General features: G+C 71.3%; 63 protein-coding genes, 1 tRNA gene, 1 pseudogene and 1 riboswitch (1 of these 66 cut by a window edge). Of the genes and pseudogenes, 44 read left to right on the top strand and 21 right to left on the bottom strand.

The annotated features are described in order from the left end of the window. The 5 genes from eno to BN39_RS01420 all read left to right on the top strand — a co-directional run. Positions 1 to 56 carry the 3' portion of a phosphopyruvate hydratase gene (eno, locus tag BN39_RS01440; RefSeq protein ID WP_019200573.1) on the top strand. It extends 1,228 nt beyond the left edge of the window, so the window shows 56 of its 1,284 coding nt (coding positions 1,229-1,284); its start codon lies off the left edge, out of view; it ends in the stop codon at positions 54 to 56. A gap of 22 nt (positions 57 to 78) precedes the next feature. Beyond that, positions 79 to 501, top strand: coding sequence for a septum formation initiator family protein (locus tag BN39_RS01435; protein ID WP_019200572.1), 423 nt, complete (start codon positions 79 to 81; stop codon positions 499 to 501). Continuing rightward, positions 501 to 1,031: a DUF501 domain-containing protein gene (locus tag BN39_RS01430; RefSeq protein WP_019200571.1), complete on the top strand. Its 531-nt coding sequence runs from the start codon at positions 501 to 503 to the stop codon at positions 1,029 to 1,031. Before BN39_RS01435 ends, BN39_RS01430 begins: the two co-directional genes overlap by 1 nt. Continuing rightward, complete coding sequence (locus BN39_RS01425) at positions 1,028 to 2,002, top strand: Ppx/GppA phosphatase family protein (protein ID WP_019200570.1); 975 nt, start codon at positions 1,028 to 1,030, stop codon at positions 2,000 to 2,002. Before BN39_RS01430 ends, BN39_RS01425 begins: the two co-directional genes overlap by 4 nt. A 68-nt stretch (positions 2,003 to 2,070) precedes the next feature. Further along, on the top strand, positions 2,071 to 2,391 hold the full coding sequence (locus BN39_RS01420; RefSeq protein ID WP_019200569.1) for a hypothetical protein: 321 nt from the start codon (positions 2,071 to 2,073) through the stop codon (positions 2,389 to 2,391). A 55-nt stretch (positions 2,392 to 2,446) separates the two neighbouring features. Here BN39_RS01420 and BN39_RS01415 read toward each other — a convergent pair whose 3' ends face one another. Next, entirely contained in the window at positions 2,447 to 2,761 is a 315-nt protein-coding gene (locus BN39_RS01415; RefSeq protein WP_019200568.1) for a multidrug efflux SMR transporter, read from the bottom strand. Between the two features lie 19 nt (positions 2,762 to 2,780). Beyond that, a riboswitch (guanidine-III (ykkC-III) riboswitch) is annotated at positions 2,781 to 2,846 on the bottom strand. Positions 2,847 to 3,021: 175 nt separating this feature from the next. On the opposite strand from BN39_RS01415, the gene BN39_RS01410 reads away from it, so the two are divergent. Both BN39_RS01410 and BN39_RS01405 read left to right on the top strand, forming a co-directional pair. After that, positions 3,022 to 3,990 (top strand): mechanosensitive ion channel family protein, encoded by a 969-nt coding sequence (locus BN39_RS01410; RefSeq protein ID WP_019200567.1) that lies wholly within the window; start codon positions 3,022 to 3,024, stop codon positions 3,988 to 3,990. A gap of 64 nt (positions 3,991 to 4,054) precedes the next feature. Beyond that, positions 4,055 to 4,618 (top strand): dihydrofolate reductase family protein, encoded by a 564-nt coding sequence (locus tag BN39_RS01405; protein ID WP_019200566.1) that lies wholly within the window; start codon positions 4,055 to 4,057, stop codon positions 4,616 to 4,618. A gap of 513 nt (positions 4,619 to 5,131) precedes the next feature. Here the strand turns inward: BN39_RS01405 and BN39_RS01400 are convergent. Continuing rightward, positions 5,132 to 5,205, bottom strand: a tRNA-Leu gene (locus BN39_RS01400). A 237-nt stretch (positions 5,206 to 5,442) separates the two neighbouring features. On the opposite strand from BN39_RS01400, the gene BN39_RS01395 reads away from it, so the two are divergent. From BN39_RS01395 to BN39_RS01385, 3 genes are all read left to right on the top strand, one after another. Next, entirely contained in the window at positions 5,443 to 5,649 is a 207-nt protein-coding gene (locus BN39_RS01395) for an HTH domain-containing protein (protein WP_019200564.1), read from the top strand. Between the two features lie 12 nt (positions 5,650 to 5,661). Continuing rightward, a complete protein-coding gene (locus BN39_RS01390) occupies positions 5,662 to 6,201 on the top strand; it encodes a Clp protease N-terminal domain-containing protein (RefSeq protein ID WP_019200563.1) in 540 nt (179 codons plus the stop codon). A gap of 127 nt (positions 6,202 to 6,328) precedes the next feature. Continuing rightward, a complete protein-coding gene (locus BN39_RS01385) occupies positions 6,329 to 7,258 on the top strand; it encodes a Bax inhibitor-1/YccA family protein (protein WP_019200562.1) in 930 nt (309 codons plus the stop codon). Between the two features lie 82 nt (positions 7,259 to 7,340). Here the strand turns inward: BN39_RS01385 and BN39_RS01380 are convergent, their stop codons facing one another. Both BN39_RS01380 and BN39_RS01375 read right to left on the bottom strand, forming a co-directional pair. Continuing rightward, positions 7,341 to 8,609 (bottom strand): serine/threonine-protein kinase, encoded by a 1,269-nt coding sequence (locus tag BN39_RS01380; protein ID WP_148281388.1) that lies wholly within the window; start codon positions 8,607 to 8,609, stop codon positions 7,341 to 7,343. A gap of 59 nt (positions 8,610 to 8,668) precedes the next feature. Beyond that, on the bottom strand, positions 8,669 to 9,610 hold the full coding sequence (locus BN39_RS01375; protein ID WP_019200560.1) for an SGNH/GDSL hydrolase family protein: 942 nt from the start codon (positions 9,608 to 9,610) through the stop codon (positions 8,669 to 8,671). A 125-nt stretch (positions 9,611 to 9,735) separates the two neighbouring features. On the opposite strand from BN39_RS01375, the gene BN39_RS01370 reads away from it, so the two are divergent. The 3 genes from BN39_RS01370 to BN39_RS21980 all read left to right on the top strand — a co-directional run bounded on the left by BN39_RS01370 (position 9,736) and on the right by BN39_RS21980 (position 13,624). After that, entirely contained in the window at positions 9,736 to 11,118 is a 1,383-nt protein-coding gene (locus tag BN39_RS01370; RefSeq protein WP_019200559.1) for a cystathionine beta-synthase, read from the top strand. A gap of 13 nt (positions 11,119 to 11,131) precedes the next feature. Further along, positions 11,132 to 12,304, top strand: a complete 1,173-nt coding sequence (locus tag BN39_RS01365) for a cystathionine gamma-synthase (RefSeq protein ID WP_019200558.1) — start codon at positions 11,132 to 11,134, stop codon at positions 12,302 to 12,304. Between the two features lie 258 nt (positions 12,305 to 12,562). Continuing rightward, positions 12,563 to 13,624 carry a polysaccharide deacetylase family protein gene (locus tag BN39_RS21980; RefSeq protein WP_159103218.1) on the top strand — a complete coding sequence of 354 codons (1,062 nt, stop codon included), beginning with the start codon at positions 12,563 to 12,565 and terminating at the stop codon, positions 13,622 to 13,624. A gap of 75 nt (positions 13,625 to 13,699) precedes the next feature. Here BN39_RS21980 and greA read toward each other — a convergent pair whose 3' ends face one another. The 3 genes from greA to BN39_RS01345 all read right to left on the bottom strand — a co-directional run bounded on the left by greA (position 13,700) and on the right by BN39_RS01345 (position 15,551). Further along, complete coding sequence (greA, locus tag BN39_RS01355; protein WP_019200556.1) at positions 13,700 to 14,194, bottom strand: transcription elongation factor GreA; 495 nt, start codon at positions 14,192 to 14,194, stop codon at positions 13,700 to 13,702. A 164-nt stretch (positions 14,195 to 14,358) separates the two neighbouring features. Then, complete coding sequence (locus tag BN39_RS01350; protein ID WP_040765732.1) at positions 14,359 to 15,126, bottom strand: queuosine precursor transporter; 768 nt, start codon at positions 15,124 to 15,126, stop codon at positions 14,359 to 14,361. Further along, on the bottom strand, positions 15,123 to 15,551 hold the full coding sequence (locus BN39_RS01345; protein WP_040766335.1) for a DUF4307 domain-containing protein: 429 nt from the start codon (positions 15,549 to 15,551) through the stop codon (positions 15,123 to 15,125). The genes BN39_RS01350 and BN39_RS01345 overlap by 4 nt, the downstream gene beginning before the upstream one ends. Before the next feature lie 62 nt (positions 15,552 to 15,613). Here BN39_RS01345 and mca point away from each other — a divergent pair, with 62 nt between their 5' ends. Continuing rightward, positions 15,614 to 16,480 carry a mycothiol conjugate amidase Mca gene (mca, locus tag BN39_RS01340; protein ID WP_019200553.1) on the top strand — a complete coding sequence of 289 codons (867 nt, stop codon included), beginning with the start codon at positions 15,614 to 15,616 and terminating at the stop codon, positions 16,478 to 16,480. Further along, positions 16,480 to 16,797, top strand: coding sequence for a hypothetical protein (locus BN39_RS01335; protein WP_019200552.1), 318 nt, complete (start codon positions 16,480 to 16,482; stop codon positions 16,795 to 16,797). Before mca ends, BN39_RS01335 begins: the two co-directional genes overlap by 1 nt. Before the next feature lie 27 nt (positions 16,798 to 16,824). Here BN39_RS01335 and BN39_RS01330 read toward each other — a convergent pair whose 3' ends face one another. Further along, entirely contained in the window at positions 16,825 to 17,460 is a 636-nt protein-coding gene (locus BN39_RS01330) for a response regulator transcription factor (RefSeq protein ID WP_019200551.1), read from the bottom strand. A 215-nt stretch (positions 17,461 to 17,675) separates the two neighbouring features. On the opposite strand from BN39_RS01330, the gene BN39_RS01325 reads away from it, so the two are divergent. From BN39_RS01325 to BN39_RS01315, 3 genes are all read left to right on the top strand, one after another. Beyond that, the gene (locus BN39_RS01325) at positions 17,676 to 17,957 is read left to right on the top strand and encodes a GlsB/YeaQ/YmgE family stress response membrane protein (RefSeq protein ID WP_019200550.1); all 282 of its coding nucleotides are present in this window, start codon (positions 17,676 to 17,678) and stop codon (positions 17,955 to 17,957) included. A 47-nt stretch (positions 17,958 to 18,004) separates the two neighbouring features. Then, a complete protein-coding gene (locus BN39_RS01320; protein WP_019200549.1) occupies positions 18,005 to 18,202 on the top strand; it encodes a CsbD family protein in 198 nt (65 codons plus the stop codon). 194 nt (positions 18,203 to 18,396) lie between these two features. Beyond that, positions 18,397 to 18,642, top strand: coding sequence for a hypothetical protein (locus BN39_RS01315; RefSeq protein ID WP_148281385.1), 246 nt, complete (start codon positions 18,397 to 18,399; stop codon positions 18,640 to 18,642). Positions 18,643 to 18,691: 49 nt separating this feature from the next. On the opposite strand, the gene BN39_RS01310 is transcribed toward BN39_RS01315, so the two are convergent. Continuing rightward, a complete protein-coding gene (locus BN39_RS01310) occupies positions 18,692 to 19,561 on the bottom strand; it encodes an AraC family transcriptional regulator (protein ID WP_019200546.1) in 870 nt (289 codons plus the stop codon). A gap of 73 nt (positions 19,562 to 19,634) precedes the next feature. Between BN39_RS01310 and BN39_RS01305 the strand changes: the two genes are divergently transcribed. From BN39_RS01305 to BN39_RS01285, 5 genes are all read left to right on the top strand, one after another. Next, positions 19,635 to 20,048 carry a nuclear transport factor 2 family protein gene (locus BN39_RS01305; protein ID WP_040765730.1) on the top strand — a complete coding sequence of 138 codons (414 nt, stop codon included), beginning with the start codon at positions 19,635 to 19,637 and terminating at the stop codon, positions 20,046 to 20,048. A 61-nt stretch (positions 20,049 to 20,109) separates the two neighbouring features. Then, the gene (locus BN39_RS01300; RefSeq protein WP_019200544.1) at positions 20,110 to 22,083 is read left to right on the top strand and encodes a thioredoxin domain-containing protein; all 1,974 of its coding nucleotides are present in this window, start codon (positions 20,110 to 20,112) and stop codon (positions 22,081 to 22,083) included. Between the two features lie 203 nt (positions 22,084 to 22,286). Next, the gene (locus BN39_RS01295; RefSeq protein WP_019200543.1) at positions 22,287 to 23,345 is read left to right on the top strand and encodes a 3-deoxy-7-phosphoheptulonate synthase; all 1,059 of its coding nucleotides are present in this window, start codon (positions 22,287 to 22,289) and stop codon (positions 23,343 to 23,345) included. A gap of 77 nt (positions 23,346 to 23,422) precedes the next feature. Continuing rightward, positions 23,423 to 23,998, top strand: coding sequence for a DinB family protein (locus BN39_RS01290; RefSeq protein ID WP_019200542.1), 576 nt, complete (start codon positions 23,423 to 23,425; stop codon positions 23,996 to 23,998). Further along, a complete protein-coding gene (locus tag BN39_RS01285; RefSeq protein WP_019200541.1) occupies positions 23,991 to 24,746 on the top strand; it encodes an SDR family NAD(P)-dependent oxidoreductase in 756 nt (251 codons plus the stop codon). The genes BN39_RS01290 and BN39_RS01285 overlap by 8 nt, the downstream gene beginning before the upstream one ends. A gap of 120 nt (positions 24,747 to 24,866) precedes the next feature. On the opposite strand, the gene BN39_RS01280 is transcribed toward BN39_RS01285, so the two are convergent. After that, positions 24,867 to 25,475: a hypothetical protein gene (locus BN39_RS01280; RefSeq protein ID WP_019200540.1), complete on the bottom strand. Its 609-nt coding sequence runs from the start codon at positions 25,473 to 25,475 to the stop codon at positions 24,867 to 24,869. A 170-nt stretch (positions 25,476 to 25,645) separates the two neighbouring features. On the opposite strand from BN39_RS01280, the gene BN39_RS01275 reads away from it, so the two are divergent. The 5 genes from BN39_RS01275 (at position 25,646) to BN39_RS01255 (ending at position 30,361) form a co-directional block, all read left to right on the top strand. Further along, complete coding sequence (locus BN39_RS01275) at positions 25,646 to 26,506, top strand: ABC transporter permease (protein ID WP_019200539.1); 861 nt, start codon at positions 25,646 to 25,648, stop codon at positions 26,504 to 26,506. Continuing rightward, positions 26,503 to 27,603: a glycine betaine ABC transporter substrate-binding protein gene (locus BN39_RS01270; protein ID WP_019200538.1), complete on the top strand. Its 1,101-nt coding sequence runs from the start codon at positions 26,503 to 26,505 to the stop codon at positions 27,601 to 27,603. The genes BN39_RS01275 and BN39_RS01270 overlap by 4 nt, the downstream gene beginning before the upstream one ends. Beyond that, positions 27,600 to 28,385 carry an ABC transporter ATP-binding protein gene (locus tag BN39_RS01265; protein WP_019200537.1) on the top strand — a complete coding sequence of 262 codons (786 nt, stop codon included), beginning with the start codon at positions 27,600 to 27,602 and terminating at the stop codon, positions 28,383 to 28,385. The genes BN39_RS01270 and BN39_RS01265 overlap by 4 nt, the downstream gene beginning before the upstream one ends. A gap of 72 nt (positions 28,386 to 28,457) precedes the next feature. Further along, positions 28,458 to 29,258: an isoprenyl transferase gene (locus BN39_RS01260; RefSeq protein ID WP_051158907.1), complete on the top strand. Its 801-nt coding sequence runs from the start codon at positions 28,458 to 28,460 to the stop codon at positions 29,256 to 29,258. Positions 29,259 to 29,368: 110 nt separating this feature from the next. Further along, positions 29,369 to 30,361, top strand: coding sequence for an oxygenase MpaB family protein (locus tag BN39_RS01255; protein WP_019200535.1), 993 nt, complete (start codon positions 29,369 to 29,371; stop codon positions 30,359 to 30,361). A gap of 31 nt (positions 30,362 to 30,392) precedes the next feature. Here the strand turns inward: BN39_RS01255 and BN39_RS21975 are convergent, their stop codons facing one another. Beyond that, positions 30,393 to 31,007: a TetR/AcrR family transcriptional regulator gene (locus tag BN39_RS21975; RefSeq protein WP_159103217.1), complete on the bottom strand. Its 615-nt coding sequence runs from the start codon at positions 31,005 to 31,007 to the stop codon at positions 30,393 to 30,395. Positions 31,008 to 31,088: 81 nt separating this feature from the next. Next, positions 31,089 to 32,486 (bottom strand): S9 family peptidase, encoded by a 1,398-nt coding sequence (locus BN39_RS01245; protein WP_019200533.1) that lies wholly within the window; start codon positions 32,484 to 32,486, stop codon positions 31,089 to 31,091. 187 nt (positions 32,487 to 32,673) lie between these two features. Between BN39_RS01245 and BN39_RS01240 the strand changes: the two genes are divergently transcribed. Beyond that, positions 32,674 to 33,390 (top strand): hypothetical protein, encoded by a 717-nt coding sequence (locus tag BN39_RS01240; protein ID WP_019200532.1) that lies wholly within the window; start codon positions 32,674 to 32,676, stop codon positions 33,388 to 33,390. A gap of 18 nt (positions 33,391 to 33,408) precedes the next feature. Here BN39_RS01240 and coaA read toward each other — a convergent pair whose 3' ends face one another. Then, on the bottom strand, positions 33,409 to 34,332 hold the full coding sequence (coaA, locus tag BN39_RS01235; RefSeq protein WP_019200531.1) for a type I pantothenate kinase: 924 nt from the start codon (positions 34,330 to 34,332) through the stop codon (positions 33,409 to 33,411). Positions 34,333 to 34,382: 50 nt separating this feature from the next. Here coaA and BN39_RS01230 point away from each other — a divergent pair, with 50 nt between their 5' ends. The 8 genes from BN39_RS01230 to BN39_RS01195 all read left to right on the top strand — a co-directional run bounded on the left by BN39_RS01230 (position 34,383) and on the right by BN39_RS01195 (position 42,310). Next, positions 34,383 to 35,600 (top strand): hypothetical protein, encoded by a 1,218-nt coding sequence (locus BN39_RS01230; protein WP_019200530.1) that lies wholly within the window; start codon positions 34,383 to 34,385, stop codon positions 35,598 to 35,600. 30 nt (positions 35,601 to 35,630) lie between these two features. Then, positions 35,631 to 36,929 carry a serine hydroxymethyltransferase gene (gene glyA, locus BN39_RS01225; protein WP_019200529.1) on the top strand — a complete coding sequence of 433 codons (1,299 nt, stop codon included), beginning with the start codon at positions 35,631 to 35,633 and terminating at the stop codon, positions 36,927 to 36,929. A gap of 73 nt (positions 36,930 to 37,002) precedes the next feature. Beyond that, positions 37,003 to 37,830 carry an acyl-ACP desaturase gene (locus tag BN39_RS21970; protein ID WP_019200528.1) on the top strand — a complete coding sequence of 276 codons (828 nt, stop codon included), beginning with the start codon at positions 37,003 to 37,005 and terminating at the stop codon, positions 37,828 to 37,830. A gap of 265 nt (positions 37,831 to 38,095) precedes the next feature. Next, entirely contained in the window at positions 38,096 to 39,442 is a 1,347-nt protein-coding gene (locus tag BN39_RS01215) for a PhoH family protein (RefSeq protein WP_019200527.1), read from the top strand. A 63-nt stretch (positions 39,443 to 39,505) separates the two neighbouring features. Then, a complete protein-coding gene (locus BN39_RS01210; protein ID WP_019200526.1) occupies positions 39,506 to 40,000 on the top strand; it encodes a GNAT family N-acetyltransferase in 495 nt (164 codons plus the stop codon). A 69-nt stretch (positions 40,001 to 40,069) separates the two neighbouring features. After that, positions 40,070 to 40,561, top strand: coding sequence for a nitroreductase family deazaflavin-dependent oxidoreductase (locus tag BN39_RS01205; RefSeq protein WP_019200525.1), 492 nt, complete (start codon positions 40,070 to 40,072; stop codon positions 40,559 to 40,561). Between the two features lie 73 nt (positions 40,562 to 40,634). Continuing rightward, positions 40,635 to 40,988, top strand: a complete 354-nt coding sequence (locus tag BN39_RS01200) for a PadR family transcriptional regulator (RefSeq protein ID WP_019200524.1) — start codon at positions 40,635 to 40,637, stop codon at positions 40,986 to 40,988. A gap of 56 nt (positions 40,989 to 41,044) precedes the next feature. Continuing rightward, positions 41,045 to 42,310, top strand: a complete 1,266-nt coding sequence (locus BN39_RS01195; protein ID WP_237741652.1) for a permease prefix domain 1-containing protein — start codon at positions 41,045 to 41,047, stop codon at positions 42,308 to 42,310. Here the strand turns inward: BN39_RS01195 and BN39_RS01190 are convergent. Then, positions 42,303 to 43,241: an AraC family transcriptional regulator gene (locus tag BN39_RS01190; protein ID WP_019200522.1), complete on the bottom strand. Its 939-nt coding sequence runs from the start codon at positions 43,239 to 43,241 to the stop codon at positions 42,303 to 42,305. The two genes, BN39_RS01195 and BN39_RS01190, sit on opposite strands and share 8 nt — an antisense overlap. An 81-nt stretch (positions 43,242 to 43,322) precedes the next feature. On the opposite strand from BN39_RS01190, the gene BN39_RS01185 reads away from it, so the two are divergent. The 3 genes from BN39_RS01185 (at position 43,323) to BN39_RS01175 (ending at position 46,024) form a co-directional block, all read left to right on the top strand. Further along, positions 43,323 to 43,766 carry an anthrone oxygenase family protein gene (locus tag BN39_RS01185; protein WP_019200521.1) on the top strand — a complete coding sequence of 148 codons (444 nt, stop codon included), beginning with the start codon at positions 43,323 to 43,325 and terminating at the stop codon, positions 43,764 to 43,766. A gap of 78 nt (positions 43,767 to 43,844) precedes the next feature. Next, entirely contained in the window at positions 43,845 to 45,539 is a 1,695-nt protein-coding gene (locus BN39_RS01180; RefSeq protein WP_019200520.1) for a fumarate hydratase, read from the top strand. Between the two features lie 86 nt (positions 45,540 to 45,625). Then, positions 45,626 to 46,024 (top strand): GtrA family protein, encoded by a 399-nt coding sequence (locus BN39_RS01175; protein WP_040766322.1) that lies wholly within the window; start codon positions 45,626 to 45,628, stop codon positions 46,022 to 46,024. Between the two features lie 54 nt (positions 46,025 to 46,078). Here the strand turns inward: BN39_RS01175 and BN39_RS01170 are convergent, their stop codons facing one another. Further along, entirely contained in the window at positions 46,079 to 46,681 is a 603-nt protein-coding gene (locus BN39_RS01170) for a bifunctional 2-polyprenyl-6-hydroxyphenol methylase/3-demethylubiquinol 3-O-methyltransferase UbiG (protein ID WP_019200518.1), read from the bottom strand. 122 nt (positions 46,682 to 46,803) lie between these two features. Between BN39_RS01170 and BN39_RS01165 the strand changes: the two genes are divergently transcribed. After that, positions 46,804 to 47,385 (top strand): NPCBM/NEW2 domain-containing protein, encoded by a 582-nt coding sequence (locus BN39_RS01165; RefSeq protein ID WP_148281384.1) that lies wholly within the window; start codon positions 46,804 to 46,806, stop codon positions 47,383 to 47,385. A gap of 41 nt (positions 47,386 to 47,426) precedes the next feature. Here the strand turns inward: BN39_RS01165 and BN39_RS01160 are convergent, their stop codons facing one another. Next, on the bottom strand, positions 47,427 to 48,833 hold the full coding sequence (locus BN39_RS01160; protein ID WP_040765727.1) for a class II fumarate hydratase: 1,407 nt from the start codon (positions 48,831 to 48,833) through the stop codon (positions 47,427 to 47,429). A gap of 81 nt (positions 48,834 to 48,914) precedes the next feature. Then, the gene (glpX, locus tag BN39_RS01155) at positions 48,915 to 49,934 is read right to left on the bottom strand and encodes a class II fructose-bisphosphatase (protein WP_019200515.1); all 1,020 of its coding nucleotides are present in this window, start codon (positions 49,932 to 49,934) and stop codon (positions 48,915 to 48,917) included. Between the two features lie 111 nt (positions 49,935 to 50,045). Between glpX and BN39_RS01150 the strand changes: the two genes are divergently transcribed. After that, complete coding sequence (locus BN39_RS01150; protein WP_159103216.1) at positions 50,046 to 50,687, top strand: DUF4245 domain-containing protein; 642 nt, start codon at positions 50,046 to 50,048, stop codon at positions 50,685 to 50,687. 3 nt (positions 50,688 to 50,690) lie between these two features. On the opposite strand, the gene BN39_RS01145 is transcribed toward BN39_RS01150, so the two are convergent. From BN39_RS01145 to BN39_RS01135, 3 genes are read right to left on the bottom strand one after another with little or no spacing between them, the layout of a single operon-like run. Further along, positions 50,691 to 50,909 (bottom strand): exodeoxyribonuclease VII small subunit, encoded by a 219-nt coding sequence (locus BN39_RS01145; RefSeq protein WP_040765726.1) that lies wholly within the window; start codon positions 50,907 to 50,909, stop codon positions 50,691 to 50,693. Between the two features lies 1 nt (position 50,910). Beyond that, a complete protein-coding gene (xseA, locus tag BN39_RS01140; protein WP_040765725.1) occupies positions 50,911 to 52,188 on the bottom strand; it encodes an exodeoxyribonuclease VII large subunit in 1,278 nt (425 codons plus the stop codon). After that, a complete protein-coding gene (locus BN39_RS01135) occupies positions 52,185 to 52,838 on the bottom strand; it encodes a lipid droplet-associated protein (RefSeq protein ID WP_040765723.1) in 654 nt (217 codons plus the stop codon). Before BN39_RS01135 ends, xseA begins: the two co-directional genes overlap by 4 nt. Positions 52,839 to 52,897: 59 nt before the next feature. Between BN39_RS01135 and BN39_RS01130 the strand changes: the two genes are divergently transcribed. Next, positions 52,898 to 53,848: a 4-hydroxy-3-methylbut-2-enyl diphosphate reductase gene (locus BN39_RS01130; RefSeq protein WP_019200510.1), complete on the top strand. Its 951-nt coding sequence runs from the start codon at positions 52,898 to 52,900 to the stop codon at positions 53,846 to 53,848. A gap of 41 nt (positions 53,849 to 53,889) precedes the next feature. Further along, a pseudogene (locus tag BN39_RS23770) lies at positions 53,890 to 54,018 on the top strand (DivIVA domain-containing protein); the annotation flags it as partial. 29 nt (positions 54,019 to 54,047) lie between these two features. Here the strand turns inward: BN39_RS23770 and BN39_RS23355 are convergent. Continuing rightward, positions 54,048 to 54,291, bottom strand: a 244-nt coding sequence (locus BN39_RS23355) for a hypothetical protein (protein ID WP_040765721.1), incomplete at its 5' end; no start/stop codon positions are given.

Raw genomic sequence — 54,291 nt, 5'->3', positions numbered from 1 at the left:
ACGCCGCGCGGTACGCCGGCGACACGGCCTTCCCGCGCTTCGAGTTCAACAACTGACGGACGAGGGGAGTACGGCAGAGTGAGCAGCAGGTCCCGCGTCGTCAGCGCGCGCACCCTCCGGGACGGAGACCGTTCCGAACCGAGGAGCGCCGGGCGCACCGTCGTGCTGTTCCTCGTGCTGTGCGTCCTCGCCCTCACCCTCGCGGTGCCTGTTCGGACGTACCTGTCCGAACAGGCTCGCGAGGACAAGGTGACCGCGGAGCACTCCCAATTGCTCAGCGACATCGCCGCGCTCGAGGAGCGCAAGCGGCTGCAGGGCGACGACGAGTACGTCAAGCAGCAGGCCCGCATCCGCCTGCAGTACGTGATGCCCGGCGAGACGCCGTACCGCATCCAGCACCCCGGCGCCCCGGAGCAGACGCCGGAGCAGATCGAGGCGGAGAAGGCCAAGCAGAACCCCTGGTACACCAACGTGTGGCGCACGATCGCCGTCCCGCACTGATGCCCGGCGAGGCAGCGGTCGCCCAGGCCGATCTGGACCGGGTGGCCGAGCAGTTGGGCCGCGCCCCGCGCGGCGTGCTCGCCGTCGCGTACCGCACCCCGGACGGCGAACCCGCCGTCGTCAAGACCGCGCCCCGGCTGCCCGACGGTACGCCGTTCCCGACCCTCTACTACCTGACGGACCAGCGGCTCACCGCGGAGGCCAGCAGGCAGGAGAGCGCGGGCCTCATGCGTGAGATGGAGGCGCTTCTCGCCTCCGACGCCGAGGTCGCCGCGAATTACCGTGCCGCCCATGAGCACTACCTCGCCGAGCGGAACGCGATCGACGACCTGGGCACCGATTTCACCGGCGGCGGCATGCCCGACCGGGTGAAGTGCCTGCACGTGCTCATCGCGTACGCGCTGGCCGAGGGGCCCGGCACCGTACGGCTGGGTGACGAGGCGGTGGCGCTCGCCGCCGCGGCCGGGCTGCGCGGCAGCGCGGTCCCCGCGGACTGGCCGGAGCCGGCGTTCCCCTGGGGCGGCGAGTGACCGCACCCGGCGCCGCCGGCGGTCCCGTCGTGGCCGCGATCGATTGCGGTACCAACAGTATTCGCCTGTACGTGGCCCGCTCCGAGGGCGACCGCCTGGTGGAGCTCGCCCGCGAGATGCGGATCGTCCGGCTCGGCCAGGGCGTGGACGCGACCGGCGAGTTCGCTCCGGACGCCCTCGACCGCGTGCGGGCGGCGCTGCACGACTACGTCACGCAGGCGCTGGAACTGGGCGCCACCCGAGTGCGGATGGTGGCCACCTCCGCCGCGCGCGACGCCGGTAACCGCGACGCGTTCTTCACCCTCACCGCCGAGGAACTCGGCAGGATCGCCCCCGGCGCCGTCGCCGAGGTCATCGAGGGCACCGAGGAGGCGGAGCTGTCCTATCGCGGCGCCACCGCCGGGCTCGCCGTGGCGGATCCGGTCCTCGTCGTGGACCTGGGCGGCGGCTCGACCGAGTTGGTCGAGGGCTCGGAGGGCGAGGTGGCGCACGCCTTCTCGGCGAACATCGGCTGCGTGCGGATCACCGAGCGGGCCCTGCCCGGCGACCCGCCGTCCGCGCAGCAGGTCGACGAGGCCGTCGCCGTGATCGACGCCGCGCTCGACCAGGCCGTGGCCGCGGTGCCGATCGACGGCGTCCGCACCTGGGTCGGCGTCGCCGGCACCTTCACCACGCTGGCGGCACTCGCGCACGGACTCGCGGAGTACGACCCCGCGCGGATCCACGCGTCCCGCGTGCCCCTGGACGACCTCGTCGCCCTCTGCCGGAAGCTGGTGGGCATGACCGCGGCGGAGCGGCTGGCGCTGGGGCCGATGCACCCCGGTCGCGCGGACGTGATCGGCGGCGGCGCCCTCGTGGCCATGCGGCTCGCGGAACGTCTCGCCGCGGTGGGCGTCAGCGAACTCGTCGTGTCCGAACACGACATTCTGGACGGCGTGGCGATGGGCCTGGCCGCGGTCCCCCAGAATTAACGCGTTGTTGACCTCCTTCCCAGCGTTCCCGCACGGCGGGAGCAGGTTTCGCGGCTTACCGTGATGGGGTGACCCAGGCGAAGGGAGCGGACATGCAGAACGTGACCGGTGCGACCGATCTCGAGGAGAGCGTGATCGTGGTGCTCGACGGCACCGCGGCGACAGCCGAGATGGTCGGGGAGATGACCCGCGCGGGTACCAGGGTCACGGCGGTGGGCAGCTCCTTCCGCGATGTGGTGGCGGTGCTCAGCGGCGACGTCTACGTGATGGTCGCGGACCTCGCCGACCCCGAGCAGTGGGACACCGCGGTGCTGCGCGCCGAGCGGCGCAACGGCCCCGTCGGGCGGGTGCTGGACCCGGCGGGCGTGCTCGCCGCGCGCGCGGCCTGACGGGCTCCGCTCCGGCTCCCGTGCGGGCGCTCCGGTCCTGGCCGCCCGGGCGGTCTCAGTGGGCCAGCTTGAGGCCGATCACGCCGCCCACGATCGCCATGATGCACACGACCTTCACCAGCGACGCGGACTCCTGTCCGGTGGCCATCGCATAGATCACCGTGAGTGTGGCGCCGATGCCCACCCACACGGCGTACGACGTGCCGACGGGCAGTTCCCGCATCGCGTAGGCCAGGCCGGCCATGCTGGCGACGAGCGCGATGCCGAACACCACCGACGGAGTGAGCTTCGAGAATCCCTCGGACCTGCCGAGTGCGGTGGCCCAAACGGCTTCGAGCACACCGGAGATGACGAGAACGATCCATGCCATGATGCGAACCTCCTTGACGTTCGCACCGTCTTGTCGCTGACCGGGTACGGTGCGCCTCGTCCGGATGTCCTGTCGACGGCTTCGAGGGTACCCGACCCGCGTGCGATGGCAACTCCGCTCGTGGGGTGGATCGTCGCGACTTGACGACACCGAATGCCCCGCACCCGGATCGCGCTGTGCCCAGCGGCATCCCGTCAAGCGCGCGACAGCCACCGTTGTCGGAACTTGCGTGATCGAGCAGTCTCAGTACCGTCGGGGCCATGTCGGATCTAGCACTGCAGCTCAGCGAGAACGGTCGGCAGTGGCTGATCCACACGCCCCTCGAGATCGGCATGTACGTGCTGCTCGCGGTCGCGTTGCGGTTCGTGCTGCACAAGGCGATCGACCGCCTCGTGCGTGGCAACCGCCGCGAGGGGCCGCCGAAGCAGCGCCGGTTCGGGCTCGGATCGCTCGGGGGCGGCAAGCTGGCCGCCGTCCGCCGCCGCGACGAGGACCCGGCGCGGGCCGAGCGGAACCGGGAGAGCCGGGCGAGGCGGGCCCAGCGGGCCGAGACCATCGGCTCGGTGCTCAAATCGGCCGTGTCGTTCCTGGTGCTGATCTGGGTGGTCATCCAGTCGCTGGCGATCATGGGCGTGAACGTGGCGCCGCTCATCGCGTCGGCAGGCGTGGTGGGCGTCGCCCTCGGCTTCGGTGCGCAGAACCTGGTGCGGGACTTCATCTCCGGCATCTTCATGCTGATCGAGGACCAGTACGGTGTGGGCGATGTGGTGGACGTGGGCGACGTGACGGGCACCGTCGAGACCGTGGGCATGCGGATCACCACCATCCGCGACGTGCAGGGCACGCTCTGGTACGTGCGCAACGGCGAGATCGTGCGGGTGGCCAACTTCAGCCAGGACTACGCGGTGGCGTTCCTGCAGCTCCCCATCTCGTACACCGCCGACGTGGATCTCGCCTGCCGGGTGGCGGAGGACGCCGCCGTCGAGGCCGTGGGTGACGAGCCGCTGTCCGGGTACGTGCTGGGGCCGCCCGAGATGCTCGGCGTGGACGGGGCGACCGCCGACCGGGTGAGCCTGCGTCTCACCGTGCGGGTGCGGGCGAACCAGCAGTGGGCGGTCGAGCGCGAGCTGCGCCGCCGCATCCTGCGGGCCTTCGACGACAACGGCATCGCCCCGCCGTACCGCACGGGAATTCCGGTGTCGCTGACGCCGAACAGCACCGCGGAGTGAGGGTGCGGCGTTACCGTCGAGGGGTCGGCTGAAACGGCCGGCGTGCCGGCGGAGCGGAGGCGCCATGCGCAAGGTCACCTTCTCGATGGGGATGACGGCCGACGGGTACATCGTGGGCCCCGACGGCGAATTCGACTGGTCCGTTCCGGCGCCCGACGTGTTCCGGTTCGCCTGGGACGAGGTGCGCGCGCTCGGCGTGCACCTCATGGGGCGGAAGCTCTACGAGACGATGCGGTACTGGGAGACCGTCGATCCCGCAGCGCTCGACCCGGACGAGCGGGGGTTCGCCGCATCGTGGAACCCGCTACCCAAGGTCGTGTTCTCCCGCACGCTGACCGAGGTCGATGGGAGCGCCGCCCGCCTTGCGACCGGTGGGCTGGCGGAGGAGATCGCGCGGCTTCGCGCGGAGCCGGGGGAGGGGGACATCGGGATCGGAGGCGCGACCCTCGCCGCCGAGGCCGCGCGCCTCGGGCTCATCGACGAGTACCGGATCCGGACCCATCCCTTCCTCCTGGGCGGCGGCCTCCCGCTGTTCCCGCACGACGGACGGCAGGAGAAGCTCGAGGTCCTCGACACGCGCGCCTTCCCCTCGGGCGTCACGTTCACCCACTATCGAGTGGTCCGGTAGAACCGCCCCGACGGTCCGCCCGCCCGTCGGTCCGCCGACCGCTCGGCTTCCCGCGACAGCGCGCCGTTCCCGCGATCACCATGGCGATCGCGGGAAGGAACGACGATCGCGGGAGGTCGCGCGGGAGCAGGCATTGATCGCGGGAGGAGCAGATGATCGCGGGAGCGTGAATCACGGGTCTGATCGAGGTCCGGATAAGACGCTATTGATGCCGTGCTAAAATAACGACAAGTCTACCGCGAATCTGTAAATACGCGTGTTGCACTAGAGGCCGGGGTGTGGTTACAGGCACCGCCGGCCTTGTCCATATCTCGGGCCGCGAAGCCCGCTACTTCTCCAGCACGCGGACCTCGGAATTGTGCCACTGTGGAAGGTGGAGCCGGAAGGGATCCGTGCACCACCGAGGAGCACCCATGGCCACCCCTGAAGCGGAACTCGTCGCGCACCGTCGGAAATGGCCCTGGATCGTCGGCGCCGTCGTCGTGGGCCTGCTGATCTTCGGCATGACCTGAGTGCCCCCAGTCGGACTCGAACCGACACTGCGCGGATTTTAAGTCCGCCGCCTCTGCCAATTGGGCTATGGGGGCGCGAGGACAGCATGCCAGGTCGCCGGGCGGCCGGCTCGATCGATCAAGCCCTCGCGGCGCACCGGAGGTGTGCGGGCCGCGCGATCGCGCATGCCTCCTCGCGCACCGAACCGGCCGGGTGGATCGAGTGCACCAGCCCTTCGCCAACGACTTCTCGGTGCCGATGCGGGAGACGGTGCGAACGGAATCTGTCAATCGCGGTTGACACCCTCCATGGTGTCAACGTAGATTGACAGCGTGAGCTCACCACCCACCCTCGTCGGATCGGCGGCATCGGAGGACCCCTCGGAGGGGCTGCGGGCCGTCGTCGCACTGCGGAAACTCGCCGATCAGCTGGAGGCGGTCCAAGTGGCCAACGCCCGCAGTCTCGGTTGGTCCTGGCAGGACATCGCGGAACGCCTCGACGTCTCGCGCCAGGCGGTGCACAAGAAGTACGGAAAATGAAAGGAGCCAGTCGTGTTCGAGAGATTCACCAAGAGCGCCCGGGTCGCGGTCGTCATCGCCCAGGAGGAGGCGCGCGACGCCGGCGCCGAGCGCATCACCCCCGTCCACCTCATGCTCGGCGTGCTCGACAGCGCCGACGGGGCGCTGAAGGCGGAGCTCGCCGACATCGGGCTGACCGCCGACGCGGTCCGGGAGTCGTCCGCCGGCCGCGTGCTCACCGACAGCGACGCCGACGCGCTCCAGGGCATCGGGATCGACGTGTCCGCGGTCGCCGACGCGGTCTCCGACCGTTTCGGGTTCGACATCCGCCGGCCCATTCGCAAACGGTTCCAGACCGGCAACATCGCGTTCGGCCCCGGCGCCAAGAAGACGCTCAAGCTCGCGCTCCGCGAGGCCGTGCACCGCAAGGACCGCAGCATCGGGGCCGAGCACGTCCTGCTCGGGGTGATCCGCAGCGACGATCCGGACGCCCTCGCGGCGATCGCGGCGGTCATCGAGAAAGAGCAGCTCAGGGGTCGTCTTTACGGGCTGCTGGATAGTACGGCCGCCTAATCGTGGTGCTCCGCCTCGCGGCACGGGTAAGCTTTTCGTAAAGGGGTTCGGCCGATTCGGGAACGCACCGGCGGGCGAGTTCGTTGTACAGAGTGTTAGTGCACATGACGAGTGAAAGGACACCTCGGTGCGCGAGAGCAGCAACCCGATCTTCCGTAACCTGAAGGGCGGAAACGGGCAGGCGGGTGCGCCGCAGGGCTACCCGCAGGCCACCTTCCCGCAGCAGGGTCAGCAGGCCGGCTACTCCCACGGTCCCGGCGGCTTCGAGCGGACCGCCAACTTCGGCATGGGCGCGGCCGCCGCGGGCCAGGGCATGCAGTTCCAGCAGCAGCCCCAGGCCCCCTACCAGCAGGACGCCGGCACCCGGCCGATGACCATCGACGACGTGGTCACCAAGACCGCGTCGACGCTCGGCGTGCTCATCCTGTTCGCGATCGGCTCGTACTTCCTGGCCAGCTCCAACCCGGGCCTGGCCGCCCCGCTCGCGATCGTGGGCGCCATCGGCGGCCTCGTGCTGGTGCTCATCGCCAGCTTCGGCCGCAAGAGCGACAACCCGGCCATCGTGCTCTCCTACGCAGGCTTCGAGGGCCTCTTCGTGGGCGCGATCTCGTTCGTGTTCGCGAACTTCATGGTCAGCGGCGTCAGCGCGGGCGCGCTCATCTCGCAGGCCGTTCTCGGCACGATCGGTGTGTTCATCGGCATGCTCGTGGTCTACAAGACCGGCGCCATCCGCGTGACGCCGCGCTTCACCCGCATGCTGGTCGGCGCCATGATCGGCGTGCTGGTGCTCGCGATCGGCAACATGGTGATCGGCATGTTCACCGGCAGCGTGGGGGTGCTCCGCGACGGCGGCCCGATCGCCATCATCTTCTCGCTCGTCTGCATCGCCATCGCGGCGTTCAGCTTCCTGCTCGACTTCGACCAGGCCGACCAGCTGATCCGCGCCGGCGCACCGTCGAAGGCGGCATGGGGCGTGGCCCTCGGCCTGACCGTCACCCTGGTGTGGCTCTACGTCGAGATCCTGCGCCTGCTGAGCTACTTCTACAGCAGCGACTAGCAGTGCACCGCCGGCACCCGCCGGCACGACCTCGAGGCCCCCTCCGGAATCGCCCGGAGGGGGCCTCGTCGTATCGGCGTGGTCATCCGAGCCACACGTCGACTTCGCCGCCCGGTGCCCGAACGCCCGGCTCGGGCGACTGCCCGACCACCACACCCGACCCGGTGCCCGCCTGCACCCGCAGCGAGAGGTCCGCCTCCGCCGCCCGCTCGGCGGCCTCCTCGGGCAGCAGGCCCCGGAGGTCGGGCACCGTCGGGCCCGCCGGAACGGGGGCGGCGCTCGACGGTGCGCCCGCTCCGCCCGACGTCGCCGTCCGGGACTCGGGCGGGGCGGCGACCGCGAGACCGACGAGCGCGGCGCCCGCCGCCGCGCACACCGCGCCGGCCAGAGCGAGGCGACGGCCCCGCCGGGAACGACGGACCGGAGCCGTGCGCTGCACCGGCTTTCGCGCCGTCGCGGCGGGGGAGGCGCCGACGGTGCGGGGGACCGGGCGCGGGGGTGTCGCCGGACGAGGCGCCAGCGCGCGCACCAGATCGGCGACCAGCGCGCCCGACGACGGGTAGCGCGCGGCGGGGTCCGCCGCGAGCCCGCGGTGCAACACCGCGGCGGTCCGCGGCGGCAGCGTGCGCGGCAGCGGCGGGATCGCCTCGGCCAGCTGCGCGGCGAGCACCGCGGTGCGGGCGCCCCGGAACGGCGGCGCGCCGGTGAGCAGTGTGTGCGCGGTGGCGGCGAGGCTGTACTGGTCCGAGCGGTGATCGCATCCCTCCGCCGTGAGCACCTCCGGCGCCGCGTAGCCGACCGTGCCCACCGTCATCCCGAACGCGGTGATCCCCGCGGGCCGGTCGATCGTCTTGGCGATCCCGAAATCGGCCACCTTCACCTGCGCGATGCTGTGCCCGTCGCCCACCAGGAGCACGTTGTCCGGCTTCACGTCCCGGTGCACCACGCGGTGCCGCGTCCACGCGTAGTCCAGCGCGGACGCCACCGCGCGGAGCACGGTGAGGGCGACCGCGGGCGGCAGCGGCCCGCGGCGGGAGATCTCGCCGGCGGAGACTCCGGCCACGTACTCCATCGCGATCCACGGGCGCCCGTCCGCTTCACCGCGGTCGTAGACCTCGACGATGTTCGGGTGCGTGAGCCGCGCGAGGATGCCGGCCTCCTGATGGAACCGGGCGAGCGTCTCCGGCGTCGACGGGGCGGGCTGCGCGCGCAGCACCTTCACCGCGTCGAGCCGGGGGAGCCGCGGGTGGCGGGCGAGGTACACCTCGCCCATCCCGCCGGAACCGAGGCGGCGGACGACGGTGTACCCGCCGATCCGCGGCAGGACGGTGGTCGGTGGGTCGGTACGCACGGCCACGATGCTGCTCGGCGCCCGTCACCGCGCGGTGGCGGCGCCGTCCCGGCCGGGTCTCAGCCCGGATGCGGATGTCCCTCGCCGGTGCGGTGCTCGGCCCGGCGCAGGCGCCCCGTGAGGCTGCGGGCGTCCGCCGCCTCGGACACCTCCGGCGGCTGCGGCAGCGGCCCGTGCCACTCGCCGAGCACCGCGAGCACCTCGGGCAGCAGCAGGCGCGCGGCCAACTCGTAGCCCGCCGCCGACGGATGGAAGTGGTCCGGCGAGAACATGGTCTCCGGTGCCTGCAGGAACTCCGGGGTCAGCGTGTCCGCGAACGGCACCGGATGCCCGCCCGCCGCCAGCACGTGCGCCCGCTGCCGCGCCGCCAGCTGCAGGCCGTAGCTGCGGATCACCGACCGCAACGGCTGCGGGATCGCCTGCACCACACCGATGTCCGGGCAGGTTCCCACCACCACCTCGGCACCCGCATCGCGCAACTGCCGGACCGCGGCGCCCAGGCGCCGCGCCGACGGCTCGATGCCGTTCAGCGCCGTCACGTCGTTGGCGCCCACGATGATCACCGCCACATCGGGCACGTGGCCCGCGATGAACGTCGCCTCGATCTGCCCCGCCAGGCCCCGCGATGTGGCCCCGACGATCGCCTTCACCGCCAACTGCACGGTGCGGCCCGTCTCGGCGACCACGCCCCGCGCGATGAGAACGCCGGGCGTGTGCTCGGCATCGTCGACCCCGAGACCCGCGGCCGTCGAGTCCCCGAACACCATGATCTTCACGTCGGCCGGGTGCGCCGGCCCGGGTCGCGCCACCTCCGTCGTGCCGGGGGAGTAGACGCCGTCCTTCGACGGTGCCTTGTCGGTGCGGTGGGGGATGACGGTGCGGGCGGTGCGCGCCTGCCGGTTCAGCAGGGTGTAGGCGCCCCAGGTGGCCCCGGCGCCGCCGACGGCGGCGGCCGATGTGTACAACGCGTCGCGGGTGAGCCTGCTTCGGGAGTACCCCATGCACCCAATCTAAGGGGCGCGGACCGATCCGTGTGTGCGGCGCGGCGGGGCGCGGCACGCTCCGCGGGCGGCGGAGAGCGGATCCGGCCGCGCGGTGCGGGAACGCCTTCTGGGACGATGGGAGCATGCGTATCGCAGGACACGTCAGCGAGTTGATCGGCGACACCCCACTGGTTCGGCTGAACTCCGTGGTCGCCCCCGGATCCGGCCTGGTCGCGGCCAAGCTCGAATACCTCAACCCCGGCGGGTCCAGCAAGGACCGGATCGCGGTGAAGATGATCGACGCCGCGGAGGAGTCGGGCGAGCTGAAGCCCGGCGGCACCATCGTCGAGCCCACGTCGGGCAACACGGGCGTGGGCCTCGCGATCGTCGCGCAGCAGCGCGGCTACAAATGCGTCTTCGTGTGCCCGGACAAGGTGAGCGAGGACAAGCGCAACGTGCTCAAGGCGTACGGCGCCGAGGTCGTCGTGTGCCCGACCGCCGTCGCGCCCGAGCACCCGGACTCGTACTACAACGTCTCCGACCGGCTCACCCGCGAGATCCCGGGCGCGTGGAAGCCGAACCAGTACTCCAACCCCAACGGCCCCGCGTCGCACTACGAGACCACCGGTCCCGAGATCTGGCGCGACACCGAGGGGAAGATCACCCACTTCGTGGCGGGCGTGGGCACCGGCGGCACCATCACCGGCACCGGCCGGTACCTCAAGGAGGTCTCCGGCGGCGCGGTGAAGGTGATCGGCGCCGACCCCGAGGGCTCCGTGTACTCCGGCGGCACCGGCAGGCCGTACCTCGTGGAGGGCGTGGGCGAGGACTTCTGGCCCACCGCCTACGACCCCGACGTGCCGGACGAGATCATCGCCGTCTCCGACGCCGACTCCTTCGAGATGACCCGCCGCCTCGCCCGCGAGGAGGGACTGCTCGTCGGCGGCTCGTGCGGCATGGCCGTCGTCGCCGCGCTCCGCGTCGCCGAGCGCGACCCCGACGCCGTGGTCGTCGTGCTCCTGCCCGACGGGGGCCGCGGCTACCTGTCGAAGATCTTCAACGACAAGTGGATGTCGAGCTACGGCTTCCTGCGCGCTCCGCTGGATCCCAAGGAGCAGGAGTCGCTCGTGGGCGACATCCTGCGCGGCAAGAAGGGCGAGCTGCCCGACCTGGTGCACACGCACCCGTCGGAGACGATCCGCGACGCCATCGAGATCCTCGCCGAGTACAACGTCTCCCAGATGCCGGTCGTGGGCGCCGAGCCCCCGATCATGGCGGGCGAGGTGGCCGGGGCCGTCACCGAGCGCGAGCTGCTCTCGGCGGTCTTCGAGGGCCGGGCGAACCTCGCCGATCCGGTCAGCAAGCACATGGGCCCCGCGTTCCCGCTCATCGGCGCGGGCGAGCCGATCTCGGCCGCCAACACCGCTCTGCGCGAGTCCGACGCCCTCATGGTGATCGACGACGGCAAGCCCGTCGGCGTCATCACCCGGCACGACGTGCTGAACTTCCTCTCCCACGGCAAGTAGAAAGGGCCGCACCATGAGCGAGCAGAAGAGCGCGATCGACAAGCATGCGGCGCAGGGCTTCTCGACCCGCGCGATCCACGCGGGCTACGAACCCGATCCGCTGACCGGCGCGGTCAACGTGCCCATCTACGCCAGCTCGACGTTCGCGCAGGACGGCGTGGGCGGCATGCGCGGCGGCTTCGAGTACGCCCGCACCGGCAACCCCACTCGGCGCGCCTACGAGGCCAACCTCGCCGCGATCGAGGAGGGCACTTTCGGCCGCGGCTTCGCCTCCGGCATGGCCGCCACCGACACCCTGCTTCGCGCCACCCTGCGCCCCGGCGACCACCTCGTGATCCCCGACGACGCCTACGGCGGCACGTTCCGCCTCATCGACAAGGTGTTCTCGCAGTGGGGGATCGAGCACACCCCGGCCGCCGTGAACGACGTGGACGCCGTGCGCGCCGCGATCCGCCCGAACACCAAGCTGGTGTGGATCGAGACGCCCACCAACCCGCTGCTCAACATCGGCGACATCGAAGCCCTGGCCGAGGTCGCGCACGCCGGCGGCGCGAAGCTGGTGGTGGACAACACCTTCGCCAGCCCCTACCTGCAGACCCCGCTCGCCCTGGGCGCCGACGTGGTGCTGCACTCGGTCACCAAGTACTTGGGCGGGCACAGCGACACGGTGGGCGGGGCCCTCGTCACGAACGACGAGCAGCTCGACACCGATTTCGCGTTCCTGCAGAACGGCGCGGGCGCGGTGCCCGGCCCGTTCGACGTCTACCTCACCCTGCGCGGCATCAAGACGCTCGGTGTGCGGATGGACCGGCACTGCGACAACGCCGAGCGTGTGGTCGAGTTCCTGCAGGGCCGCCCGGAGGTGTCGACGGTGCTGTACCCGGGCCTGGAGGGGCACCCGAACCACGCCGTCGCGGGCAAGCAGATGAAGCGCTTCGGCGGCATGGTGTCCGTGCGCCTAGCCGGAGGCCGGGAGGCGGCGCAGCGGCTGTGCGCCCGCACCGAGGTGTTCACCCTGGCCGAGTCGCTCGGCGGCATCGAATCGCTCATCGAGCACCCCGCGGCCATGACGCACGCGTCTACCGCCGGCTCGCAGCTCGAGGTCCCCGAGGATCTCGTCCGGCTGTCCGTGGGTATCGAGGACATCGGCGACATCCTCGCCGACCTGGAGAACGCCCTGGGCTGATCCTCCCCAGCTGTACGCGGCACCGCAGGCCACTCGGCCCGCGGTGCCGTTGTCGTTTCCGGGCCGGAGCGGCTCGCGAATCTTCGCTGCAGCGGCCGGTCGCGGCCATAGTGGCCGCGAGGCCGCTCAGCAGTGCATTTTCGCGGGGCGCGGCGTAACGACTCGGTCACTATCACGCCTCACGACTTCCGATATGAGGAATCTGAGACTAGTGTGGCGCATGTTGTAGAAAATGACACAAGTGGCTGGAGTGAGTTCTTGAGGCCGAATCAGAGCCGGAAGGTCCGCAATTACGCGGTCATGGGCAGTGCGGTGGTGGTCGCCGGTGCGGTGGCGGCCGCATGCACACTGGGCGGTTCGTCCTCCAACGACGCGGGATCGAGCCTCACCTTCGATCCGTTGCCGTCGTCGGCCCCGTCGGGCGCGTCCGCCGCGCCCAGCGCAGGGGTCAACCCGGGCAAGCTCCCCAACGGGCAGCCCGCGGCCACGCCCGCCCCGCCCGCGCCGCCGACCATGACGGTCGTGGTGCCCCCGCCGAACGCGCCGAAACCCGCCGCCGGCGCGCCGACGGTGCCCGCCGGCCCCGCCGCGCCGCCCACCCCGGCGGCGGGTGGCGCACCGTCGAACGGTGGTGGTCAGCAGGACGGCGCACCGTCGAACGAGCGGCCCGCACCGAGCAGCTCCGCCGCCCCGTCGCAGGTCAGTAAGCCCGTCATGCTGGCCGACGGCACCGTCGACTGCGCCAAGAGCAAGTGCGTCGCCCTCACCTTCTCGGGCGGCCCCGGCCCCGCGACGCGGCAGTTCCTGCAGACCCTCGACGCCCACGACGCACACGGCACGTTCTTCGTGACCGGCGCGCAGGTGAACCTGAACCCGGACATCATGACCGCGATCGCGGGCACCGGGAACGAGGTGGGCAACGGCACCTGGACGCAGCCCGACATGACGACGCTGTCCGATGCCGAGGGCACGGACCAACTGCAGCGGACCAACGAGGCCATCAGGAACTCGGTGGGCACCACGCCCACGCTGTTCCGGCCGATGGGCGGGCACACCTCGCCGGCGGTGGTGGACGCGGGCAAGAGGCTCGGGCTGAGCCAGATCCTCTGGGATCTCGACTCCCGCGACTACGCCTACCAGGGCGATCCCGACGGGCTGACCAAGGTCCTGCTGCAGGCGAAGCCGGGCCAGATCGTCATGCTGCACGACACCTTCGAGGCGTCCGCCACCGCCCTGGACCGCACCCTCACCGAGCTGGAGAAGCAGGGCTACGCGTTCGTCACCGTCAGCCAGCTGCTGCGGTCGCGCTCCGCGGGGTAGAGCCGCCCGATACGCGAACGGCCGGCCACGATGCACATCGTGGCCGGCCGTTCGCGTTCGATCAGGTCATGCTGATCAGGAGTGGTAGGGCTCCGCGCTCACCAGGGTCACCTTGATGGTGGCACCGCTGGGGATCGTGTACTCGCGGGTCTCGCCGACCTTCGCGTCGATCAGCGCCGCGCCGAGCGGCGAGCTGGGCGAGTAGACCTCGAGGCCGCCGTCCTGGGCGCCCTCCTCGCGGGTGGCGATGAGGAAGGTCTCGGTGTCCTTCTCGTCGCCGTCGTAGTACACCTTCACCACGGAGCCGGGAAGTGCCACACCGGACTGGGTGGGCGCCTCGCCGACCTTCGCGTTGTTGAGCAGCTCCTGCAGCTGGCGGATCCGCGCCTCCTGCTGGCCCTGCTCCTCACGTGCCGCGTGGTAGCCGCCGTTCTCCTTGAGGTCGCCCTCTTCGCGGCGCTCGTTGATCTCGGCGGCGATGACGGGGCGGTTGGCGATCAACGCGTCCAACTCGTGCTTGAGGCGCTCGTGCGACTCGGGGGTCAGCCACGTCACCTGAGTGTCCGTCATGTCACTTCCGTTCGTCGTAGTGGTTCAGGGCCCGCCTGCGCGCCGACGGGGCGCGAGCGGGCCGGCCCCGGGCTGGCCGGGGCCCGTAAATGCAGCAATACACGGTTCCCCGCGGAACCGTGTATCAGCTCATGATAGCACGATACCGGCCCCGAAGCCCGAGTTCACGCCGCCAGGAGCGCCTGCTGGTACGTCGGCTCGTGGCGTTTGAGGAAGGCGCACAGCGCGTAGCTGAGCGGCATGATCACGATCTCGACGAGCGTCTTCCACACGAACCCGAGGATCAGGTAGTTCAGGAACTGGCCGGGGCTGGTGAAGCCCAGGGCGGGCGCGGCGATCGAGCAGAACACCAGGGTGTCGAAGAACTCGCCGACCACCGTCGAGCCCAGTAGTCGCGACCACAGGTGCTTCTCGCCCGTCCACTCCTTCATCTTCACCAGGACGAACGAGTTCATCAGTTCGCCCACGAGGTAGCCGGCGAGGCCGGCGATGAGGAACCGGGGCACCACGCCCGCGACGGTCTTGAAGGCCTCGTCGTTGGGCCAGCCCGGCGCCGCGGGTAGCAGCGTGGTCACCCAGAAGCACAGCGCGGCGAGCGCGAGGATCGCGAATCCCGTGGCGATCACGCGGCGCATGGCGCGGAAGCCGTAGACCTCGGAGATCACGTCGCCGAGGACGTAGGCGAGGGGGAACAGGTAGAAGGCGCCGTCGGTGGCGATCCCGTCGACCTGCAGGCCGAGGATGTTCAGGTGCAGGTCCGGGGCGAACAGTACGGCCTTGGTGCCGGTGATGTTCGAGATGATCATGACGCCGACGAAGAGGCCGACGAGCATGGGGAAGTAGGGACTGGAGATCGTGGCGAACGCCGGCGCGCGCTTGCGGGCCGGCCGCCCAGACTTCGGTTCGGTTCCGGGTGTGTTGTCAGTGCTCACGAACGGTCAAGGTACGCGGGTACGTCCGTTCCGCAACCGAACACGTCCCCCACGGCCGGCGGTTCGGTGGTGCGCACCTCGCTGGTCGCCACCACCACGGGCTCGCTCGACGGGGCGACGTAGAACTCCCGGCGGCCGATCTCGTTACCGGCCTTGTCCTTGGCGTACACGATGCAGCTGACCGGCTGCGACGGGTCGTTGCGGGTCACCGTGACCTGCACTTCCACCGTCGTGTCGGAGACGATCTGATAGCCCGCGGTCTCGCCCTTGACGGGCTGGCGCGCGAACTTGTCGTAGCCCAGCCAGGCGATCCCGAGGCCCGCGATCACCACGACGACGAGGCCGATGATGAACAGCCGCCTCGTGCGGGCGGGATCCTGTTCGTCCGGATACCGGTCGGACGGTCGGACGGGGGCGGTCGACATGACCTCCATGGAAGCACACCCGCCGCAGCGGACCGTCGGACGATCGTGGAAGACTGGCGGGCATGACCGGATACCGGCTTCTTGCCGTTCATGCACACCCGGACGACGAGTCGAGCAAGGGTGCCGCCACCATGGCGCGGTACGCGGCCGAGGGCGACGACGTGCTGGTCGCGACGTTCACCGGCGGCGAAGCGGGGGACATCCTGAACCCCGCGATGGACGTCCCGGGCGTCAAGGACCGCCTGCCCGAGGTGCGCCGCGAGGAGATGGCCAAGGCCGCGGCGATCCTCGGCGTCGAGCACCGCTGGCTGGGCTTCGTCGACTCGGGCCTCCCCGAGGGGGACCCGCTGCCCCCACTGCCCGAGGGCAGTTTCGCGACGCTGCCCGTCGAGGTGCCCACCGAGGTGCTGGTGCGGCTCATCCGCGAGTTCCGTCCGCACGTGATGATCACGTACGACGAGAACGGCGGCTACCCGCATCCGGACCACATCATGACCCACACGGTGTCGATGGCCGCGTACGAGGCCGCCGCGGATCCGGAGCAGTACCCCGACGCCGGTGAGCCCTGGCAGATCTCGAAGGTCTACTACAGCCACGGCTTCCTCCGCGGGAAGTTCCAGTCGTTCGCCGACGAGTTCGAGAAGAACGGCCTGCCGAACCCGTACGACGAGTGGCTGGCCCGCTGGAAGGACGAGAAGAACGACATGATGGCCCGCGTCACGACGCAGGTCGAGTGCGGCAAGTACTTCCCCGTCCGGGACGACGCGCTGCGCGCGCACGCCACCCAGATCGACCCCAACGGCCCGTTCTTCGCGGTCCCGATGGAGTGGCAGCAGCGGCTGTGGCCCACCGAGGAGTACGAACTGGCCAAGACGAACGTCAGCACCCGGATGCCCGAGACCGAGCTGTTCAGCGGGATCGAGCTGTGATGGGCGGACTCGTCCACCTCGCCGCGGAGGTCTCGTTCCTCGCCGAGCCCAAGCCCAAGGGCCCGGAGTTCGGCAAGGCCACGCCGCTCGGCCTGTTCGTGATCGTGGCGCTGCTCGCGGTCACCTTCCTGCTCATCCGGTCGATGAACAAGCACGTCAAGAACCTGCCGGAGTCCTTCGACGACGAGCAGCCCGGCGAGGGCGACGAGGCCGGGGGCACCGACCACGCCGGCATCGAGTCGCCCGACGGTGCGCCCTCGTCCGGCCGGGACGCCGACGGGCCGGACGGGCCCGGCGGGGAACCGCCACGCCCCTGACCCCCGTGGCAGGCCCCTCCGGCCTCGTCAGTCCGTGAATCTGCCTCGGTCCGGGACGAATCCGTGGTCCACGCCCCACAGCACGGCCTGGGACCGGGTGCTCACGCCGATCCGCCGGTAGCACGAGCGGATGTACGTCTTCACCGAATTGATGGACAGGCCGGCGTGTTCGGCCACCTCGACGTTGCTCAGACCCTGCGTGATGAGCGCCAGGACCTCCGACTCGCGCTGCGTGAGTCCCTCCTCCCGCCCGGGCCAATCGCCCGCCACCACCCGGCTCGCGCGCCCGTCGAGGTGCACGGCCTGCTCGCCACGGTGGATCGACCGAAGGGCGGACACGAGCTCGGACGCGGGCAACCCCTTGGCGATGTACCCGTGGGCGCCGTTGCCGAGGGCCGCGTCGATCAGGCTGCGGTGGAGGTTCCACGAGTACACGACGACCTTGGAGACGGACGCGTTCCGGGAGAGCCTGCGCACCTCGGCGGCGTCGCCCTGCGGGTTCGCGTAGGAGTCGTAGAGCGCGATGTCGACGGATTCGCGCACCGCGGCGTTGACCGCCATCTCGACCACCCGGATGTGCTCCTCGTAGGCGCGGAGCATCGCCGCCACTCCCTGGACCACGACTTCGTAATCGTCGACGATCGCCACCTTGATCGGGTTCACCGACGCAGTGTACCGAGTGTGGGCTTCACCCTTACGGGTGAAGACAGCGCGGTGGGTGATCGTGATAGGAATTGCAGGCGGGTCCGGGGCGGCACGGAAACGACGTTTTCGATACGCCGATTCCCGGGCGCCGACCGCGACAACGGAATAGCGGGAGCGTGCGCCGGAGAAATGCTTCGATGCGTGCGTCCTGACCGACGAAAGGCTCGAAAAGAATGACCTTGTCACTGAGCATCCTCGGATGGATCGTCATCGGAGGCATCGCGGGTTGGGGCGCATCGAAGCTGATGAACACCGATGCGCAGCAGGGGATCGTCCTCAACATCGTGGTCGGTGTGGTGGGCGGACTCCTGGGCGGCTTCGTCCTGCAGCTGGTCGGCGTGGACGTCGCCGGTGGCGGCTGGTTGTTCAGCTTCCTCACCTGCCTCACCGGCGCCTGCGTCCTGTTGTTCCTCGTCGGTCTCGTCACCGGCCGTCGCGGTCCCCGCCGCGGATAGACGCCGCCCGTGCCGCGGGCGGAAACCATGAGACACAGGAGGTTCGAATGGGTATCAGCGACAAGTTCGAGAACAAGGCGGAGGACCTGAAGGGCCGCGCCAAGGAGGCGACGGGCGCCGCCACCGGCGACGACGACCTCAAGAACGAGGGCAAGAGCGACCAGGCGACGTCGGCCGTCAAGCAGAAGGTCGAGGACGTCAAGGACAAGGCCAACGAGGTGATCGGGAAGGTCACCGGCGACTGACCGTCGCCGCACGACTCGGGCTCCCGCAGCCGTCCGGGCGCATTCCGCGCGACGACGCTGCGGGAGCCCCGCGTTTCCGGGCCCCACGCCCGGCGAAAAGGGAGAGGAAGGAATTATTGGCGGAAGGCGGAACCGGTGGAATGGAACTGCTCCTCATCGCCGACCCTGGACTCGCCACGCAGAGAATGAATGCGATGGCCGACGATCTGGCGGCCGGCGTGAAGAACGAATTCGGGGAATCGTCGCCCGTGTCGACCCGCACGCGATTGGTCCGATTGTCACAGGATTACGCACTCGACACCCGTGCCGCGCGCTCGTTGGAACGCGAATTCCCGGGAATGGACACGACGGTGCTCATCACCGAGATGCCGCGGCGCACCCGCGGCAGACCGCTCCTCACCGAGGAGGACGAGGACCGGCGCGAGTCCGCCGAGGTGTGAGGCCCGGTGACCGACCTGATCGACGCCGACCTGCGGACGGCGCTGTGCCTCACGTTCCTGGCCGTCGCGTCCTGGCTGCTGGCGCGGCGGACGTGACGGCCCACGCGACGTCGTCCACCGCCATCCACGCGCCGTCGGCCACCGTCGACGGGGTCACGCCGCTGAACGCCACCACGTCCCGATGGAGATGGGACTGGTCCGCGTAGCCGGCTTCGGCCGCCACCGCCGCCGCCCGCCTCCCGGTGGCCAGACGGTGCGCCGCGTGGTCGAAGCGGATCAGCCCCGCGGCGCGTTTCGGGGCGATCCCGGTCTGCGCCCGGAACCGGGTCCACAGGCGCTTGCGGCTCCACCCGACATCGGCGGCCAGCGCATCGATCCGGGCCCGGCCGCGGGTGCGGACCAGCAGGTCCCAGGCCCGGACGACCTCGGGATCCAGGGCTCGCCCGCCCTCCGCGCGGGCGAGGAGCAGCTCCTCCGCCAGGGAGAAACGTTCCTCCCAGGACGGCGTCTCGTTGAGACGGTGCCGGATCCGCCGCGCGTCGCGGCCCCACAGGTCGTCGAGCGAGGCCAGGTCGTTCCCCAGCTCGGCGGGGGAGACGCCCAGCACGGCGCGGGCGACGACCGGGGACAGCCGGACCTGGATGCACTCGATGCCCGTGCCCCGCACGCGGACGGCTCCGTGCAGGAACCCCAGCGCGACGTCCCCGCGCCGCTGCCTGCCGCTGACGGTGTCCACGACGCGCGGACCGTCGCCCAGGGCCAGCGCGACCGAGACGGCCGGGTGCGGGACGACGCGCACGTCGACCGGCGCCGTGCCCGCGGTGCGGAAGCCGGCCATGCGGATGCGCGGCGGCCGGCCGGGGCCGGCCCGCCGGACGACCTCCCAGCCGGCGATCGGTCCGTGCACCATCGGGCCCATGCCGCCAGGCTAGCCCCTCCGACCCGCGACATTCGTTCAGTACTCCGCGGCACCCGCGGGGCAGGCTGGCACCATGACCGACACCCTCATCCCCCGTGTCATGCACGCGCTCACCACCGGCGACGACGACCAGATCCGCGCGGTGTTCACCCCGGACGCCGAGTGGCTCTCGCCCGCCGGCAACGCCGTCGCCACCGCGCTCGGCGCGCCCCACCACATGGTCGGGGTGGACGCCATCGCGCGGTTCTTCGGCACCGACTTCCCCCGCCTGTTCCCGGAAGGGCTCGACCCCGTCGTCACCGGCGCGCACGGCGACGGCACGAGCGCGACCCTGGAGGCGACGGTGCGGGGGAGGCTGCCCGGCGGCCGGCTGTACGACGTCGACTACTGCTTCGTCTTCGACGTGCGCGGCGACCGGGTCCACCGCGTCCGCGAGTACGCCGACACCGCCCGCGGACACCGCCTGATCGGCGACCTCACGGCGTGACGGCCCGCCGCGCCCGGCCGGAGCCGCGCCGACGGTCGGTGCCCGCACCTACGCTGGTGGGGTGACCAACCAGCTCGCACAGGCCACCAGCCCCTACCTGCGGCAGCACGCCGACAACCCCGTCCACTGGCGGGAGTGGTCGGACGTGGCCCTCGCCGAGGCCCGCGAGCGGGACGTGCCGATCCTGCTCTCCATCGGCTACGCCGCGTGCCACTGGTGCCACGTCATGGCGCACGGGTCCTTCGAGGACGAGGCCACGGCGCGGCTCATGAACGAAGGCTTCGTCTGCATCAAGGTGGACCGTGAGGAGCGCCCGGACCTGGACGCGATCTACATGAACGCCACCGTCGCCATGACGGGCCAGGGCGGCTGGCCCATGACGTGCTTCCTCACCCCGTCGGGGCGTCCGTTCTACTGCGGCACCTACTACCCGCCGCAGCCGCGGGGCGGGCAGCCGAGTTTCACGCAGCTGCTCACCGCCGTCGGCGAGACGTGGCGCGAACGCCGGGACGAGGTGGACCGGGTCTCGGAGAAGGTGGCCGACCACCTGCGGCAGGCGGCGGCGGGCCTTCCCGACGGTGCGCCCGCCTCCCGGCAGGACCTCGCCGCCTCCGTGCAGGCGATCTGCGCCGACGAGGACCCGTCGGGCGGGTTCGGGCGCGCCCCGAAGTTCCCGCCGTCCGCCACCGCCGAGGCCCTGCTGCGGCATCACGAGCGCACGGGAGACCCGACGGCCTACGGGGTGGCGGCGCGGTGCGCGGAGGCGATGGCCCGCGGAGGCATCTACGACCAGCTCGGCGGCGGCTTCGCGCGGTACGCGGTGGACGCAGACTGGGTGGTTCCGCACTTCGAGAAGATGCTCTACGACAACGCGCTCCTGCTGCGGTTCTACGCCCACTTCGGGCGGCGCACCGGCTCCCCGCTGGCGCTGCGGGTCGCGGAGGAGACCGCCGATTTCCTGCTCCGCGACCTCGGCGTGGACGGCGGCGGCCTCGCGTCGTCGCTGGACGCCGACACCGTGGTCGACGGGCACTCCGTGGAGGGCGCCACCTACGTGTGGACCCCGGGGCAGCTCGCCGAGGTGCTCGGCGACGCCGACGGTGCCTGGGCGGCAGAGGTTTTCGCGGTCTCGGAGCGTGGCACCTTCGAGCACGGCACGTCCACGCTGCAGCTGCGGGGCGAGCCCGATCCGGTGCGCCTGGCCGACGTCCGGCAGCGGCTGTTCGCGGAGCGTGCGCGCCGCCCGCAGCCCGCGCTCGACGCGAAGGTGGTGTCCGTCTGGAACGGGCTGGCGATCACCGCGCTCGCCGAGGCGGGCCGGACTGACGCCGCCGAGGCGTGCGCGCGCTACCTGCTGGACCGGCACTGGAACGGAGACCGGTTGCGGCGCAGCTCTCTCGGTGGCCGGGCGGGCGACGCGCCGGGCATGCTCGAGGATTACGCCGCGGTCGTCACCGGCCTGCTCGCGCTCGCGCAGCGCACCGGCGACACCGCCTGGTCCGATTCCGCCGCAACGATTCTCGACGCCGCGATCGGCCGGTTCTCCGACCCCGCGGGGGAGGGGAGCTGGTTCGACGCCCCCGCCGACGGGGAACAGTTGCTCACCCGTCCGCGTGATCCCGCGGACGGCGCGACCCCGTCGGGCGCGAGCCTGATGGCCGAGGCGTTGACGTACGCCGAGTTGCTGCTCGGGGAGCGCTACGCGGCGCTCGCCGCGGCCACCCGTGCGCGCTCGGGCGAGCTGATCCGGCGGGTCCCGCGCGGCGCGGGGCACCACCTCGCCGTCGCGGAACAGGCCGCCGCCGGGCTGCAGATCGCCGTCGCCGACGGTGCCGGGGCCGCCGCGCTGCTCGCGGAGGCCCGGCGCCTGGCACCGGGCGGCGCGGTCGTCGTCGCCGGGGAGAAGGACTCGCACCCCCTGCTGGAGGGGCGGGGCCCCGTCGACGGCAGGGCCGCGGCGTACGTGTGTCGCGGCGCCGTGTGCTCCCTGCCCGTGACCGACGGTGAGAGCCTCGCCACAGAAATCGCAGGGTAAGGCTGTGCTATGTTCATAGGCGTGGGTATGACCGCGCGTTCGTATTGGCGCTTTACCGAGGCTCCGGGTGGGGCCGTCGGCGAAGCGCGCATGCGCGGATAACCGAAACACCACAACCCGGAGCCGAGGCAGCGAGCGATCGCTGCCTTTCTCATTGGCACCGGGTGTCCCGTCTGGTGCCGTATCCCACCAGGAAGGTTGACATGACCATCGAGCTCGAGAGCCCGGCCTCCACATCGAACCGTCGGGTCTCCGCGTTCCACGCGATCCCGTCGCCGGTCGCGCTCCGCGAGGAACTCCCTCTGCACCCGCGCCTGGCCGCGCAGGTCGAGGCCGACCGCGCCGCCGTCGCCGACGTCATCGCGGGCCGCGACCAGCGGCTCCTCGTCGTGGTGGGGCCGTGCTCCGTGCACGACCCCGAGGCCGCCCTCGACTACGCCCGCCGGCTCAAGCCGATCGCGGACGAGCTGGCCGACGAGTTGCTCATCGTGATGCGCGTGTACTTCGAGAAGCCCCGCACCACCGTCGGGTGGAAGGGCCTCATCAACGATCCGGGCATGGACGAGTCGTACGACGTACCCCGCGGCCTGCGCACCGCCCGCCGGCTGCTGCTCGACATCCTGGAGATCGGCCTGCCCGTGGGCTGCGAGTTCCTCGAGCCCACCAGCCCGCAGTACATCGCCGACACCGTCGCGTGGGGCGCGATCGGCGCCCGCACCACCGAGTCGCAGGTGCACCGCCAGCTGGCCTCCGGGCTGTCGATGCCGATCGGCTTCAAGAACGCCACCGACGGCAACGTCCAGGTCGCGATCGACGGTGTCCGCGCCGCCGCGGCCCGGCACGTGTTCTTCGGCACCGACGACGACGGTGCCGCCGCCGTGGTCGAGACCGTGGGCAACGACAACTGCCACATCATCCTGCGCGGCGGCCGCGGCGGCCCGAACTTCGACGCCGCCTCCGTGGCCGACGCCGCGCAGGCGCTGACGACATCGGGCCTGGAGCAGTCGGTGATGGTCGACTGCTCGCACGCGAACTCCGGCAAGGACCACGTGCGCCAGGCCGAGGTGGCTCGCGAGATCGCCGCCCGGATCGGCGCGGGCGAGAAGGGGATCAGCGGCCTCATGCTGGAGTCCTTCCTCGTGGCGGGCGCGCAGCAGCCCGGCCCGGGCCCGCTGGTCTACGGCCAGTCCGTCACCGACAAGTGCATGGACTTCGGCACCACCGACGAGGTCCTCCGCGACCTGGCCGCCGCCGTCCGGTGAGCCCCTGCCGCCGCACCCCGTCGTCGCGGGAAGCGACGGGCGAAGCGGGCCGGGGCACGGGAGACTAGATTGAACCCGTGGCCATCGAACCGGATACCAAGGACTGGACGTGGGTGATGGAGCGGTCGTGCCCGGCCTGCGGATTCGATCCGTCGACGGTGCGCCGCGCCGAGGTGGCCGAGCGGATCGCCGCATCGTCCGCCGGATGGGACGGCGTGCTGGCCGATCGGGCCGCGCGTGAGCGCCCCGACGACGGGACCTGGTCGCCGCTGGAGTACGCCTGCCACGTCCGCGACGTGCACGACCTCATGCGCGAGCGCCTCGGACTCATGCTGAGCTACGACGAGAGCGCCTCGGGCGGAGCGACGTTCGCGAACTGGGACCAGGACGCGACGGCGACCGAGGAGCGCTACCACGCGCAGGATCCGGCCGTCGTCGCCCGCGAGCTGGCCGCGGCCGCCGCCGCGTTCGCCGGCGCCTACCGCGCCGTCGACGATGGTCAGTGGCAGCGGAAGGGGCTGCGCTCCAACGGCTCCACGTTCACGGTCGCCTCGTTCGCCGCCTACGCCCTGCACGATCTGGAACACCACCGCGTGGACGTCGGGCTGCCCGCCCGGCCCGCCGCCGAGACACAGGAGGAGTCCCATGGCTGAAATCGCCGTCGTCACCGGTGCGAGCAGCGGCATCGGCGCCGCGACCGCACGGCACCTGATCCGCGCGGGATTCGACGTGGTCATCGGCGCCCGCCGCCTCGAACGGCTCGAGGACCTCAAATCGCAACTGGAGGCCGAGTTCCCCGAGCGCGTGGTGACCGCGCTGCCGCTGGACGTCTCGGACACGGCGTCGGTGCAGGCCTTCGCCGACGCGATCGGTGCCGTGGACGTGCTGGTCAACAACGCGGGCGGTGCCCTCGGCGTGGACAGGATCGAGACCGCCGACGAGGCCGACTGGTCCCGCATGTACGACATCAACGTCCTGTCGATCCTGCGCATGACCCAGGCCCTGCTGCCCAAGCTGCGCGCGTCCCCGGCGGCCAGCGTCGTGACCATCGGGTCCGTGGCGTCGACTGAGGCCTACGAGACCGGTGGCGGATACAACGCCGCCAAGTTCGGCGCCCGCGCCGTGACCCGGGTGCTGCGCCTGGAGCTCAAGGGCGAGCCGATCCGGGTCATCGAGATCGATCCGGGCATGGTGGAGACGGAGTTCTCCCTGGTGCGGTTGGGCGGCGACGCCGAGGCCGCGGACAAGATCTACGAGGGGGTGGACAACCTCACCGCCGACGACGTCGCCGACGCGGTCACCTGGACCGTCACCCGCCCGCCGCACGTGAACATCGATCAGGTGCAGATCATGCCCCGAGATCAAGTAGCGGCGCGGAACGTGCACCGGAGGAACGTCTGAGCCGTCCCCAGATGCCCCGCGACAGGTAGCGGCGCGGAACGTGCACCGGAGGAACGTCTGAGCCGTCCCCAGATGCCCCGCGACAGGTAGCGGCGCGGAACGTGCACCGCCGCAGCTGAATCAGCGCAGCGTCAGCACCAGCTGGTCGCCGTCGGCCGCCGTGGTGATCCGCGTCGCGGAGGTCCCGACGAAGGACTGCAGGACGCCGCCGCGTGGTCCCGACGTGATGAGGTCCGTGACCCGCGAACCGTCGGGCCGCCGGTCGGCGCGGAGCACGCCCGGATTCTCGTCGTCGGATGCGGACAGGCTCAGATCGACCTGCAGGGTGCAGGGGCCGGCGATGGGAACGTGCTCCGAGCGGCCCTCCGTCATGCCCATCGCGACGGACTTGGCGGACCAGCCGACGACGCCGTCCCCGGTGAACCGGTAACTGATCGTCGAGGACTGCGGCCCGTCCACCACCGCCGCCGGCTCGGCGCGCACCGTCTGGGCCGGGCCCCGGTCGCCGGGGGCCGTCGGCTCGGGTGAGCCGGGAATCAGGATGACGGTGGGGGAGGAGTCGCCCGTCTTCGGATGCCCGACGGTGAGCTCCCCCGTCGTCGGGCGGTCGACGGCGCACCGTCGATCCTCGCGGTCGGAGGCCTGTGCTCCGCACCCGGCCGGGCCCGCCAGCAGCGCGCCCGCGGCGAGGAGACCCGCGGACCGTCGGGCGTGCGACGTGCCCCGCATACCGAAACGGTACCTGCGATAGCAAACGAACGGAACCCTCTAACCGGACACCGGGGTGGATACCGTGCGCGAAAAACGATCACCACGATCGTTACCCTCCTCCGGGCGCCCGGGGTCTGGAAGGGTCTCTACACCGTGCCGCAGACGCGGTACGGACCGAGAGGACCCCCATGGCAGGCGAGCCCCCGCTGCTGCGCGTCAAGAACGCGGTGATCGAGCCGCTCCCACACACCGTCCGGTCGTGGCTGGTGCGCCTGGTGGCGCTGCTGGCGTTCCTGGCGGTGTGGTGGCTGATCAGCGGACTGCACCTGATCGACGAGAAGTTCCTGCCCACCCCGAAGGCGGTGTGGGACGCGGCGGTGCGCGCCAGCACGTGGCACCAGATCGCTCCGGGCGTCCCGCGCGAGGTGCTCGGCGAACAGAACTACTTCCTGTGGGAACACCTGGTGGCCAGCCTGCAGCGGATCATCGCCGGCGTCGGCGCGGCGATCGTGCTGGGGCCGCTCCTCGGCTTCGCGATGGGTACGTCGAAGACCGTCAACACCATCATCGAGCCGTACCTCAACTTCCTGCGCGCGCTGCCGCCGCTCGGCTACATCGGCCTGCTGATCGTGTGGTTCGGGATCGGCGACACCTCGAAGATCTGGCTGCTGTTCCTGGCGGCGTTCCCCGCCATCGCGATCTCCACCGTGAACGGCGTGCAGGGCGTGAGCCAGGATCAGATCAACGCCGCCCGCGCGCTCGGCGCGAACCGGCTGCAGACGGTGCGCGGCGTGATCGTCCCCGCCACCCTGCCGGAGGTCATCAACGGCATCCGGATCGCGGTCGGGTTCGCGTGGACCACTGTGGTGGCCGCCGAGCTCAACAACGGCATCCCCGGCATCGGCGGCCTCGCCTACCTCGCGGGCCAGCAGCTCAACACGCCGCTCACCATCGCCTGCATCATCGTCATCGGCATCACCGCGCTCGCACTCGACGCGCTCATCAAATGGATCGGCGTGCTGCTGGTCCCGTGGAAGGGGAAGGCATGAACCGCCTTGCGCGCGTGGGCCTCAAGGCCGCGGCGATCGCCACCGTGGGGCTCACGCTCTCGGGCTGCATCGTCGAGTCCGGCAGGCCGGAACAGTCCAGGTCCCTCGGCGGGGCCACGCCCTGCCCCATCGCCCCGGACCCGACGGTGACCGGCACCGTCCGGATCGGCTGGCAGGAGATCCCGAACGGGGACCTCGTGGTCAAGGACACCGGCGTGCTCACCGCCTGCCTGCCCAACGTCAAGACTGTGTGGAGCAAGTTCAGCTCGGGCGGCGACGTGATCCAGGCGTTCGGCGCAGACTCCCTCGACATCGGCCTGCTGGGCAGCGCGCCCGCCGCGAAGGCCCTGTCGGCGCCGCTGAACATCGACATGAAGGTGATCTGGGTCCAGGACCGGATCGGCGCCGCCGAATCGCTCGTCGCGAAGGACCCCGCGATCGGGTCCGTCGCCGACCTCCGGGGCAAGCGGATCGCGGTGCCGTTCGCCTCGACCGCCCACTACAGCCTCCTCACGGCGCTCGACAAGGCCGGCGTCGGCGGCACGGCGCAGGTGATCAACCTCAGCCCCGAGGCCGTCCGCGGCGCCTGGAACGGCGGGCAGATCGACGCCACGTACATCTGGGAGCCCACCCTCGGGCAGCTCGGAGGGAAAGTGCTGACCACCAGCGCCGACGTGGCCGGGCAGGGCGCCCCGACGTACGACCTCGAGGGCGCCCGCGGCGACTTCGTGCAGAAGAACCCCGCGTTCCTCAAGGCCTGGACAGCAGCCCAGAGCTGGGCGGCCACCCTGCTGGCCAGCGATCCGAACAAGGCCGCCGAGCACATCGCCGGCCAGCTCGGCGTGCCCGTCGACCAGGTGCTCACCCAGGTCAAGGGCTATTCCTACTTCGACGCCGCGAAGCAGGCCGAGCCCGCACTGCTCGGCGGGCAGCTCGCGGCCGACGTCCGCAGGACCGCCGAGTTCCTCCTGGACCAGGGGCAGGTCCAGGGCGTGGGCCCCGCCCAGCACTACTCCGACGGGGTGTACGCCGACGGTGCCCGCGCCGCGGCCGCCGCCCCGCCCGCACAGTCCGGCCAGGAAGGCGGCCCCCGATGAGCGACACCGAACGCGTCGAATTGACCGGCGTCGGAAAGACCTACGACACCGCGAGCGGGCAGACCGTTGCGCTGCAGCCCACCGACCTGACCATCGAGCCGGGGGAGTTCGTCTCCATCGTCGGCCCGTCCGGCTGCGGGAAGACCACCCTGCTGCGCCTCATCGCCGGGTTCGAGGACCCGACCGACGGGATCGTCGAAGTGGGCGGAGCGAGGGTCACCGCACCGTCGGCCGACCGGGGCGTGGTGTTCCAGGCCCCCACCCTCTACCCCTGGCTCACGGTGAGCGGGAACGTCGAGTTCGGCCCCAAGGTCAGCGGCGTCGGCAAGTCCGAGCGGCGCGCGTCGGCGCAGAAGATGCTCGACCTCGTGGGCCTCGGCGACTTCGGGGAGAAGCGGCCCTACGAGCTGTCCGGCGGTATGCAGCAGCGCGCGCAGATCGCGCGCGTGCTGGTGAACGATCCGGCGATCGTGCTCATGGACGAGCCGTACGGCGCGCTCGACGCGCTCACCCGCGAGCGGCTGCAGGTGGACCTGCTGAAGATCTGGCGGGACGCGGGCAAGACCATCGTGTTCATCACCCACTCGGTGGACGAGGCGGTGTTCCTCAGCACGCGTGCGCTGGTGATGAGCGCCCGGCCCGGCCGCGTGGTCATCGACCGGGCCGTGGAGCTGCCCGGCGACGGCCCCGGTGTGGTGCGCGACCCGTCGGTGATGGCCACCCCGGAGTTCCAGGCGATCCGCACCGAACTGGCCGAGGCGATCTACGCGGCCCACAGCTGAACCTCAGCGGCCGCATAGGTGCACGGGCGTAATGTGGCCACCGTGGTGAGTGCCCCCAAAGTTCCCGTGTCGTTGCCCACCGGCCCCGCGCGGAAGCTCGTCGCACCCGCGTACGCGCTGTACGAGCGGCGCCTCATCTCGGAGCTGACCAACGCCTACCGCGACGGGGCCCAACGGCCCCGGCACGTGGCCGTGCTGTGCGACGGCAACCGTCGCTGGGCCCGCGCCGCCGGGTTCGACGACGTGAGCCACGGCTACCGGATGGGCGCGAAGAAGATCGCCGAGATGCTCGGGTGGTGCGACGAGGCCGGCGTGGAGATGGCCACCATCTACCTGCTGTCCACCGAGAACCTGCGTCGCGACCCGGACGAGCTCGCGGCCCTGCTGGAGATCATCACCGACGTGGTCGAGGAGATCTCGGCACCGGACAAGAACTGGTCGGTGAAGATCGTCGGTGCCATGGCGCTCCTGCCGCCCGACGCCGCGCGCCGGCTCACCGAGGCGGCCGAGAGCACCGTCGGGCGCACCGGGACGCACGTCAACGTGGCCGTCGGATACGGCGGGCGCAAGGAGATCGTGGACGCCGTGCAGTCGTTGCTCGCGTCGAAGCTCGCCGACGGCGCGACGGCGGAGGAGCTCGTCGAGGCGGTCACCGTCGACGGCATCGATCAGCACCTCTACACCAAGGGGCAGCCGGATCCGGACCTCGTGATCCGCACGTCGGGGGAACAGCGGCTGTCCGGTTTCCTGTTGTGGCAGAGCGCCTACAGCGAGATCTGGTTCACCGAGGCCTATTGGCCGGAGTTCCGCCGCGTGGACTTCCTGCGCGCGCTGCGCGACTTCGCCGCCCGGCACCGCCGATTCGGGGCCTGACCGGCGCGCGGCCCCGGAGCGCGCGAGAGAACGTTCACTCACATGAGGGTGGTGATCAGGCTCACATGATGTTACGGTCTTTTTATCGGTCGTAACATCGAGGAGGCGGCATGACACAGCTGATGGAGTCCGGCGTCACGGGACGGATCACCGAGGCCGCGGCGGGGGAGCCGCGCAGATACGGGCCGGAGAGCCCGTTCGTCGACCCGCTGGGGATCACCGGCACGGCCGCCGGGCAGTGGGCCTTCCTCCCCATCAACGGTGCCGCGTTCCTGCTGCAGCTCATGCATCCCGTGATCGGCGACATCGTGGGCGAGTACAGCGCCGCGTTCACCGACCCGATCGGCCGCGCGGTCCGATCCATGGACTCGGTGCAGCGCTGGTACTTCGGCGGCGCCGGGGCGATCGAGGAGGGCTACCGCCTGCGCGCCCAGCACCAGCCGCTGCAGATGCGCAACGCCGACGGCAAGCACATCAGCGCCCTGAACCCGGAGGCCTACGCGTGGGTGATCGCCACCGGCGCGCTCACCATCGCGGACTCCATGCCCCGCTCGCTCGGCAGGCCGGTCGCAGACGCCGAATACGACCGGATCCTGGCCGACTCCCACAAGATCGCCGACATCGTGCAGGTCCCCGAGGGGCACGTGCCCTGGGTCCGGGGCGAGTTCGAGGAGTACTACGACGGGATGGTCGAGAAGCTCGTCGCGCACCCGGTCGCGATGCGCTTCCTCGACGACTTCGCCCACGGCAGCCCGGCGCTGCCGCCGGAGACCGGCCCGTTCTTCCGCGCGGTCGAGCCGCTGCTCAAGCCCGTCGGCATCACCGTCAACCGGGCGGTGTACCTGCTCACCGTCGGCGTGCTGCGCCCCGAGATCCGAGAGATCCTCGGGCTGGGCTGGACCCGCCGCGAGGAGAAGGGCTACCGGTTCGTCACCGCCGCGATCCGGAGGGCGTCGTCCGCACTGCCGGAGCGACTGCGGTTCACGCCGCTCGCGTACCACGCCCGCGGCCAGGCGCGGGCCATCCAGGCCATGCAGGGCCGGGATCTCCCGGATTTCACCGCGTTCCAGCGCCAACGGGCGGCGGGCTGCCCGTTCGGCTGATCCGGGAGCACCCGGTCGACGGTGCGCCGGATCAGCCGGTGACGATCGGCACCAGGGCGGTGCGCGCGTACCTCCGCGCGGCGTTCTCGTCGTCGATGTCGAAGGGCGCCGGCGGAATGGTGAAGCACGCGGTCGTGAGCCGCGCCAGGGCGTCCGCGCGAATCTGAATCTCGTTCGGGGGCATGGAGTTCGTGTTCTCGTCCTGGGCGAGGACCGCGGCGACGAACTGGATCCCCAGGTCCATCGTCTCGATGCGGTCGTCGGCGAACAGGGTGGCCCGCTCCTCGACCGCCCCGCGCGGGAGGAGCGTGCGGCCCAGGCCGCAGCACAGGACGAAGACCTCCTCGATCCGCGTCGGCACGTGCGGGGTCCGTTCGATCACGTCGACGGTCTGCAGCCACAGCCTGCCCAGCGCCCAGGCGATGGCCGCGGACAGGATCTCGTCCTTCGAGCCGAACTTGCGGAACAGCGTCATCCGGCTGGCGCCGTACTCCCTGGCGATCGCGTCGACGGTCGCGTGCCGGGTTCCGGTGCGGCCGAGCACGCGCAACGCCGCCCGGTAGACCGCGGCGTCGGCGTCGCTGACGTCCGTGCGGGCGCGCGCCAACATCAGCAGCTCGGGGAGCGAGGCGCCGGGTCGGGTCATGACCCGCATCGTAGGCCCGTTGTCCGGCATGTGGAGCCGCACCATGCTGATCCGCACGGGCTGAGCCGGTTTCATCGCCGGTCAGGGCAGCAGCACTCCCCAGTAGAGCGCGAGCGGAACGAACGCCGCCGTCGCGAGCCCGAGCAGGCCCAGCCGCGCCGTCGCACCCGGCGCCGCTCCACCGGCACGGGCGGTGGCGACCGCGGTCCACGCGCCGCCGGCCACCGCCGCGGCCGCCATGCCCTGCGCCGCCAGCCAGGCGAGCGGACGCCCGAGCACGAGCGGCCCGAGATCGGCCTGCGGCGACATCAGGTGCACCAGTAGCCCTCCCGCGACGGCGGTGCTCCCCGCCATCGCCGTCGCCGTGAGGGCGGCGGATCGGGGCAGCCGCCACCGCCGGCGGGCGGCGGTCAGCGCGAAGCCGCCCAGGCCCACGCCGAGCACCGCGAGTCCCGCCGCCTGTGCCGCGCCGCCCTCCCACCGGGCGAGCGGCGCGACGGGGGCGCTGGAGAGCGCTTGGGCAGGAGGTGGGTCCGCGAACGGCGCTGCCGCACTGCCGGGGAGGCCGTGCACCCAGTCGGCGACGATCCGTTCGTACTCGGGGGCGAGCTCGGGGCGTCGATCGTAGCCGTCCTCGGTCACGTGCGCTCCGTGGTCCGCGTTCGGGATCACGCGAAGCGTGTAGTCCCGCTTACCGATCCGATCGAACAGATTCCGGAAGCCCGTGAGGCTCTCGCCGGGTGGGGTGAGCCGGTCCTTCTGTCCCCACACCGCGAGGACCGGCATCCGCAGCCGCGCGAGCGCCGGCTCGGAGTCGTGGCCCGCGTTCGCGAACACCCCCGCGCCGACGATCTGCCGCAGCGCGGTGGGCGCGAACCGGTCGGCGAGGGACCCCCGGACGCCCGCGAGGTGCAGCCGGGTCCGGTTGGCCCAGTCCTGCTGCCGTGCTGGTGATTCGATGTTCGCGGCCACGGTGATGAGGAACGCGGTGTCCGGCGCGCGCGACGCGGCGAGCGGCGCGACCCAGCCTCCCTCGGAGAGCCCCCACAGTCCCACGCGGCGCGGATCGGCCAGCCCGCTGGTCCGCAGCGCCCGTACGCCAGCGAGCGCGTCGTCGGCGAGGCGGGAGAAGTCGCGGTGCGCGGGCGTGTAGTCGTCGGTCCGCTTGTCGTAGAGGAGGGCCGAGACGCCGGCGCGGGCGAACGCGGTCGCGAACCCGGCGTACCGCTCGCGCTGTTCGGCGTCCTCCCGTCCGGTGCCGGAGCCGTGAACCAGGACCACACCGGGCACGGAGCGGGCGCCCGGCGGCGCGAACACCACCCCCGGGGTCGTGGTGCCGTCCCCGCGGTCGACGGTGACCGGATGTCGCTCGACGTGATCGGGTTCCTCGGCGGCGGCGCGGGGGAGCGGCCCCCAGGCGAGGGCGGCGGTGACGGCGAGGACGAGAGCGATCCGGATCGACGTGGTGTGCGGACTCATGCGACCACGCTCGCAGGGGGCGGCCGCCCCGGCAATCACCCGAGCGGGGGAGCCGTCCCACCCCTGCGGGGAGGCCCCGCCCTGCCCGTCGCGACGGCGCGCCTGCGGGCTCGCCGGCCGGGTCCGCCGGCCGGGGTCGCCGAAGAAGCCCCTGGTCATAGGGCGCCGGAAGGAGGATCATCGATGCATGAACACGTCCGTCGCCGAGATCGGCCCCGATGTCTTCCGGATCTCGACGTGGGTGGACGCGGTCACCCCGGACGGGTTCACCTTCAACCAGTTCCTCATCCGCGACGAGCAGCCGTTCCTGTTCCACACGGGCATGCGGAGCCTCTTCCCACTGGTGTCCGAGGCCGTCGCCCGCCTCATCGCGCTGGAGGACCTCCGGTGGGTCGCCTTCGGCCACGTCGAGGCGGACGAGTGCGGCAGCATGAATCGGTTCCTCGCGGCCGCGCCCACCGCCTCCGTCATCCACGGCGAGCTGGCGTGCACCCTGTCCCTCAACGACATGTGCGACAGGCCACCCGTCGCCGTGCCCTCGGGGCCCGAGGCACAGCCGCTCGACATCGGCTCCCACCGGTTGCGATTCCTGTCGACCCCGCACGTTCCGCACAACTGGGAGGCGGGCCTGTGGTTCGAGGAGGAGACCCGGACCCTCTTCGCGGGCGATCTCCTAACCCATACCGGGCACTGCCCGGCGATCACCGACTCCGACGTGGTGGACGCCGCGCTCGCCGCCGACGGCATGTTCCACGCGACCGCCCTGACCAAGGAACTCGGCTCCACCCTGGACGACCTGGCGGCGCTGGACCCGCGGACGCTCGCGATCATGCACGGTGCCTCGTACGAGGGGGACGGGGCGGGGCAGCTGCGGGCCCTCGCCCGGGGCTACGCCGCGATGTGATCCGCCCGCCGGTCTCGCCTAGAGCTTGCGCAGGCGCACGCGGTTGATCGAGTGGTCGGAGTCCTTGCGCAGCACCAGCGTCGCCCGCGGACGGGTGGGCAGGATGTTCTGCACCAGGTTGGGGCGGTTGATGCCGGCCCAGATGCCCTCGGCGCGATCGCGCGCCTCGATGTCGGAGAGTCCGGCGTAGTGGTGGAAGTGCGAGGCCGGATCCGCGAACGACGTGGTCCGCATCGACAGGAAGCGGTCCACGTACCAGCGCTCGATGTCCTCGATCCGCGCGTCCACGTACACCGAGAAGTCGAACAGGTCCGAGACCATGAGTCGCGGCCCGGTCTGCAGCACGTTGAGTCCCTCCACGATGAGCACATCGGGCCGGCGCACGTGGATGAACTCGTTCGGCACGATGTCGTAGAGCGTGTGCGAGTAGACGGGGGCCGTCACGTCCTCCGCGCCCGATTTCACCGCCGTGACGAAGCGCAGCAGGGCCCGCCGGTCGTAGGACTCGGGGAAACCCTTGCGGTGCATGATCCCGCGGCGCTCCAGCTCCGCCGTGGGGTATAAGAAGCCGTCGGTGGTCACCAGGTCCACCCGCGGGTGCGAATCCCACCGCGCCAGCAGCGCCTGCAGCACGCGCGCCGTAGTCGACTTGCCCACGGCGACCGATCCGGCCACGCCGATCACGAACGGCACCTGCGCGTCGTGCCGCTGCTCGCCGAGGAACGTGGCGGTGGCGGCGTACAGCCGCTGCCGCGCGGCCACCTGCAGGTGGATCAGACGGGACACGGGGAGGTACACCTCGGCGACCTCGGCCAGGTCGATCTGCTCGCCCAGACCCCGCAGGTGCGACAGGTCCTCCTCCGTCAGCGACAGCGGGGTCGACTGCCGGAGCTCGCGCCACTGAGCGCGGTCGAGCTCGATGTACGGGCTCGGTTCGCTCACGAGGCGACTCCCTGGCGCGCCGGGGCAGACATGTCCTTAGTCTGGCACGCATGACCGAGCTCAGTGTCACCGACCGCTACCTGCGGCTCGGGTTGCGGTTCGACCGCGTCGAGAACGGCTTCGTCGACGCGTACTTCGGCGACCCCGAGCACCGTCGGGCCGTGGAACGCGAGGACGCGCCCGCCCCCGCCGACCTCGCCGTCCAGGCCCGGGACCTGCTGCGCGACCTCGAATCCGACACCTCTCTCGACGCGCAGCGCCGCGAGTTCCTGCGCGGGCACGTGGCGGCCCTGGAGTGCTCGGCCCGCAAGTTCGACGGTGCGCCGGTCGGCTTCGTGGACGAGGTGAAGGCGTACTTCGACGTGCCCATCGCGCCGCACGACACCGCCGACTACGAGGCCGCGCACGAGGAGCTGGCCGATCTGCTGCCCGGCCCCGGCCCGCTGCGCGAGCGCCTGCAGGCCCAGCGCGAGCGGTTCCTGGTGCCGCCCGAGCGCGTGCCCGAGGTGGTCGACGCGCTGGCCGGTGCGCTCCGCGAGGTGGTCCGCACCCGGTTCCCGCTGCCGGAGCGGGAGACCGTGGCGTTCGAGATCGAGCACGACAAGCCCTGGTCGGGTTTCAACTACTACCTCGGCGACTACCGTTCCCGGGTGGCCGTCAACGGCGACCTCCCGCAGTACCTTTCGAGCCTTCCGCACCTGATCGCGCACGAGGCCTATCCGGGGCACCACACCGAGCACTGCCGCAAGGAGCAGCTGCTGGTGCACGGAGGGAACCAGCCCGAGCAGACGATCTTCCTGGTGAACACCCCGCAGTGCCTCATGGCCGAGGGGCTCGCGGACCACGCCCTGGGCGCCGCGATCGGGCCTGGCTGGGGCGCGTGGGCGCAGGAGATCTACGCCGACCTGGGCCTCGCGTTCGACGGGGAGCTGGCCGAGGCGATCGCTAACGCCTCCGCGGGACTGCTGCACGTGCGGCAGGACGCGGCGCTGCTGCTGCACGACCGCGGCGGCACCGACGACGAGGTGGTGGCGTACCTGCGCCGCTGGGGACTGGCGACCGAGAAGAGCGCGCGGCAGTCGCTGCGGTTCCTCGGCTCCCCGCTGTGGCGCGCCTACATCAGCACGTACGTCGAGGGCTACGCCCTGCTCGGCGGCTGGCTGGACGAGGCGGCCCCGGGGGCGCCGCGGCTCGATCGGTTCGGCCGGCTGCTCGACGAGCCGCTGACCCCGTCGGCGCTGCGCCGGGAGTTGGCATCCGCCCGGTGACCTGCTGGTCGGAACACCTAGGATGAACGCATGAGCGATTCCAGCGTGAACTCCGCGTCCCTCGCCGAACTCGACCCCGAGGTCGCCGCCGCCATGAACGGCGAACTCGCGCGCCAGCGGGACACGCTGGAGATGATCGCCTCCGAGAACTTCGTGCCGCGCGCCGTGCTGCAGGCGCAGGGATCGGTGCTCACCAACAAGTACGCCGAGGGCTACCCCGGTCGCCGGTACTACGGCGGCTGCGAGTACGTCGACGTGGTGGAGGACCTGGCCCGCGCCCGCGCCAAGGAGCTGTTCGGCGCCGACTTCGCCAACGTCCAGCCGCACTCGGGCGCGCAGGCCAACGCGGCCGTGCTGCAGGCCCTGATGGAGCCGGGCGAGACGCTCATGGGTCTCGATCTCGCGCACGGCGGCCACCTCACGCACGGCATGCGGCTGAACTTCTCGGGCAAGCTCTACGAGAACGTCTTCTACGGCGTGTCCAAGGAGGACCACCGGGTGGACATGGACGAGGTGCGCAAGATCGCCCTCGATTCGAAGCCCAAGGTGATCGTCGCCGGCTGGTCGGCGTATCCGCGCCACCTCGACTTCGCGGCGTTCCGCTCCATCGCCGACGAGGTGGGCGCCCACCTCTGGGTCGACATGGCGCACTTCGCCGGCCTCGTCGCCGCGGGCCTGCACCCGAGCCCCGTGCCGCACGCCGATGTCGTGTCGAGCACGGTGCACAAGACCCTCGGCGGCCCCCGCTCCGGCATCATCCTGGCGAAGCAGGAGTGGGCCAAGAAGCTCAACTCCGCGGTCTTCCCGGGCCAGCAGGGCGGCCCGCTCATGCACGTGATCGCCGCCAAGGCCGTCGCCCTCAAGGTGGCGGGCACCGAGGAGTTCCGGGAGAAGCAGCAGCGCACGCTCGACGGTGCGCGGATCCTCGCCGAGCGGCTGGGCGGCAAGGACGTGGCGGACGCCGGCGTCACCGTGCTCACCGGCGGCACCGACGTGCACCTGGCGCTCGTGGACCTGCGCAACAGCGATCTGGACGGCCAGCAGGCCGAGGACCTGCTGCACGAGGTGGGCATCACCGTGAACCGCAACGCGGTGCCGTTCGACCCGCGCCCGCCGATGGTCACGTCCGGCCTGCGGATCGGCACCGCCGCCCTGGCCAGCCGCGGTTTCGGCGAGAAGGAGTTCACCGAGGTCGCCGACATCATCGGCGCCGCGCTGGCGCAGGGCAAGGACGCCGATACCGCCGCGCTCCGCGCCCGCGTCTCCGCGCTGGCGCTGGAGGTGCCGCTGTACGACGGCCTGGAGGACTGGGGCCTGCTGTCCCGGTGAACCGGGGTTTGCGGTGGGCAATGCCCCGACCAGGGATTTGAAGGCCGGGCAGCGCCTGCTTTAGAGTGTCCCGGTGACTTCCAGCACTTCCGAGGACCTGACTCTCGCCATCGACAAGGCGCTGCCGGACATCCGCGCAGAGTACGTCGACGCGGGCGACGCGTGGCAGCCGCACGACTACGTCCCGTGGGACGACGGGCGCAACTACGCGTTCCTCGGCGGCGAGGACTTCACCCCGGAGGACGTCAAGGTCCACCCGGTGGTGAGCAACGGCCTGGTCCTCGGCCTGCTGACCAAGGACCACCTGCCCTCGTACCACCGCCTGCTGGCGCAGCACCACCTCATCGAGTCGGACTGGGGCAAGTTCGTCGGCCACTGGACGGCGGAGGAGAACCGCCACGCCATCGCGCTGCGGGACCACGTCGTGGTCAGCCGCACCTTCGACGTCGAGCAGCTGGAGGCCTGGCGCCTGGAGGCGGTCACCCGCGGCTACCGCCAGTACGAGGGCACCCGCGAGGAGATCCAGGTCGCGCAGCAGATCGCCATGGTGATGGCGCACGAGGCACTGTCGGCAGACTACTTCGACCGGCTCGCCGATTTCGCCGAGAAGTCCGAGGGCACGCCCGCCGGCCTGGTCACCACCCTGCGCAAGGTCGCCAACGACGACCGCGTGCAGCTGCAGTACTGGGGCAAGCTGCTCGACGTGGCGCTGGACGTCAACGAGGGCTACACCAAGGAGGCCCTGGTGGAGCAGGCGCGCGCCGCGTCGGCCATCGGTGCGGAGACCGCCGAGGGGCTCGACGAGGCCCGTCGCGTCGTCCTCGAGGCCGAGATCGCCACGCCCGAGCGCGACCGCGAGGTGCTGAACACCCTGCTCGCCCGCTGGGGTCTCACCCTGTAGTTCAGGCGTAACGAACTGTTCACGAACGCGCCGCGCAGCCTCCGGGCCGCGCGGCGCGTTCGGCGTTAGTTTGGCGGTGACGGATTGCGGGGAAGCATTTCGTCCCGGGAGGTTCCAACCGACGTGACTGGCGGACCAGTGACAGCGAGAGGGCCGGCCCCGGTCCTCGTCGACGACGTGTAGCTACGCACGCGAACTCGGCGTTTGGGACCCCTGGCCGGAGCAACAGCCCTGCGTGGGCGCCGCGCAGGCTAGGAGCGTCACCGTGACCACGACTCGGATCTCCACCGTCGGCGGGCCGACGAGTTCCACCCCGGACGTCCCCCGGACGTACGTCCTCGACACCTCCGTCCTCCTCTCCGATCCCTGGGCCACCACGCGGTTCGCCGAGCACCACGTCGTGCTCCCGCTCGTGGTGATCAGCGAGCTGGAGGGGAAGCGGCATCACGCCGAACTGGGGTGGTTCGCCCGGGAAGCGCTGCGTCTGCTCGACGACATGCGGCTCGAGTACGGGCGTCTGGACCAGCCGATCGCCACCTCGGGCGGCGGCACGGTGCAGGTGGAGCTCAATCACGTCGACCCGATGGTGCTGCCGGTCGGCTTCCGCACCGAGACCAACGACTCCCGCATCCTGGCCTGCGCGCTCAACCTGCGCGCGGAGGGCCGGAACGTGGTGCTCGTCTCCAAGGACATCCCGTTGCGCGTCAAGGCCGGCGCGGTGGGCCTGCCCGCGGACGAGTACCGCGCCCAGGACGTGGTGACCTCCGGCTTCACCGGCATGGAGGAGCTCGAGGTGGCGCCCGCGGCCATCGACTCGCTGTTCGCCGACGGCGTCGTCGACATCGACGAGGCCCGCGACCTGCCGTGCCACACCGGCGTCCGAATGCTCGGCGGCACGTCGAGCGCCCTCGGCCGGGTGACCGCGGACAAGCAGGTGCAGCTGGTGCGCGGCGACCGCGAGGCCTTCGGGCTGCACGGCCGCAGCGCCGAACAGCGCGTCGCGCTGGACCTGCTGCTGGACGAGTCGGTGGGCATCGTCTCGCTGGGCGGCAAGGCCGGCACCGGCAAGTCGGCGCTCGCGCTGTGCGCGGGCCTGGAGGCGGTGCTGGAGAAGCGGACCCAGCGCAAGGTGGTCGTGTTCCGGCCCCTGTACGCGGTGGGCGGGCAGGAGTTGGGTTACCTGCCCGGCACCGAGAACGAGAAGATGGGCCCCTGGGCGCAGGCGGTGTTCGACACCCTCGACGGGCTGGCCTCTCCCGAGGTGATGGACGAGGTGATGTCGCGGGGCATGCTCGAGGTCCTGCCGCTCACCCACATCCGCGGCCGGTCGCTGCACGACTCCTTCGTCATCGTCGACGAGGCGCAGTCCCTCGAGCGCAACGTGCTCCTCACGGTGCTGTCGCGCCTGGGCTCGGGCTCGCGGGTGGTGCTCACCCACGACGTGGCGCAGCGCGACAACCTGCGGGTCGGCCGGCACGACGGCGTGTCCGCCGTCATCGAGAAGCTCAAGGGCCACCCGCTTTTCGCGCATGTCACGCTCACCCGCTCGGAGCGGTCCCCGATCGCGGCGCTGGTAACCGAGATGCTGGAGGAGTTCGCCCCGGGCGCCTGAGTCTCGTAGGTTCGACGGTGCCGGGCCGCCCGGTCCGGCACCGTCGAACCCGGGAGAGGGGACATGCCGCAGCTCCGTGAGGCCAGGACCGAGGACCACGCCGCGATGGTGGGCGGTGTCCAGAGATGGTGGGGCGATTCCCGTAGCCCCGAGGAGTCCCGCGAACTGTCGCTGCTGCTGCCGCGGTTGTTCCTGCAACACTTCGCGCGCACCAGCCTGGTGCTCGAGGACGAGTCCGGCGTCCGGGCGTTCCTCGTGGGATTCGATTCCGCGGACAGGCCGGACGAGGCGTACATCCACTTCGTCGGGGTCGATCCGGCGCTGCGCGGGCGGGGCGCCGCGCGCCGCCTGTACACCGCGTTCTTCGAGCGCGCCGCGGCCGCCGGGCGCACGACGGTCCGCGCCGTCACGTCGCCGCAGAACCGGGGCTCCATCGCGTTCCACCGGGCGATGGGGTTCGAGGCCGAGCCGGGCGACCGCGAGATCGACGGTGTGCCCGTGCACACCGATTACGACGGCCCGGGGCAGGACCGGGTGGCCTTCCGTCGCGCGCTCTGACGGCGGCCGGCGCCGGAATTCCGCCCTGGGGTGGATGTTCTCGCGGCGCACGGTGGCTAGCGTTCCGGTATGACACTCGGAACGGTCGATCGATGGACCACCCTGCGGGCCCGCGCGAACTCCTTCGCCACCACCCGCCTGGGCCCGGTGGCGCGTGCCGCGACCCGCGTGCACTCCCGTCATCCGGACAGTCCTGCGGCCGTGCTGATCACCCGGTTCTGGCTCTCCGCACCGGTACTGCGCCTGACGGTGCGCGGCCGCACGTCGGGTGAGCCGCGCACCGTCTCGCTCATGGCGGTGTTCCGCGGTCCCGACGTCGTCGTGATCGGCGGGAACGCCGGCGCTCCACGGACGCCGAACTGGTTCCGCAATCTCCGCGCCGCGGGGGAGGCGACCGTCGAGGTGGACGGCCGGTCCTGGCCCGTGTTGTTCCGCGAGGTCCGCGACCCCGCCGAGGTCGAGGACTGTCGGCGCCGGTTCGCCGAGGTCTACCCGGGGATGCTCGTGTACGCGGCGCACTCGCCGCGGGTCTTCCCGGTGGGGGTGCTGAGCCCCGCCTGACCGGGCCCGTTGCCATACCTAGAACCACAAGGTACAACTGATACCAAGCGGTTCTAGGTATGGAGGACGACGCGTGCACATCGACAAGGACCTGGTCGCGGCCTCCGCGACGCCGATGGTCCTCGCCATCCTCTGCGAGGGCGAGACCTACGGCTACGCGATCCTCACGCGGGTGCGTGAGCTGTCCGGCGGGAAGCTGGAGTGGTCCGACGGGATGCTCTACCCGCTGCTGCACCGGCTGGAGCGGCTCGGCCACGTCACGCACCGGTGGGAGACCGCGGACACCGGGCGCCGCCGCAAGCACTACGCGATCACCGCCACCGGCCGCGCGGCGCTGGCGGAGCGGCGCAGCCAGTGGCGCGCGGTGAGCGAGGCCCTCGACGAGATCTGGCTGGAGATCGCCGAGCCCCGGAAGGGTCTCGCGTGAGCGGCGTGGACGCCCAGGTCCAGCAGTGGCGCGGGTACCTGGAGGGCCGCCGCCGGATGCGCGCCGACGAGGTGGACGAGCTCGAATCGCATCTGCGGGAATCGATGCAGGACCTGGAGGAGCGCGGCCTCGACGCCGACGAGTCGTTCCTCGTCGCCGTGAAGCGGATGGGCTCGACCGATGCGATCGCGCACGAGTTCGCCCGCGAACACTCCGACCGGCTGTGGAAGCAGCTGGTTCTCGGCGGCCCCGTCGAGGAGGCCGGCCGGCGGCACGAGCTCGCCGTGGTGCTGGCGCTCGGCGTCGCCGCCGCGCTGTCGACGGTGGCCTCGGTCCACCTGCTCGGCGACGCGGCACCCCGGTTCCTCGGGTTCGCCGTCGCACCGTTCCTGGCCGGCTACTTCGCGTGGAAGCGGGAACTGTCGCGGCGCACCGTCGCGGCGCTCGCGGGTGTCTTCGCGGTCCTCGCCGCCGTGCTCGCGCTGTACCCGTTCCGTGCCGGCGGCGACACCGAGATCCTCACGGCCATGGCGGTTCCCGCGGTGCTGTGGTGCGGCGTCGCCGTCGCGTACACGGGCGGGGAGTGGCGCTCGGCGCCTCGGCGGATGGACTTCGTGCGGTTCACCGGCGAGTTCGTCATCTACTTCGTGCTCATAGCCCTGGGCGGGGGCGCCGTCACAGGCCTCGCCGTGGGGGCGCTGTCCGCCGTCGGCATCGACGCCGAGGTCGCGGTGGGGGAGTGGATCGTGCCCGCGTGCGCGGCGGGCGCCGTGCTCGTGGCGGCCTGGCTCGTGGAGGCGAAGCAGGAGGTGATCGAGAACATCGCGCCCGTGCTCACCCGCATCTTCACCCCGGTCACGCTGCTCATGCTGGTCGTGGTGCTCGGGGCGTTCGCTTCCCGGCCCGGGCTGGTGGGTGCCGACCGCGACCTGCTGGTGCTGATGACGGTGGTCCTCGTGCTCGTCGTCGGACTACTGCTGTACGCGGTCTCGGCCCGCGATCCCCGTCGCCGGCCCGACGTGTTCGACCGGCTGCAGGTGGCCCTGGTGGTGGCCGCCGTGGTCGTGGACGCGGTGGTCCTGGTCGCGATGGTCACCCGGATCGCCGAGTTCGGCACGTCGCCGAACAAGGTCGCCGTGCTCGGGCTGAACCTACTGCTCGTGGTGGTGCTCGTCCGCTCCGCCTGGCTCGGGCTCGGATTCTGCCGTGGGACACGGAGGTTCGGCGACGTGGAGGAGTGGCAGACGGCGTCGCTGCCCGCGTTCGCGGCCTGGGCGGCCGTGGTGGCGCTCGCCTTCCCGCCGCTGTTCGGTTTCATCTGACGGCGGCCGTCGTCTCCCGGCGCCGGTACTGCGACGGACTCATCCCGTGGTGGCGCTTGAACGCGGCGCTCAGCGCGAACGCCGATCCGTAGCCCACGCGCCGGGCGACGGCGTCGAGCCCGTCGTCGGACGAGGTGAGCGCGTCGGCCGCCAGGGTGAGGCGCCACCGCGTGAGGTAGCCGCCCGGTGGATCGCCCACCGCCTCCCGGAACCGGGCCGCCAGGGTCGCCCGGGACACGTGCAGCGCGGCGGCGAGCGAGGCCACCGTCCACGGTGCCTCGGGCGACTCGTGGATGAGGTCCAGGGCGCCGGCCACCGTCTCGTCGACGGTGCCCGACAGCCAGCCGCGGCCGGTCGTGCGCGCCGCGGCGCGGATCGCGGAACAGACCACGACGTCGAGCAGGCGGTCGATGACGAAGCTGTGGCCGGGCCGCGGATCCTCCAGTTCGCGGCGCAGAAGCCCGAGTAGCGCCTCGTCGACCTCGCCGGGCGGCAGCACCGTGAACTCCGGGAGTTGCCCGACGAGGTGCCGGCCGACCTGGGACGCCGACGCGTACGTGCCCACCAGCAATTGGTCCGGGCCGTCGTCGTGGTTGCCCCAGGTGAGCAGGCCGCGGTGCGTCGTCGACCGCATCGACTCGGTGAGCGGTACGCAGGTGCCGCCCTGTTCGATCCGGACTGTCGGCGGGCGGCCGGGTTCGTCGGCGACGACGTACCGCGGCCCGTGCGCGATCAGCGCGACCGCGCCCGCGTCGAGCCGGATCCGCTCGCCGCCCGCCGCGTCGATCCAGGCGGCGCCCCGGTCGACGGCGATCGCGGTGAGCGGCGCACCGTCGTCGACGTCCACCGACCACGGAGGCGCCATCGAGAGGCGCAACGAGAACAGTCCGTGGGCGCGGAGCCCGGAGACCATGCGGAAGAGCGGATCCACGCCCTCCAGGCTAGACGAATGCGTATGGATACACCGCATCCGCGTATGGATTCCGCTAACGCGGCCACTCATGCTGGAGGCATGACACTGAGACTCCTCCTCGGATCCGCGGCCCTGCTCAGCGCCGTGCTGACGGGCTTCTACTTCGCGTACGCCACGGTGATCACGGCGCAGCGCGCCGCCCCCGACGGTGCCGAGGCGATGCGCAGGATGAACGCCGCCGTCGAGCGGCCGCCCTTCATCGCGGTCTTCCTGCTGGGGGCGCTGCTGGCGTTCATCGCCCTGATCCGGCTGGTCATCGGGGGTGGCGTGGATGTCCGGACGGTCGCGGGGGTGGCGGGCGCGGTCGCGGCGATCGCCGCCCTCGCGCTGACGATGGCCGTCAACGTGCCCCTCAATCAGCGCTTGGCCGCGGGCACCGTCGAGTGGGTGGAGTTCGCCCGGACGTGGGGCGCGTGGAATCTGACCCGGATGTGGTTGTGCGCCGCCGGGACGCTCGGCCTCGCCGTCGCGGCGCTGCGGTGAGCGCACCGTCGGGCACGGTTCCCGCAGGTAGGGCAACCTAACCAGGACCGCCGATATGCCGGGGAATACCCTCGATACGTGACTTCGAACAGCCCCGAATTCATCTATTCAGACCTGCTGCCCATCGGCCCGGATCAGACGCCGTACCGACTGATCACCACCGAGGGCGTGTCCACGTTCGACGTGGACGGGCAGAAGTTCCTCAAGGTGGAGCCGGAGGCGCTGCAGAAGCTGACCGCGGAGGCGATGCACGACATCAGCCACTACCTGCGGCCCGCGCACCTGAAGCAGCTGCGCAGGATCATCGACGACCCCGAGGCGTCGGGCAACGACCGGTTCGTGGCGCTCGACCTGCTCAAGAACGTCAACATCTCCGCCGGCGGGGTGCTCCCGATGTGCCAGGACACGGGCACCGCCATCGTCATGGGCAAGAAGGCCGAAGGCGTGCTCACCGGCGTCGAGGACGGCGAGTGGATCTCCCGCGGCGTGTACGACGCGTACACCAAGCTCAACCTGCGGTACTCGCAGAACGCGCCGATCACGATGTACGAGGAGAAGAACACCGGCACCAACCTGCCCGCGCAGGTGGAGATCTACGCCACCGAACAGGGGCCGAAGGGGCCGGAGTACAAGTTCCTGTTCATGGCCAAGGGCGGCGGCTCGGCCAACAAGTCGTTCCTGTTCCAGGAGACGAAGGCGATCCTCAACCCCGATCGCATCCTGAAGTTCCTCGACGAGAAGATCCGTTCGCTCGGCACGGCGGCCTGCCCGCCGTACCACCTGGCGATCGTCATCGGCGGCACCTCGGCCGAGTTCGCGCTCAAGACCGCCAAGTACGCCTCCGCCCATTACCTGGACGAGCTGCCCGAGTCGGGTTCGATGGCGGCACACGGGTTCCGGGACAAAGAGCTGGAGGAGAAGGTCTTCGAGCTGACCCAGTCCTTCGGGATCGGTGCGCAGTTCGGCGGCAAGTACTTCTGCCACGACGTCCGCGTGGTGCGCCTGCCCCGGCACGGCGCCTCGCTGCCCGTCGCGATCGCGGTGTCCTGCTCCGCGGACCGCCAGGCCCTGGGCAAGATCACCGCCGACGGGGTGTTCCTCGAGCAGTTGGAGACCGACCCGGCGCAGTACATGCCGGACGCCGGTGTGGCCGAGGACATCGAGGGCGGCGCGGTCGTGGAGATCGACCTGAACCGGCCGATGCCCGAGATCCTCGCGGAGCTGTCGAAGTACCCGGTGAAGACGCGGCTGTCGCTGACCGGCCCGCTCGTGGTGGCCCGGGACATCGCGCACGCCAAGATCAAGGACCTGCTGGATTCGGGCGCACCGATGCCGCAGTACCTGAAGGACCATCCGGTGTACTACGCCGGCCCCGCGAAGACCCCCGAGGGCATGGCGTCCGGCTCGTTCGGCCCCACCACAGCAGGCCGCATGGACAGCTACGTGGACCAGTTCCAGGCCGCGGGCGGCTCGATGGTGATGCTGGCCAAGGGGAATCGCTCGAAGCAGGTCACCACGGCCTGCGACACCTACGGCGGCTTCTACCTCGGCTCGATCGGCGGCCCCGCGGCGCGGCTGGCGTTGGACTGCATCAAGTCGCAGGAAGTGATCGAGTACCCCGAGCTCGGCATGGAGGCCGTGTGGAAGATCGAGGTCGAGAACTTCCCGGCGTTCATCGTGGTCGACGACAAGGGCAACGACTTCTTCACCGATCCGTCCGGTGAGGTCGCGCTTCCGCTCAGCGGCATCCGGATCCGCTCCAAGGAGCGCTGACCCGCACCCGTAGCGCGCACTGTGACGGAACCGTGGAGGGTCGCAGTGGTGTTCGTGTGCGCGTCGCGGGGACGGAGGAGGAGTTCGTGACGCAGGCACCCCTGATCCGGCGGCTGGCCGCGTTCGGCGCCGTGGGCCTGGCCGGAGCGGCCACTGATTTCGGTGTGCGGCAACTGCTCCTGGAGATCGGCGCGGCGCCCACCGCGGCGCGAGCGGTGAGCTACATCGCGGGCAGCACGGTGGCCTACTACCTCAACAGCCACTTCACATTCGCGGGCGACCGTTCCCGGCTGGAGAAGACGCGCGCCGCCGTCGTGTACGCGGTGTGCTTCGGGCTGGCCGTCGTCGTGGACCTGATCGTCCGGAAGACGCTTCCGGACGCACCGCACGTCCTCGTCGTGTCCTGGGTGATCTCGCAGGCCGTCGCCACCGGGGTGAACTTCGTGCTGCAGTCGGTGTGGGTGTTCCGGGCACACCGGGAGTGACAGCGGGCCGCGACCCGCCCGACGGGGGCGGGGCACGGCGTGGGCCCGCGGCGGTTACCCGGCAGTCGGGCGGAGCACCGTGACAGCGAAATCGGCGCCGTCGTGCCAGGGTTTCACGTCCCACGTCGCGAGCCGGATATCGGTGCGCAGGCCGGCCTCGGCGGCGAAGGCGTCGAGCGCCTCGGGGGAGAGACCGCGGTCCACGTGGAACCCCACGATCGCGAACCCGCCGGGCGCGAGATGGCGCCGGAAGTTCTCCAGCACCGAGACCTCGGTGCCCTCGGCGACGAACACGAGCACGTTCCCGGCGCACACGATCGCGTCGAACGGCTCGGCCTCCCCGTGAGCGGCGAGATCCATCTCGGCCAGATCCTGCACGATCCAGCGCGGACCGGGATGGTCGGCCTCGGCTGCGGCGATCAGCTTCGGGTCCACGTCCACCCCGACCACGTCGTGCCCCACGGAGTGCAGGTAGCCGCCGATGCGGCCGGGCCCGCAGCCGGCGTCGAGGATGCGCGCCCCGCGCCCGACCATCGCGTCCACCAGCCGGCCCTCGCCCGCGAGGTCGGCGCCCTCCCGCGCCATCGAGCGGAACCGCTCGATGTACCACTCGCTGTGGCCTTCCTTGGTGTCGGTGAACCAGCGCGGGGTGCTCATATCTCGAATCTACTGATCCCGTCCCGGCCCGCCCCACCCCGATCCGGGAGAGTGCAACCCCTACTGTCGGAGAACGCCCGACACGGTCCCACTGACAAGCGGGGCGCACTAAACTCACGCCGGTGAGATGGAGACCGAGTTTCACACCGGTGGCGTGCCTGGTGGGCATGGCGATCGTCGGGTGCGGTGCGCCGTCCCCGGCTGCGCAGAGCCCCGGGCACGGCGTCCCCGTCCACGAGCTGGAGGTCGCTCAGATCGGCGCGGCGAAGCGCCCGGCGACCACCACCCCGGTCGGCACCCCGCTGTACGCGCGGTTCGCGACCGGCACCGCACTGGGCGCCACCGGCCAGGCACTCACCGCGTCCCTCGGGGGCGTCACCTACCGCGGTGCCACGGGCGTCTGGGTGGGTTGCGAGGGCACCGCGTCGACGGCGCTGTTCGGTCTCGGCGGGGAGTTCTCCACGCTCACCGGCGTACTGGGGCTCCAGCCGCACACTCCCGCCGCGCTGGCGGTGCGGGTGTCCGTCATCGTCGACGGGGACACCCGCCTCACCCGCGTCCTGCGCCGGGACACCCCGCCGGTCACCGTCTCCGTCCCCGTCGGGGACGCGCGCTCGGTCACCGTCGCCGCGCTCGCCACCGAGGGCGAGTGCGCCCCCGCCCCGGCGCCCTACGGGGCGATCGGTGCGGCCTCCCTGATCTGACCTTCGACGGTGCCGGGCGCGTGCCCGGCACCGTCCGGGCTTCAGCGTTCGCGGTCGAGGTTCGCCATCTTCAGCACGTCGAGGCGCCGGTCCAGTTCCTCCAGCGACAGGTCGTCGCCGATGAGCCCGCGGTCGATCACCGTCTGCCGGATGGTCTTCTTCTCCTTCAGCGCCTGCTTCGCGACCGCCGCCGCCTCCTCGTAACCGATGGCCGAGTTCAGCGGCGTCACGATCGACGGCGACGATTCCGCGAGCGTCCGCAGCCGCTCCTCGTTCGCCTCCAGCCCCTCGATGCACCGGTCGGCGAACAGCACGGACACGTTGGCCAGCAGCTTCACCGACTCGAGCACGTTGCGCGCCATCATCGGGATGTACACGTTCAGTTCGAAGGCGCCGTTGCCGCCGCCCCACGCCACCGCGGCGTCGTTCCCGATCACCTGCGCGGCGACCTGCGTAACTGCTTCGGGCAGAACCGGATTCACCTTTCCGGGCATGATCGAGCTGCCGGGTTGCAGGTCGGGCAGGGCGATCTCGCCGAGGCCGGTGAGGGGGCCGGAGCCCATCCAGCGCACGTCGTTCGCGATCTTGGTCAGCGAGATCGCGACGGTCCGCAGCGCCCCGGACAGCTCCACCAGCCCGTCGCGCGCCGCCTGTGCCTCGAAATTGTCCTTCGCCAACCGGATCTCGTCCACGCCGGTCAGCTTCACCAGTTCCGCCACGACGAGGGAACCGAACCGGTCGGGCGCGTTGAGTCCGGTGCCCACCGCGGTGCCGCCGATGGGCACCTCGCCCACGCGGGGAAGGGTCGCCCGCACCCGCTCCACGCCGGCCTCGATCTGCCGGGCGTAGCCGCCGAACTCCTGGCCCAGAGTCACCGGCACCGCGTCCATCAGGTGGGTGCGACCGGACTTCACCACGTCGCGCCACGCCGTGGCCTTCGCCGCCAGCGCCGCCTGCAGGTGTTCCAGCGCGGGCACGAGCGAGGTCACGGCGGCCTCGGTGGCGGCGACGTGCGTCGCCGTGGGGAAGGTGTCGTTCGAGCTCTGCGACATGTTCACGTCGTCGTTCGGGTGCACCGCGACGCCGTTCGCGCCGGCGATCGACGCGATCACCTCGTTGGTGTTCATGTTGGAGCTCGTGCCCGAGCCGGTCTGGAACACGTCGATCGGGAACTGGTCGTCATGCGCGCCGTCGGCGATCTCCCGCGCCGCCGCGATGATCGCCGCCGCCTTCTCCGGCGCCAGCAGCCCCAGGTCCTGGTTCACCTGCGCGCAGGCGGCCTTGAGCAGCCCCATGGCGCGGATCTGCGCCCGCTCCAGCGGCCGGAAACTGATGGGGAAGTTCTCCACCGCGCGCTGCGTCTGCGCCCGCCACAAGGCGTCCGCGGGGACGCGGACCTCGCCCATCGTGTCGTGTTCGATCCGGTATTCGCCGTCAGAGTTAGCCATACCTAACCCTAACCCCGGCCGTGGGCCGGGGTCAGGGTTGTGTGGGAAGGATCTCGGCGGGAATACCGCGGGGCGCGGGGCCTACTTCTCCTCGAACATCGGCGCGTAGGTCTTGAGCTTGCCCAGGCGGTGTGTGGCGTCCACCATGCGCACGGTCCCGGACTTGCTGCGCATCACGATCGACTGCGTGGTGGCGCCGTCCGCGCGGTACCGCACACCGCGCAGCAGGTCGCCGTCGGTCACGCCGGTCGCCGCGAAGTACACGTGCTCGCCGCGCACCAGGTCGGTCGTCGTGAGCACCTCGGTGGGATCGATGCCGAGGTCGGCGAGGCGCCGCTTCTCCTCGTCGGACGACGGGGCGAGCGTGCCCTGGAACTCGCCGCCCATGCAGCGCAGCGCGGCCGCGGCGATGATGCCCTCCGGGGTGCCGCCGATGCCGACCAGGATGTCGGTCTTCGCCTCCGGGCGCGCGGCGGCGATGGCGCCGGCCACGTCACCGTCGGAGATGAGCCGCACGATCGCGCCCGTCGCGCGGATGTCGGCGATCAGCTGCTCGTGCCGAGGCCGGTCGAGCACCGTCAGCGTCACGTCGGTGACCTTGATGCCCTTGGCTTTCGCCACCTTCGCGATGTTGTCCGCGATGGGGGCGTTGATGTCGATGACGCCCGCGGCCTCGGGGCCCACGGCGATCTTGTTCATGTAGAACACGGCGGACGGGTCGTACATCGCGCCGCGCTCGGACACGGCGAGAACCGCGATCGAGCCGGGCATGCCCTTGGCCATCAGCGTGGTGCCGTCCACGGGGTCCACCGCGACGTCGGTCGACGGTCCGAAGCCGTTGCCCACCTCCTCGCCGTTGTACAGCATGGGCGCCTCGTCCTTCTCGCCCTCGCCGATCACGACGACGCCGCTCATCGAGACCGTGGACACCAGCTGCCGCATGGCGTCCACGGCGGCACCGTCGCCGGACTCCTTCTGGCCGCGTCCCACCCAGCGGCCCGCGGCCAGCGCGCCCGCCTCGGTGACCCGCACGAGCTCCATGGCCAGGTTGCGGTCCGGGGCGATGGGGTTCTGATCGGAACGATCGTGCGTGTCGGACATGCGGCAATCCCTTCAGCGGTTCGGCACGGGCGGGTGTGGCGCCCCCTGCTCTGCCGCGATTCTTCCATGCCGCCTCGGATGCTCCGCCGGGCCTTCGGGATACTGGACGTCGTGGCTGAGAAATCTCGACTCCTGCAGGGCCGGCGCGACCTGGTGCTCACGATGGTGCCCCTGATCGCGCTGTGCCTGCTCGCGGTCTTCGCGTCGGGGAATTTCCGCTTCGGGTTCGGTGCGAACCCCGACGAGGAGACGGTCGACCCGATCGATCCGAAGTCCGTCTACGCGCTCTCGGCGCAGAACCTCCGCTTCCCCGTGCGGATGCCCGCGGGCCCCGGCGTCGAGAACGGAGTGCCGGCGGAGTGGAAGGCCACCGCCACCCGCGACGAGGACATCACCGGCGGCACGGTGTTCACCGTCAATTACGTGACGCCCGAGAAGAATTCGCTTCAGGTCTCGCAGTCGAACGCGCCTCTGCCGAACGTCGTGGAATCCGTCTTCGGTGCCCGCGCCTCGCAGTCGGGCACGATCCCCATCGGCGCCAGGACGTGGGCCGTGTACGGGCCGAACGAGAAGAACCGCAGCGCATGGGTGCTCAACGAGACGGGCGCGGTCGTGGTGTTGTACGGGTCGGCGACCGTGCCGCGGTTCACCGAGATCGCGACCGCGATCCAGGATCAGCAGCCGCTCCCGGCCGCTGCCGGCGGCGCGGCCCCGCCGGCCGACACCCCGGCGCCGGCCGGCACGCCGAACTAGCGCCTACTCCTCGGCCTCGCCGAGCGCCTTCTCGATCCGCTCGCGGGCGCCCGCGAGGTGCTCCTCGCAGCGCTTGGCGAGCGCCTCGCCGCGTTCCCAGAGGCTCAGCGACTCGTCCAGGTCCAGGCCGCCCTGCTCCAGCAGCCGCACCACACCGGCGAGCTCGTCGCGGGCCTGTTCGTAGCCCAGCTCGGCCACGGGGGTCGACTCGTCTGCTGCCAACTCAGTTCTCCTCGGTTTCGGGGGACAGTCGTTTCACGCCCATCACGGCGGCGGTCGCGGCACCGTCGGGCACGCGGACCCGCAGCTGCGTGCCGGGCGCGATGTCGTCGATGCTGCGGATCACCGGGTTCTCGCCGTCCGGCGTCACCTTCTGCACCACCGCGTAGCCGCGGGCCATCGTCGCGGCGGGGCCGAGAGCGGTCAGGCGCGCGGCCAGGTGTCGCACGGTGTCGGACTCGCGGTCGACGGTGCGCCGCACGTCGCGCCGCACATCCCGCAGCAGGCGGTCCACGTCGTCGGCCCGGTCGTCGACGATGCGCGTCGGGTGGGCGAACACGGGGCGCGAGCGCAGGGCGTCGAGGGCGTGGGTCTCGCGGGAGACCCAGCCGCGCAGCGCCGCCGCCGCCCGTTCGCGGAGCTCGACGACACGGGCCAGTTCGGCGCCCACGTCGGGCACCACGCGCTTGGCCGCGTCCGTCGGTGTGGCGGCGCGGACGTCGGCGGCGTGGTCGCACAGCGGGTTGTCGGGCTCGTGTCCGATCGCGGACACCACGGGGGTCCGGGCCGCGTGCACGGCCCGGCACAGCGCCTCGTCGGAGAACGGCAGCAGATCCTCCACGCTGCCGCCGCCGCGGGCCATGATGATCACGTCCACCTCGGGGTCGGCGTCGAGCGCGTGCAGTGCGGTCACCAGCTGCGGCACCGCCGACGGTCCCTGCACCGTCGCGTACTCGGCGCGGATCCGCACGGCCGGCCACCGGCTCTCGGCGATGGACCGCACGTCCCGCTCGGCCGCGCTGGCGCGGGCCGTCACCAGCCCGACGGTGCGCGGCAGGAACGGGAGCGGGCGCTTGAGCCGCGGGTCGAACAGGCCCTCGGCGTGCAGCAACTGCCGTAGCCGCTCGATTCGGGCGAGCAGCTCACCGATGCCCACGGCGCGGATCTCGGTGATCCGCAGGGAGAGCGAGCCGCGGCCGGCCCAGTAGGTGAACTTGCCGCGGACGATCACCTGGGTGCCCTCGGTGAGCGGCACCTCGGACCGGTCCAGCACCGCGGGCAGGCAGGTGACCTGCAGCGAGACGTTGGCCGACGGGTCGCGCAGCGTGAGGAACGCGGTGCCGCCGCCGCGCCGGTTGAGCTGGGTGATCTGGCCCTCGACCCACACCTCGCCGAGGCGGTCGATCCACTGCGCCACCTTCATGGAGACGACGCGCACGGGCCACGGGTGCTCCGCCGTGGAAGGCCCGCCGCCCGACGGCGCTGCCGGGGGAGTGGTCACCGATGGAGGCGGTTCTCGAGCATCGTGAGGAACGGCGCCCGCGAGCGATGACCGCGCTCGTACTCGACCAGCGACCGCAGGTCGTCGGCGCTGAGCCCGGGCAGGCGGCCGCGGAGCTGCGCGAGGGTCAGTTCCGTGTAATCGATCCGGCGGGCCGCGTCCGGCAGGTCAGCATCGGCCTCGACCGTCGCGGTGCCCGCGGGCGACGGGGCCGGGGCGGGGGAGCTGTAGAGCGCGTAGCGGCCCGCGCCCGACGGTGCCTCCTGCTCCGGAGCGTCCTCGGCGGCGGCCGGGGCGGGGTCCTCCGCATCGCGTGGCGGCTCAGGGACCGCGGGGGCCTCGGCGCGACGAACGTCACCGAAACCCGCCTTCGGCGGATCCGGCAGGTCGAGGTCGACGTCCTCGTCGTCGTCGAAGGTCGCCCACGCGGCCTTCTCCTCCTCCTTCGCGGGGAAGATCGTCTCGATCGCGGCGTCACCGCGAACGGCCAGGTCGGCGAGGTCCTGCTGCATGCGGATGAAGGCCTGAGCGGACAGGCTGCCGAGGGTGACCGGTGCGGTCACGGCCCCTGTGACGATCTCCTGGCCCTTCTCGGCGGCGAACGAGACTGCACCGGCCGCGACGCGGACCATGAACGGTAAACGGCTCATGTGTCCAGGGTGCCTCATCGAGGCAGCGGTGTCGCCGTCAGGTGCCGTAGCCTGGAGGCATGAGTTCTGGCAAGCGGGTCCTGCTGGCCGAGCCGCGTGGCTACTGCGCGGGCGTCGACCGTGCGGTGGAGACGGTGGAGAAGGCACTCGACAAGCACGGCGCCCCGGTGTACGTGCGCAAGGAGATCGTGCACAACCGGCACGTCGTGGAGACGTTGCAGGACAAGGGCGTGATCTTCGTCGACGAGGCCGACGAGGTGCCCGAGGGCTCGCTGCTGGTCTTCTCGGCGCACGGCGTCTCCCCGGCGGTGCACGCCGGTGCCGCCGAGCGCAGCCTCCGCACGATCGACGCGACGTGCCCGCTGGTCACCAAGGTGCATCAGGAGGCCAAGCGCTTCGCCCGTGACGACTACGACATCCTGCTCATCGGCCACGAGGGTCACGAGGAGGTCGAGGGCACCGCGGGCGAGGCGCCGGAGCACGTGCAGCTGGTCGACGGCCCGGACTCCGTGGATTCGGTCACGGTGCGCGATGAGGACAAGGTCATCTGGCTGTCGCAGACCACGCTGTCGGTGGACGAGACCATGGAGACGGTGCGCCGCCTGCGGGAGAAGTTCCCGAAGCTGCAGGATCCGCCGAGCGACGACATCTGCTACGCCACCCAGAACCGCCAGGTCGCGGTGAAGGCGATGGCGGCCCAGTGCGATGTGGTGATCGTCGTGGGGTCCAACAACTCGTCCAACTCGAAGCGGCTGGTCGAGGTGGCGCTTCAGGCCGGCGCCCGCACGTCGTACCTGATCGACTACGCCCGCGAGATCGATCCCGCGTGGCTCGAGGGGGCGCAGACGGTGGGCGTCACCTCCGGCGCATCGGTGCCGGAGATCCTGGTCAAGGGCGTCGTCGAGTACCTCGACGGGGAGGGCTTCTCCGACGTGGACACGGTCACCACCGCCAACGAGACCCTCGTCTTCGCCCTGCCGCGCGAGCTGCGGCCCCGCGCCCGCGCTTGATCGACGCTTCCGTCGACGCACCTCGTTCTACGCTGGGGCGCATGGAGCCCCTGACGCCCGACCAGGTCCACAACGTGCACTTCTCCAAGCCGCCGATCGGGCGGCGCGGGTACAACGAGGACGAGGTCGATGCGTTCCTGGACCGCGTCGAGGAGTCTCTGCGCGAGCTGCACGCCCGGCTGGCCCGGTACGAGGGCGGTCAGTCCTTGTAGCGGTACCGGCGGATCTGCCGCCGTTCGGGAGCCGGCTCCGGCTCGGTGAAATCGTCACGGAAGTTGGTCTCCGGCTGCTCGTCGCGCTGGGGCCGGTACCGCGGCGCCCGGTAGTGCTCGTACCGTCCGGGAGCCGACGGGGCGTCCCCGGTCCGGCGCGCGCGGTCGCCGTCCTTGCCGAGGCTCGGCAGGTCGGGCTGCGCGGCGCGGCTGCCGGAGATGCGCGGCAGC

The organism is Tsukamurella sp. 1534 (genome assembly GCF_000312385.1).
GTDB lineage: Bacteria > Actinomycetota > Actinomycetes > Mycobacteriales > Mycobacteriaceae > Tsukamurella.
This window is presented reverse-complemented; position numbering and strand designations above follow the sequence as displayed.

Excerpts from the sequence above, each read along its gene's own strand:
- BN39_RS01170 (WP_019200518.1), bottom strand. The coding sequence starts at position 46,681 with ATGAGCACCCCGCGCTGGTTCACCGACACCAAGGAAGGCCACAGCGAG.
- BN39_RS01305 (WP_040765730.1), top strand. The coding sequence starts at position 19,635 with ATGACCGACACCCTCATCCCCCGTGTCATGCACGCGCTCACCACCGGC.
- BN39_RS01270 (WP_019200538.1), top strand. The coding sequence starts at position 26,503 with ATGAACCGCCTTGCGCGCGTGGGCCTCAAGGCCGCGGCGATCGCCACC.
- BN39_RS01410 (WP_019200567.1), top strand. The coding sequence starts at position 3,022 with ATGTCGGATCTAGCACTGCAGCTCAGCGAGAACGGTCGGCAGTGGCTG.
- BN39_RS01185 (WP_019200521.1), top strand. The coding sequence starts at position 43,323 with ATGACACTGAGACTCCTCCTCGGATCCGCGGCCCTGCTCAGCGCCGTG.
- BN39_RS01275 (WP_019200539.1), top strand. The coding sequence starts at position 25,646 with ATGGCAGGCGAGCCCCCGCTGCTGCGCGTCAAGAACGCGGTGATCGAG.
- BN39_RS01430 (WP_019200571.1), top strand. The coding sequence starts at position 501 with ATGCCCGGCGAGGCAGCGGTCGCCCAGGCCGATCTGGACCGGGTGGCC.
- glyA (WP_019200529.1), top strand. The coding sequence starts at position 35,631 with ATGAGCGATTCCAGCGTGAACTCCGCGTCCCTCGCCGAACTCGACCCC.
- BN39_RS01325 (WP_019200550.1), top strand. The coding sequence starts at position 17,676 with ATGACCTTGTCACTGAGCATCCTCGGATGGATCGTCATCGGAGGCATC.
- BN39_RS01415 (WP_019200568.1), bottom strand. The coding sequence starts at position 2,761 with ATGGCATGGATCGTTCTCGTCATCTCCGGTGTGCTCGAAGCCGTTTGG.
- BN39_RS01310 (WP_019200546.1), bottom strand. The coding sequence starts at position 19,561 with ATGGGCCCGATGGTGCACGGACCGATCGCCGGCTGGGAGGTCGTCCGG.
- glpX (WP_019200515.1), bottom strand. The coding sequence starts at position 49,934 with ATGTCCGACACGCACGATCGTTCCGATCAGAACCCCATCGCCCCGGAC.
- BN39_RS01370 (WP_019200559.1), top strand. The coding sequence starts at position 9,736 with ATGCGTATCGCAGGACACGTCAGCGAGTTGATCGGCGACACCCCACTG.
- BN39_RS01295 (WP_019200543.1), top strand. The coding sequence starts at position 22,287 with ATGACCATCGAGCTCGAGAGCCCGGCCTCCACATCGAACCGTCGGGTC.
- BN39_RS01240 (WP_019200532.1), top strand. The coding sequence starts at position 32,674 with ATGAACACGTCCGTCGCCGAGATCGGCCCCGATGTCTTCCGGATCTCG.
- BN39_RS01315 (WP_148281385.1), top strand. The coding sequence starts at position 18,397 with ATGGCCGACGATCTGGCGGCCGGCGTGAAGAACGAATTCGGGGAATCG.
- BN39_RS01345 (WP_040766335.1), bottom strand. The coding sequence starts at position 15,551 with ATGTCGACCGCCCCCGTCCGACCGTCCGACCGGTATCCGGACGAACAG.
- BN39_RS01130 (WP_019200510.1), top strand. The coding sequence starts at position 52,898 with ATGAGTTCTGGCAAGCGGGTCCTGCTGGCCGAGCCGCGTGGCTACTGC.
- mca (WP_019200553.1), top strand. The coding sequence starts at position 15,614 with ATGACCGGATACCGGCTTCTTGCCGTTCATGCACACCCGGACGACGAG.
- greA (WP_019200556.1), bottom strand. The coding sequence starts at position 14,194 with ATGACGGACACTCAGGTGACGTGGCTGACCCCCGAGTCGCACGAGCGC.
- BN39_RS01265 (WP_019200537.1), top strand. The coding sequence starts at position 27,600 with ATGAGCGACACCGAACGCGTCGAATTGACCGGCGTCGGAAAGACCTAC.
- BN39_RS01405 (WP_019200566.1), top strand. The coding sequence starts at position 4,055 with ATGCGCAAGGTCACCTTCTCGATGGGGATGACGGCCGACGGGTACATC.
- BN39_RS01255 (WP_019200535.1), top strand. The coding sequence starts at position 29,369 with ATGACACAGCTGATGGAGTCCGGCGTCACGGGACGGATCACCGAGGCC.
- BN39_RS01230 (WP_019200530.1), top strand. The coding sequence starts at position 34,383 with ATGACCGAGCTCAGTGTCACCGACCGCTACCTGCGGCTCGGGTTGCGG.
- BN39_RS01210 (WP_019200526.1), top strand. The coding sequence starts at position 39,506 with ATGCCGCAGCTCCGTGAGGCCAGGACCGAGGACCACGCCGCGATGGTG.
- BN39_RS21975 (WP_159103217.1), bottom strand. The coding sequence starts at position 31,007 with ATGACCCGACCCGGCGCCTCGCTCCCCGAGCTGCTGATGTTGGCGCGC.
- BN39_RS01320 (WP_019200549.1), top strand. The coding sequence starts at position 18,005 with ATGGGTATCAGCGACAAGTTCGAGAACAAGGCGGAGGACCTGAAGGGC.
- BN39_RS01285 (WP_019200541.1), top strand. The coding sequence starts at position 23,991 with ATGGCTGAAATCGCCGTCGTCACCGGTGCGAGCAGCGGCATCGGCGCC.
- BN39_RS01160 (WP_040765727.1), bottom strand. The coding sequence starts at position 48,833 with ATGGCTAACTCTGACGGCGAATACCGGATCGAACACGACACGATGGGC.
- BN39_RS01375 (WP_019200560.1), bottom strand. The coding sequence starts at position 9,610 with ATGGGGTACTCCCGAAGCAGGCTCACCCGCGACGCGTTGTACACATCG.
- BN39_RS01205 (WP_019200525.1), top strand. The coding sequence starts at position 40,070 with ATGACACTCGGAACGGTCGATCGATGGACCACCCTGCGGGCCCGCGCG.
- BN39_RS01280 (WP_019200540.1), bottom strand. The coding sequence starts at position 25,475 with ATGCGGGGCACGTCGCACGCCCGACGGTCCGCGGGTCTCCTCGCCGCG.
- BN39_RS01245 (WP_019200533.1), bottom strand. The coding sequence starts at position 32,486 with ATGAGTCCGCACACCACGTCGATCCGGATCGCTCTCGTCCTCGCCGTC.
- BN39_RS01195 (WP_237741652.1), top strand. The coding sequence starts at position 41,045 with ATGCGCGCCGACGAGGTGGACGAGCTCGAATCGCATCTGCGGGAATCG.
- BN39_RS01335 (WP_019200552.1), top strand. The coding sequence starts at position 16,480 with ATGGGCGGACTCGTCCACCTCGCCGCGGAGGTCTCGTTCCTCGCCGAG.
- BN39_RS01135 (WP_040765723.1), bottom strand. The coding sequence starts at position 52,838 with ATGAGCCGTTTACCGTTCATGGTCCGCGTCGCGGCCGGTGCAGTCTCG.
- BN39_RS01365 (WP_019200558.1), top strand. The coding sequence starts at position 11,132 with ATGAGCGAGCAGAAGAGCGCGATCGACAAGCATGCGGCGCAGGGCTTC.